Origin of the sequence: Vibrio sp. Vb1018 (assembly GCF_033338775.1) — a bacterium.
In the GTDB taxonomy this organism is placed as follows: Bacteria; Pseudomonadota; Gammaproteobacteria; order Enterobacterales; family Vibrionaceae; genus Vibrio; species Vibrio alginolyticus.
In genome coordinates this window covers 262985-320655 of sequence record NZ_JAWOTI010000001.1, presented here as the reverse complement: position 1 = coordinate 320655, position 57671 = coordinate 262985, and the positions used below count along the sequence as shown (strand labels likewise).

General features: G+C 44.9%; 44 protein-coding genes and 1 pseudogene (1 of these 45 cut by a window edge). 26 read left to right on the top strand and 19 right to left on the bottom strand.

Annotated features, from left to right (window positions below):
• Both lldD and R7Z10_RS01290 read right to left on the bottom strand, forming a co-directional pair.
• Positions 1 to 950: the 5' portion of an FMN-dependent L-lactate dehydrogenase LldD gene (lldD, locus tag R7Z10_RS01295; protein ID WP_005383962.1), read on the bottom strand. Its footprint begins 190 nt before the window's first position; only the first 950 of its 1140 coding nucleotides appear in the window; its start codon is at positions 948 to 950; its stop codon lies beyond the left edge, outside the window.
• A 315-nt stretch (positions 951 to 1265) separates the two neighbouring features.
• A complete protein-coding gene (locus tag R7Z10_RS01290) occupies positions 1266 to 2957 on the bottom strand; it encodes an L-lactate permease (protein ID WP_005375111.1) in 1692 nt (563 codons plus the stop codon).
• Between the two features lie 162 nt (positions 2958 to 3119).
• Between R7Z10_RS01290 and R7Z10_RS01285 the strand changes: the two genes are divergently transcribed.
• Together R7Z10_RS01285 and R7Z10_RS01280 are read left to right on the top strand one after the other, a co-directional pair.
• Positions 3120 to 4019 carry a LysR family transcriptional regulator gene (locus R7Z10_RS01285; RefSeq protein WP_005375112.1) on the top strand — a complete coding sequence of 300 codons (900 nt, stop codon included), beginning with the start codon at positions 3120 to 3122 and terminating at the stop codon, positions 4017 to 4019.
• Positions 4020 to 4139: 120 nt separating this feature from the next.
• Entirely contained in the window at positions 4140 to 6173 is a 2034-nt protein-coding gene (locus R7Z10_RS01280) for a prolyl oligopeptidase family serine peptidase (RefSeq protein WP_318103709.1), read from the top strand.
• A gap of 242 nt (positions 6174 to 6415) precedes the next feature.
• Here the strand turns inward: R7Z10_RS01280 and R7Z10_RS01275 are convergent, their stop codons facing one another.
• On the bottom strand, positions 6416 to 8047 hold the full coding sequence (locus R7Z10_RS01275; RefSeq protein ID WP_154204005.1) for an ABC transporter ATP-binding protein: 1632 nt from the start codon (positions 8045 to 8047) through the stop codon (positions 6416 to 6418).
• Positions 8048 to 8132: 85 nt separating this feature from the next.
• On the bottom strand, positions 8133 to 8630 hold the full coding sequence (locus R7Z10_RS01270) for a hypothetical protein (RefSeq protein ID WP_005375116.1): 498 nt from the start codon (positions 8628 to 8630) through the stop codon (positions 8133 to 8135).
• Between the two features lie 187 nt (positions 8631 to 8817).
• On the opposite strand from R7Z10_RS01270, the gene R7Z10_RS01265 reads away from it, so the two are divergent.
• From R7Z10_RS01265 to R7Z10_RS01255, 3 genes are all read left to right on the top strand, one after another.
• Complete coding sequence (locus R7Z10_RS01265) at positions 8818 to 11178, top strand: Lon protease family protein (RefSeq protein ID WP_005375118.1); 2361 nt, start codon at positions 8818 to 8820, stop codon at positions 11176 to 11178.
• A gap of 293 nt (positions 11179 to 11471) precedes the next feature.
• A complete protein-coding gene (locus tag R7Z10_RS01260) occupies positions 11472 to 13100 on the top strand; it encodes a methyl-accepting chemotaxis protein (RefSeq protein WP_005375120.1) in 1629 nt (542 codons plus the stop codon).
• Between the two features lie 397 nt (positions 13101 to 13497).
• Entirely contained in the window at positions 13498 to 14457 is a 960-nt protein-coding gene (locus R7Z10_RS01255) for a porin (RefSeq protein ID WP_017635483.1), read from the top strand.
• A gap of 124 nt (positions 14458 to 14581) precedes the next feature.
• On the opposite strand, the gene R7Z10_RS01250 is transcribed toward R7Z10_RS01255, so the two are convergent.
• A complete protein-coding gene (locus R7Z10_RS01250; RefSeq protein WP_005375123.1) occupies positions 14582 to 15319 on the bottom strand; it encodes a flagellar brake protein in 738 nt (245 codons plus the stop codon).
• A 136-nt stretch (positions 15320 to 15455) separates the two neighbouring features.
• Between R7Z10_RS01250 and R7Z10_RS01245 the strand changes: the two genes are divergently transcribed.
• Positions 15456 to 15731 (top strand): GNAT family N-acetyltransferase, encoded by a 276-nt coding sequence (locus R7Z10_RS01245; protein WP_017635482.1) that lies wholly within the window; start codon positions 15456 to 15458, stop codon positions 15729 to 15731.
• The gene (locus R7Z10_RS01240; RefSeq protein ID WP_318103833.1) at positions 15728 to 16705 is read left to right on the top strand and encodes a phosphotransferase; all 978 of its coding nucleotides are present in this window, start codon (positions 15728 to 15730) and stop codon (positions 16703 to 16705) included. Before R7Z10_RS01245 ends, R7Z10_RS01240 begins: the two co-directional genes overlap by 4 nt.
• 45 nt (positions 16706 to 16750) lie before the next feature.
• Here the strand turns inward: R7Z10_RS01240 and R7Z10_RS01235 are convergent, their stop codons facing one another.
• Positions 16751 to 17251 (bottom strand): GNAT family N-acetyltransferase, encoded by a 501-nt coding sequence (locus R7Z10_RS01235; RefSeq protein WP_017820512.1) that lies wholly within the window; start codon positions 17249 to 17251, stop codon positions 16751 to 16753.
• A gap of 395 nt (positions 17252 to 17646) precedes the next feature.
• Here R7Z10_RS01235 and napG point away from each other — a divergent pair, with 395 nt between their 5' ends.
• The 4 genes from napG to R7Z10_RS01215 all read left to right on the top strand — a co-directional run bounded on the left by napG (position 17647) and on the right by R7Z10_RS01215 (position 21140).
• Positions 17647 to 18417 (top strand): ferredoxin-type protein NapG, encoded by a 771-nt coding sequence (napG, locus tag R7Z10_RS01230; RefSeq protein WP_005383947.1) that lies wholly within the window; start codon positions 17647 to 17649, stop codon positions 18415 to 18417.
• The gene (napH, locus tag R7Z10_RS01225) at positions 18417 to 19271 is read left to right on the top strand and encodes a quinol dehydrogenase ferredoxin subunit NapH (RefSeq protein ID WP_191116099.1); all 855 of its coding nucleotides are present in this window, start codon (positions 18417 to 18419) and stop codon (positions 19269 to 19271) included. Before napG ends, napH begins: the two co-directional genes overlap by 1 nt.
• 199 nt (positions 19272 to 19470) lie before the next feature.
• Entirely contained in the window at positions 19471 to 20652 is a 1182-nt protein-coding gene (locus R7Z10_RS01220) for an MFS transporter (RefSeq protein WP_005375129.1), read from the top strand.
• 206 nt (positions 20653 to 20858) lie between these two features.
• Positions 20859 to 21140, top strand: coding sequence for a YrhK family protein (locus R7Z10_RS01215; RefSeq protein WP_025768568.1), 282 nt, complete (start codon positions 20859 to 20861; stop codon positions 21138 to 21140).
• Positions 21141 to 21262: 122 nt separating this feature from the next.
• On the opposite strand, the gene R7Z10_RS01210 is transcribed toward R7Z10_RS01215, so the two are convergent.
• The 9 genes from R7Z10_RS01210 to deoD all read right to left on the bottom strand — a co-directional run bounded on the left by R7Z10_RS01210 (position 21263) and on the right by deoD (position 31952).
• Positions 21263 to 22102 (bottom strand): energy-coupling factor transporter transmembrane protein EcfT, encoded by an 840-nt coding sequence (locus R7Z10_RS01210; RefSeq protein ID WP_258666603.1) that lies wholly within the window; start codon positions 22100 to 22102, stop codon positions 21263 to 21265.
• Positions 22099 to 23838 carry an ABC transporter ATP-binding protein gene (locus R7Z10_RS01205; RefSeq protein ID WP_025768566.1) on the bottom strand — a complete coding sequence of 580 codons (1740 nt, stop codon included), beginning with the start codon at positions 23836 to 23838 and terminating at the stop codon, positions 22099 to 22101. The genes R7Z10_RS01210 and R7Z10_RS01205 overlap by 4 nt, the downstream gene beginning before the upstream one ends.
• A gap of 6 nt (positions 23839 to 23844) precedes the next feature.
• On the bottom strand, positions 23845 to 24393 hold the full coding sequence (locus R7Z10_RS01200; protein ID WP_005375133.1) for an ECF-type riboflavin transporter substrate-binding protein: 549 nt from the start codon (positions 24391 to 24393) through the stop codon (positions 23845 to 23847).
• Between the two features lie 335 nt (positions 24394 to 24728).
• Positions 24729 to 25859, bottom strand: coding sequence for an HlyD family secretion protein (locus R7Z10_RS01195; protein ID WP_005375134.1), 1131 nt, complete (start codon positions 25857 to 25859; stop codon positions 24729 to 24731).
• A complete protein-coding gene (locus tag R7Z10_RS01190) occupies positions 25859 to 26239 on the bottom strand; it encodes a DUF3302 domain-containing protein (protein ID WP_005375135.1) in 381 nt (126 codons plus the stop codon). The genes R7Z10_RS01195 and R7Z10_RS01190 overlap by 1 nt, the downstream gene beginning before the upstream one ends.
• A 244-nt stretch (positions 26240 to 26483) precedes the next feature.
• Positions 26484 to 28067, bottom strand: a complete 1584-nt coding sequence (locus R7Z10_RS01185) for a GGDEF domain-containing protein (RefSeq protein WP_318103704.1) — start codon at positions 28065 to 28067, stop codon at positions 26484 to 26486.
• Positions 28051 to 29535, bottom strand: a complete 1485-nt coding sequence (locus tag R7Z10_RS01180) for a hypothetical protein (RefSeq protein ID WP_054729922.1) — start codon at positions 29533 to 29535, stop codon at positions 28051 to 28053. The genes R7Z10_RS01185 and R7Z10_RS01180 overlap by 17 nt, the downstream gene beginning before the upstream one ends.
• 166 nt (positions 29536 to 29701) lie before the next feature.
• Positions 29702 to 31171, bottom strand: a complete 1470-nt coding sequence (locus R7Z10_RS01175) for a hypothetical protein (protein ID WP_005383936.1) — start codon at positions 31169 to 31171, stop codon at positions 29702 to 29704.
• A gap of 70 nt (positions 31172 to 31241) precedes the next feature.
• Positions 31242 to 31952: a purine-nucleoside phosphorylase gene (gene deoD, locus R7Z10_RS01170; RefSeq protein ID WP_005375140.1), complete on the bottom strand. Its 711-nt coding sequence runs from the start codon at positions 31950 to 31952 to the stop codon at positions 31242 to 31244.
• A gap of 398 nt (positions 31953 to 32350) precedes the next feature.
• Here deoD and R7Z10_RS01165 point away from each other — a divergent pair, with 398 nt between their 5' ends.
• Genes R7Z10_RS01165 through R7Z10_RS01150 form a run of 4 tightly spaced genes read left to right on the top strand, consistent with a single transcriptional unit; the run spans position 32351 to position 36462 of the window.
• Positions 32351 to 33301, top strand: coding sequence for a DUF1722 domain-containing protein (locus tag R7Z10_RS01165; RefSeq protein WP_005375141.1), 951 nt, complete (start codon positions 32351 to 32353; stop codon positions 33299 to 33301).
• Positions 33291 to 34091 (top strand): MerR family transcriptional regulator, encoded by an 801-nt coding sequence (locus tag R7Z10_RS01160; RefSeq protein ID WP_213904618.1) that lies wholly within the window; start codon positions 33291 to 33293, stop codon positions 34089 to 34091. The genes R7Z10_RS01165 and R7Z10_RS01160 overlap by 11 nt, the downstream gene beginning before the upstream one ends.
• Positions 34092 to 34113: 22 nt before the next feature.
• A complete protein-coding gene (gene phrB / locus R7Z10_RS01155; RefSeq protein ID WP_213872623.1) occupies positions 34114 to 35529 on the top strand; it encodes a deoxyribodipyrimidine photo-lyase in 1416 nt (471 codons plus the stop codon).
• 6 nt (positions 35530 to 35535) lie between these two features.
• The gene (locus tag R7Z10_RS01150) at positions 35536 to 36462 is read left to right on the top strand and encodes a L,D-transpeptidase family protein (protein WP_025768560.1); all 927 of its coding nucleotides are present in this window, start codon (positions 35536 to 35538) and stop codon (positions 36460 to 36462) included.
• 26 nt (positions 36463 to 36488) lie between these two features.
• On the opposite strand, the gene R7Z10_RS01145 is transcribed toward R7Z10_RS01150, so the two are convergent.
• Positions 36489 to 36743, bottom strand: a complete 255-nt coding sequence (locus tag R7Z10_RS01145; protein ID WP_005375145.1) for an Lpp/OprI family alanine-zipper lipoprotein — start codon at positions 36741 to 36743, stop codon at positions 36489 to 36491.
• A gap of 550 nt (positions 36744 to 37293) precedes the next feature.
• Here R7Z10_RS01145 and R7Z10_RS01140 point away from each other — a divergent pair.
• From R7Z10_RS01140 to R7Z10_RS01115, 6 genes are all read left to right on the top strand, one after another.
• Positions 37294 to 38637 (top strand): DEAD/DEAH box helicase, encoded by a 1344-nt coding sequence (locus tag R7Z10_RS01140; protein WP_031778885.1) that lies wholly within the window; start codon positions 37294 to 37296, stop codon positions 38635 to 38637.
• Positions 38638 to 38961: 324 nt separating this feature from the next.
• Positions 38962 to 40959 carry a prolyl oligopeptidase family serine peptidase gene (locus tag R7Z10_RS01135; RefSeq protein WP_318103702.1) on the top strand — a complete coding sequence of 666 codons (1998 nt, stop codon included), beginning with the start codon at positions 38962 to 38964 and terminating at the stop codon, positions 40957 to 40959.
• Positions 40960 to 43101 carry a TonB-dependent hemoglobin/transferrin/lactoferrin family receptor gene (locus R7Z10_RS01130; protein ID WP_054576612.1) on the top strand — a complete coding sequence of 714 codons (2142 nt, stop codon included), beginning with the start codon at positions 40960 to 40962 and terminating at the stop codon, positions 43099 to 43101.
• A gap of 9 nt (positions 43102 to 43110) precedes the next feature.
• Positions 43111 to 45363, top strand: a complete 2253-nt coding sequence (locus R7Z10_RS01125; protein WP_262630063.1) for a proprotein convertase P-domain-containing protein — start codon at positions 43111 to 43113, stop codon at positions 45361 to 45363.
• A gap of 25 nt (positions 45364 to 45388) precedes the next feature.
• Positions 45389 to 46840, top strand: coding sequence for a DUF1566 domain-containing protein (locus R7Z10_RS01120; protein ID WP_318103699.1), 1452 nt, complete (start codon positions 45389 to 45391; stop codon positions 46838 to 46840).
• A 1-nt stretch (position 46841) separates the two neighbouring features.
• On the top strand, positions 46842 to 47417 hold the full coding sequence (locus R7Z10_RS01115; protein WP_213968266.1) for a DUF1566 domain-containing protein: 576 nt from the start codon (positions 46842 to 46844) through the stop codon (positions 47415 to 47417).
• Between the two features lie 108 nt (positions 47418 to 47525).
• Here the strand turns inward: R7Z10_RS01115 and R7Z10_RS01110 are convergent, their stop codons facing one another.
• Positions 47526 to 49169, bottom strand: a complete 1644-nt coding sequence (locus R7Z10_RS01110; protein WP_005375152.1) for a methyl-accepting chemotaxis protein — start codon at positions 49167 to 49169, stop codon at positions 47526 to 47528.
• Between the two features lie 330 nt (positions 49170 to 49499).
• On the opposite strand from R7Z10_RS01110, the gene R7Z10_RS01105 reads away from it, so the two are divergent.
• From R7Z10_RS01105 to R7Z10_RS01085, 5 genes are all read left to right on the top strand, one after another.
• On the top strand, positions 49500 to 50321 hold the full coding sequence (locus tag R7Z10_RS01105; RefSeq protein WP_005375153.1) for a phosphate ABC transporter substrate-binding protein: 822 nt from the start codon (positions 49500 to 49502) through the stop codon (positions 50319 to 50321).
• Between the two features lie 100 nt (positions 50322 to 50421).
• Positions 50422 to 51354, top strand: coding sequence for a phosphate ABC transporter permease subunit PstC (pstC, locus tag R7Z10_RS01100; protein WP_005375154.1), 933 nt, complete (start codon positions 50422 to 50424; stop codon positions 51352 to 51354).
• Positions 51355 to 51376: 22 nt separating this feature from the next.
• Positions 51377 to 52240 (top strand): phosphate ABC transporter permease PstA, encoded by an 864-nt coding sequence (gene pstA, locus R7Z10_RS01095; RefSeq protein ID WP_005383923.1) that lies wholly within the window; start codon positions 51377 to 51379, stop codon positions 52238 to 52240.
• A gap of 60 nt (positions 52241 to 52300) precedes the next feature.
• On the top strand, positions 52301 to 53050 hold the full coding sequence (gene pstB / locus R7Z10_RS01090) for a phosphate ABC transporter ATP-binding protein PstB (RefSeq protein ID WP_005375156.1): 750 nt from the start codon (positions 52301 to 52303) through the stop codon (positions 53048 to 53050).
• A gap of 327 nt (positions 53051 to 53377) precedes the next feature.
• A complete protein-coding gene (locus tag R7Z10_RS01085) occupies positions 53378 to 55501 on the top strand; it encodes a GGDEF domain-containing protein (protein ID WP_025768552.1) in 2124 nt (707 codons plus the stop codon).
• A gap of 129 nt (positions 55502 to 55630) precedes the next feature.
• Here the strand turns inward: R7Z10_RS01085 and R7Z10_RS01080 are convergent, their stop codons facing one another.
• Together R7Z10_RS01080 and R7Z10_RS01075 are read right to left on the bottom strand one after the other, a co-directional pair.
• A complete protein-coding gene (locus tag R7Z10_RS01080; RefSeq protein WP_318103696.1) occupies positions 55631 to 57277 on the bottom strand; it encodes a BatD family protein in 1647 nt (548 codons plus the stop codon).
• A 4-nt stretch (positions 57278 to 57281) separates the two neighbouring features.
• Positions 57282 to 57671 (bottom strand): annotated as a pseudogene (locus R7Z10_RS01075) (hypothetical protein); the annotation flags it as partial.

Here is a 57671-nt window from a genome sequence, read left to right as displayed (position 1 = left end):
CGAACGACATCAAGACCAGTACGAATACCAGAGTCTACGAAGATCTTAAGATCACCTTTTACCGCATCCGCAATGCTTGGTAGTGCTTTAGCACTTGAAAGTACGCCATCTAACTGACGGCCCCCATGGTTAGATACCACAATGCCATCTGCGCCGAAACGTACCGCATCTTTCGCGTCTTCTTCATCTAGAATGCCTTTGATAACCATTGGGCCATCCCAAAAATCACGAATCCACTCAAGATCTTTCCAGGAGATAGAAGGGTCGAAGTTTGCGCCTAACCAGCCGATGTAATCTTCTAGCTTTGTTGGTTCGCCACGATAAGTTGAGATGTTACCTAAGTCGTGCGGTTTACCAAGTAGACCCACATCCAGCGCCCAGCTTGGGTGGCGCATCGCCTGGAATACACGACGCATGGCCGCGTTAGGGCCACTCATACCTGAGTGCATGTCACGGTAACGTGCGCCAGGAACTGGCATATCAACGGTAAACACCAGCGTTGTTACGCCTGCTGCTTTTGCACGCTCAAGTACGTTTTTCATAAAGCCACGATCTTTAAGCACGTAAAGCTGGAACCACATTGGACGTTCAATTGCAGGTGCGACTTCTTCAATCGGACAAACCGAAACAGTTGACATAGTAAATGGGATGCCTTTTTTCTCGGCTGCTTTTGCTGCTTGCACCTCGCCTCGGCGCGCGTACATACCAGTTAGACCAACAGGAGCTAGCGCGATTGGCATTGCCAGTTTCTCACCGAAGATCTCGGTTTCGAGGCTCAAATCTGTCATATCGCGTAGGACGCGTTGGCGAAGAGCGACATCACCTAAATCGTCAGTATTACGCTTCAGCGTGCGTTCGTCGTAAGAGCCGCCATCAATATAATGGAATAGAAACGGGGGAAGCTTGGCTTTCGCGGCAGCGCGGTAGTCAGTAGAAGCTGAGATAATCATAATGGTGTCCTAGCGGTTATTCTAAGCAAAGTTGTGGAGCAATTTGCTCTTTCGTTGAGTCTTCATCGCAAAGCAGTGAAGACATCAAAATGAGTATAGTTACCTATGGTTCACTTACGTTTGAATCGGTGATGTTGGTAACCCATTTACATAATTGGTTGAAAAATTTTATCAAATCACTCAATCAGTTATGCAAACTGGAAAGGGTGACACAGCTGTCGGGGGAATTGATGTAGCAAGCTAAATCAACATGTCGGGGTAGTAGTGCAGACAGCTGTGTCAAATTAGGCAGGGCTGTAAACCCTGCGTTTCGCGTTACTTCATCAAGACATCTGTCATTTGGAAGCCATAAATCAGAACCAATCCAATAATGCCTGTCATTACAATGTAGTAGAACGTAGGGATAATCGTTTTACGCAATGTTGCGCCTTCACGACCAAGCAAACCTACCGTGGCTGATGCGGCAACAACGTTGTGAATCGCAATCATGTTACCTGCAGCAGCACCGACGGCCTGGAGTGATACAACAATCACACTCGAAATAGACAACGTTTGTGCCACTTCGAATTGGAACTGGCTGAACATCATATTTGATACCGTGTTTGAGCCAGCGATGAACGCACCCAGTGCACCAACGGTGGCACTCAGCGCTGGGAACGCAGAACCAACAAGGTCAGAGGCGAAGTTTGCGGTTGTGACGGGCATACTTGCTAGGTCAGCACCGTTGATGCCTGAGTTGATAAAGATACGAACCATCGGAATGGTAAATACCAAGACAAAACCCGCCCCAATCAGTGTTTTGCTTGACTCGCCAAATGCTTCACGCAATGGCTTTACGCTGCCGCTTTGTAACATTGCAGCAAGTAGTGCGACAAACACCAGAATGCCACCAGGAAGGTATAACGGCTGAATCGCAGCGCTAACGCCAGTCTCACCAAGAATGTTGCTGAACGACAAACTTACGCTTTGTACAAAGCCTTTCAGTTCTGGGCTTACGCGGCTTGCGACGAGAATAACTGCCAGCATTACATATGGAACCCAAGCTTTTACGATGCTCATTGGCTTGCCCGGATTGTCGTTTAGATCGACTTTTAGCGAACCTAACCACTCTGCAGGCCATTTGTCTTCGCTTTCGAAATCCCACTTAGTCTTTGGTACTAAGAAGCCTTTTTTCGCTGCGGTAACAACGATAGACAGACCAACCAAACCACCGATAAGTGAAGGGAACTCTGCGCCCAAGAATACGCCGGTTAACGCGTATGGAACGGTGAAAGAGACACCAGCGAATAACGCAAATGGTAGAATATCCAGGCCTTCACTCCAGCTTCTGTTCTTGCCGAAGAAACGTGTTAACATCATCGCCATTAATACCGGGATCATCGTACCTACGACTGCGTGAATGACAGCAACGTGTGCTGTGATATCTTGCAGGTACATTTCCCACGTTGCACCTTGTGCGGCCAACGACTCACTGATGTTATGGGTGTCTAAACCTTTGTTTACACCTACGATGATAGGCGTGCCTACCGCGCCGAATGAAACAGGCGTAGACTGAATCATCATGCCCATTAGGACAGCGGCTAGCGCAGGGAAGCCGATTGCAACCAGTAGTGGTGCAGCGATTGCTGCCGGGGTACCGAACCCAGATGCGCCTTCAATGAACGAGCCAAAGCACCAAGCAATGATGATGGCTTGTACACGGCGGTCAGCCGAAATATCGGTAAATCCATTACGGATTGTGGTGATCGCTCCAGTGTGTTTTAAAGTGTTGAGCAAGAAGATGGCACCAAACACGATCCATAGAACAGAGACAGTAATGCCGAGTCCTTGGAATACGGAGGCCAGTACGCGATTGGCTGACATATCCCAAAACATAAGTGCGATAGCGACGGTTAGACCGAACGCAACAGGCATGGCTTTTTTAGCAGGCCAGTTGAGACCAACCAATAAGATGGCGGCAACAACAATTGGCGAAAATGCCACTAGGGCAAGTAGGGTTTCACTCATTTGTACATCCTTCGTACGCTGACTTCTCGAACGGTGTCAATCCGCTGTAGAGGTGACTTTTTGTTGTAATGGTTTTGTTAATTTGGCGTGAATTTACTCCTTTATTTTTTGTTGATATAGGGAAATAATGAAAATAATTAATTCCAAAAGTGACATAATGGTATGAGAGCAGACGACTTAATTCTATTTTCTCAAGTAATCGAACTTGGCAGCTTTAGCAAGGTTGCAGAGGCAAATAACCTTACAAATTCGGTAGTTAGCAAAAGAATGGCGAGGTTGGAGGAAGAAATAGGGGCTCAGCTATTATATCGAACAACGCGCAAATTAACCTTGACTGAGGCAGGTAAGGTGTTACTCCACAGTGCTAAAAATGTGAAGCAGGCCACTCAGGAGGCTATGGATGCTGTTGCAGGCTTTGGAGAGAATGTGAGCGGTCATATAAAAATGTCCGTGCCGTGTATCTCTGGAGATTTGATACTTGCTGATGCTGTTGCCGAGTTTTGTAACCTTCATCCGGGCCTGACCGTGGACATGTCATTGGATAACCGCTTTGTCGATTTAGTGGCTGATGGTTACGACTTAGTCATTCGAACTGGCTACCTAGCCGACTCCAGTTTGATCGCACGACATATTCTCGATTCCCAATGGGTGGTATGCGCGTCCCCTTCATATATCGCTAAAAATGGGAAACCGATCGAGCCGATTGATCTCACCACGCACAATTGTCTGCAATACGCTTACCAAACTACAGGTGCAACGGATTGGGAGTTTAAAGGAGAAGATGGCAATTACATCGTCAAAGTATCGGGCTGCTTTTCTACTGATAACGCGACCGCATTACGTAAAGCCGCTCTGGGCGGCCATGGTATAGCTTACGTCCCGCGATGCTTGGTGTATCATGATATTCGCAATGGCCAACTGGTGGATATTTTTCCTGAACTAGTGGGTAAAAAGTTGGGTATCTATGCGGTGTACCCGTTTACTCGTCAACCACCGAATAAAGTGAAACTGCTTATTGAGCACATTCGTGATCGTTACTTAACGATATCTCATTATTTCTAGTTCCTTCATAGATTTAAAACAATGTCATTGAAATCAAAATTGGGTGCTCTAAGGTAATCACCGCTATAAAACGATTGAAGATAAACAACTTAATAAAAACAACGGAGTAACACGGACGTTATGCATTACCCAAAAACACGTAAAGATTCTGTCGTGGACACTTATTTTGGTCACGACATTACCGACCCTTATCGCTGGTTAGAAGATGATCGCAGTGAAGAAACCGCTCAATGGGTTTCGGGTCAAAATTCGGTCACCTTCGATTTCCTTGGTCAGATACCGTACCGCCAACAAATCCGTGACTTAGTGGCGAAGAGTCAAAACTACGAAAAATATTCCCAGCCATTTGTACGTGGTGACTACACCTACTTCTACAAAAACGACGGTTTGCAAAACCAAAGCGTATTGTATCGACGTAAAGGCGAGGGAGAAGCCGAGGTGTTCCTTGATCCAAATACTTTCTCCGAAGAGGGCACGACCTCTCTTGGCGAAGTCAGCTTCTCTAAAGACTACCGTTTGGTCGCGTATTCCATCTCGGAAGGGGGCAGTGATTGGCGTAAGATCTTTGTCATTGATACGGAAACCAAAGAACAGTTAGAGCCTGAGATTGTTGATGCGAAGTTTACGTCGATTTCTTGGCTGGGCAGCAAAGGCTTCTATTACTCAAGCTACGATAAGCCGCAAGGCAGCGAGTTGTCTGCTCGAACTGAGCATCACAAGCTTTATTATCATGAACTTGGTACACCTCAATCTGAAGATAAAGTGATTTTCGGTGAGTTGGATACGCAAGTTCATCGTTATGTGTCTGGTACGACGACGACAGATGATCGCTTCCTCATTATCTCTGGCGCAGAATCTACATCGGGTAATCGTCTGTTTTATATTGATTTACAGTCTGAGTTACAGGCAATTGTGACGCTGCGCGAGACAACGCAAGGAGACACCTACTTAATTGATAGCCAAGACGCAACCTTGCTGCTTTACACCAACCTAGACGCGCCGAATGGCAAAGTTGTCAGCTACAACACTCAGACAGAACAATGGGCTGACGTGATTGCTGAACAAGAACAGCCGTTAGAAATCAGCAAAGGTGGCGGTTATCTGTTTGCGACTTATATGGTAGATGTGCTTTCTAAAGTGCAGCAGTTTAACTACCAAGGTGAGTGGATTCGAGATGTACAATTGCCGGGAGAAGGCACGGCTTATGGTCTGGCGGGTAAAAAAGAAGAAACCACACTTTATTACACATTCACTAACTACGTGACGCCTCCGACGATTTTCTCATTTGATGTCGAATCTGGTGAATCCACACTGTTTCAGGAATCAAAGGCACCGTTCGATCGTAATGAGTATGAATCAAAACAGGTGTTTTACACCTCAAAAGACGGCACGCAAGTTCCGATGATCATTTCATACAAGAAGGGCGTTGCACTTGATGGTAGATCACCAACCATGTTGTATGGTTACGGCGGTTTTAACATCAGCCTTACTCCAATGTTTTCTGGCAATGTAGCCAACTGGCTAGAGTTGGGTGGTATATACGCTGTCGCCAACATGCGAGGCGGCGGTGAATACGGTAAAGCCTGGCACAACGCAGGCACTCAGCAGCAAAAGCAAAACGTGTTTGATGACTTTATTGCGGCGGCGGAATACCTGATTGAAAACGACTACACTAGCTCGGATCGCCTAGCGATTCGCGGTGGTTCTAATGGTGGTTTGTTAGTTGGAGCGTGTATGACGCAACGCCCTGAACTATTCAAAGTCGCGCTGCCTGCGGTTGGCGTGCTTGATATGCTGCGTTATCACACGTTTACTTCTGGAGAAGGCTGGAAGTATGACTATGGCACGTCGGAGCAAAGTGAAGCGATGTTCCAATACTTGCTTGGTTACTCTCCTGTTCACAATGTAAAAGAAGGCGTGCAATATCCTGCTACCTTGGTGACAACTGCTGATCACGACGACCGAGTTGTGCCAGCACATTCGTACAAATTTATTGCGAAGCTGCAAGACAAACAGCAAGGCGCTAATCCAGTATTGATACGCATTGATGTTAATGCCGGTCATGGTGCAGGAATGCCGCTGAGTAAGCAAATTGACCTCACCACAGACGTGTATGCATTTACGTTACATAATATGGGTATTGAGTCGATTTAATGCCCTAGTTGTTAGAAACTTCTGAGAATAAAAAAATGCCGCGACAGTGTCGCGGCATTTTTCATGGTTGGGGGAACTCAATTCATACTGTTTGCCAGTATTTGAGCCAGGTTGACTAAGTCTGACCCTTGAACCAACCAGTCTCGGCGGCCAAACCGAAAGGCAGCTACGCCATTCTTAAGACAAGATGAATTTATCACCTTTTCTTAATCCTAGTTTATGAATATGAAACTGTGATGAACCTAAGCCGCATTGTGCTGATTTTCACTGTTTTCAAGATCAAATGAGGCATCTATCAGTTTTTTCGTGTAGTCATTTTTAGGGTTTTGGAAAATCTTTTCTGCCGTACCTTGTTCCATGACCTCGCCCTTTTGCATGACTAGAACACGATCAGAGAGTGCTTTAACTACTGATAGATCGTGGCTAATAAACAAGTAGCCAATATTGTGTTTTTTCTGCAAATCTTTCAGAAGGTCAATCACTGTCAGTTGCACCGAGCGGTCTAATGCAGAGGTTGGCTCATCAAGCAGAATAAACGAAGGTTCAAGGATCAGTGCTCGCGCGATAGCAATACGCTGACGCTGGCCTCCTGAAAACTCGTGCGGATAACGGTTGATGGACGCGGGATCTAAGCGGACCTCACGGAGCACGTTGCGCGCTTTCTGCATACGTTCTTTTTTACTCAACATTGGTTGGTGGACAGTTAATCCTTCTGTGATGATCTCGCCGATAGTCATACGAGGAGAAAGCGAACCATAAGGGTCTTGGAATACCATCTGAACGTCTTTTTTCAGCTCAAAACGTTCTTTGTTTGTCAGCAAGGCCATATCTTGGCCTTTGTATTCTATTTTGCCAGTTGAGGGCAGTAGACCTATCAAAGCTCGGCCGAGTGTAGACTTACCTGAACCGGACTCCCCAACGATCCCGAGGGTCTCTCCTTGTTTAAGCTCAAGAGAAATGCCTTTTACCGCTTCGAAGTACTCATTCTTGCTCGCAATAAAATGCGACTTTACCAAGAATTTGACTCGTATATCGTCGGCCTTTAAAAGCTGTGTAGCACTTTCGCTAATAGGCTCCTTACTGCCTTTAGGAATCGAGTTGATTAGCATACGTGTGTATTCGTGCTTTGGGTCCTCGAAGAGTGTTTGCGTTTCGCCTTCTTCGACGACTTCTCCTTTACACATCACAATGACACGATCTGCAAAGTGTTTTACGACGCCTAAGTCATGAGTAATAAATAGGATTGCCATGCCCATCTGAGCCTGAATTTCTTTAATCAGGTGCAACACTTCTGCTTGAACCGTGACATCCAACGCTGTTGTAGGTTCGTCGGCGATCAAAATATCGGGCTCGTTAATCAGTGCCATCGCAATCATGATGCGTTGCAATTGACCACCAGAAAATTCGTGTGGGTACTTGTTGTACGCTTTTTCAGGGTTTGGCATATGAACCAATTCAAACAGCTCTAACACCTTTGCTTTTGCTGTTCGTCTGTCGACCGGGCGGTGACACATGATGGCCTCAGCGACTTGGATACCCACCCGCATGTACGGGTTTAGTGAGGTCATCGGCTCTTGAAAAATCATGCCAATGCGATCACCGCGAATACTTTGCATTTCACGCTCTGTTTTATCCAAGATGGAGCTACCCTCAAACATGATGGATGAGCTTTCATGCAAAATAGCGTTGTCTGGCAATAGTTTCATCAGTGCATTGGTTGATACTGACTTGCCAGAGCCAGATTCGCCAACGATGGACAGCGTCTCGCCTGCTTTTAAATCGAAGCTAACATTCTTTACTGCATCGACGATCCCATCGTTTGTCGTAAAGCTGACTGATAGGTTGTTCACCGAAAGAATGGTTTTAGAAGACATCACAGATCCTTGTGGTTGATAAAGCAAATGATACTCAAGCAATGGACAGCACAAACCTAGTTGGCCTCAATACTTGAGCTTTAGATTAATTATACAGGTGAGAAGGCGAAGATTTTGCCGAACTCATTGCTTGCAAATGTAAGAACTGCTCATGCGCGCGCGTTACGTGCTCGAGTTCTATCATCCATTGAGCATTACGTTGGGCAGAGCAAAATGCCGCCATGTGAGCTAACAAGTCTTCGCTCTGTTGACCAAGTAGGTGACCTACGCGCTCAATCAGTTCATGGCTCTCTAGCTGCAAAAATTGAAATAGCGCGTAAGTTTGATTGAGTATTGAGAACGCATCATGCTGTAAGCCGAGTTTGTTGAGAATCTCTGATTGCGTCACGCTAGCATCTCTAAGTCCCGTAATGAGACATACAAATTGGCAAGGTTTAGTTTGTGCATTTTCTAGCGCTAAATGAATGTGGTTGGGTAGATTGTTGAGCACGTCGTCATATAAACGATGAGCTTCTGGCCAATGGCCTTGTTCCATCAGTTGCTCCGCTTTTAAGTAGCGCATCCAGCATTGCTCAATATTCATATCCATCTCCACAACATTTGATTTGTTTAGATATTAAATGAAATTGATTATCAATTGCAAGTGCGTGTTAATATCACTTATGTGTTCATAAAATGTCCAATCAATCTAGGGTGGAAGGTAAATCACTTAAAATTAAGCAAATAATCTCTACACTCAAATAACGAAAATAAGAAAAAAGGAAGTGGATATGGCAATACTAAGATTGGAAGCTAAGCAGCTATATTCTGTAGCAGATCTAGAGAATATGCCATGTAAGTCGACCAAGGAGTTACCTCCAATTGATGAAATCGTGGGCCAAGAGCGCGCGCAAAAAGCGGTCGAGTTTGCGATGTCCATCAAAGAGAAAGGGTATAACATCTACGCCATTGGTCAGAATGGACTAGGTAAACGCACCATGATCTTGCGCTATCTGAATCGTCACCAGCACGATGCAGCAGCCCTGTTTGATTGGTGTTACGTTGCGAACTTTGAGGATACCCGTACACCAAAGGTATTAAAGCTGCCTTGTGGTATCGGAAATAAACTACGTGTTGATATTGAAGCTTTAATGGGCAAATTATTGAATGCTTTACCCCTAGCATTCGACAATGAAATGTACTTTAGCCGCGCTGAGCGATTAAAAAATCAATTGGCAGCTAAGCAACAAAACGAGCTGGATCGTATTAGTCGAGAGGCAAAAGAAAAGGGCATCAGCCTAACACTGACTACGCAGGGGGATTATCAGTTTGTCGCCATGAACGGTGATGAGCTTCATACGGAAGAGTCTTTTGATGTACTAAGCAAAAAAGAACAAGAGCAATTCAGCGATGCTATTGATGAACTCGAAGTGCGATTGCGCTCGATGGTTCGTGAGCTTACGGAGTGGGAAGAGACATACAGCGATAAAATCAAAAAGCTCAATGATGAAGTGACGCTTGATGTGATTACTCACTTCATCAAAAAACTCAAAGTGGATTACGCGCAATATTCCGAAATCAAAACCTACTTAACTGAGCTGCAAAAAGATATTGTTGAAAACGCAGATATCTTCCTTGACCAAAGTGGCGAGCAAGGCGAAATTGCGACGGCATCCTTGGATAAAAAATTGCCACGTCGTTATAAAGTGAACGTCTTGGTAAGCCGTAAAAGCAGCGAATTTCCTATCGTTGTTGAAGAAAATCCCAACTATCATTCACTCTTCGGGTCGATTGAGACTGCCACTTTCAAGGGAACGGTGTTTACCGACTTCTCGCTGATTCGCGCAGGGAGCTTGCATAAGGCGAATGGCGGCGTTCTATTAATGGATGCTCAGAAAGTACTTGAACAGCCTTACGTTTGGGATGGTTTGAAGCGCGCATTGCGTGCTCGTCAATTGAGTTTTACGTCTCTAGAAAAAGAAGTCACATTGACGGGGGCGGTATCACTCGATCCTGAACCGATTCCGCTTGATATCAAAATCATCTTGTTTGGTGATTACCGAACTTACCAATTACTCCAACATTACGATCCAGAGTTCAGCGAGTTGTTCCGTGTGACGGCAGATTTCGAAGACGAAATGAAACGTACGCCGGAGTCTGAGCTGCATTACGCGCGCTTTATATCTAGCGTGGTGCATGACAACAATATGCTGCATTGCGATCGCAAAGCCATTGCTCGAATCATCGAATACAGCTCACGTTTGTCTGGCGACCAATCCAAGCTATCTCTACATTCGGCTAATATCGCCAACTTGCTTCGAGAGTCGAACTACGTGGCTCGTCAAGCCAACTCTAACATGATCCGTATTGGTCATGTTGAAGAGGCGCTCAATAACCAAGAAATGCGAGTAAGCCGATTACGCGATAATGTAATGGAAACCTTTATTAACGGCACAACGCTGATTCGCACCGAAGGAGAAGCCGTAGGCCAAGTGAACGCACTTTCGGTATTGAGCACTAGTGACTACATGTTTGGTGCACCGAATCGCATCACAGCGACGACGTGTTACGGTGATGGGGATGTTATCGATATCGAGCGCAGCGTGGATTTGGGGGGCAGTATTCACTCTAAGGGCGTGATGATTTTGTCTGCCTACTTATCTTCCGTATTTGGTAAAACGGCACGAGTGCCATTAACGACCACCATTACCTTTGAGCAATCCTATGGTGGTGTTGATGGTGATAGTGCCAGCATGGCTGAGTTATGTGCGGTTGTGTCTGCTTTTTCAAAGCAACCAAATCGACAAGACATTGCGATAACAGGATCGATGAATCAATTTGGCCAAGCTCAGCCTATTGGTGGCGTAAACGAAAAGATCGAAGGCTTTTATGATGTGTGTGTAATTAAAGGTCGTCATGACGGGCAGGGGGTCATTATTCCGCGCTCTAATGTTCACAATCTAATGCTTCGTTCCGACATCGTGAAAGCAGTCGAAAAAGGCGAGTTTAATATTTGGGCGATTGACCATGTTACTGAAGCTATCGAATTGTTTACGGGGAAAGTTGCTGGTGAGCCAACCGATGAAGGCTCTTATCCAATCGATACCATTTTTGGCCTTGCTCAAGCTAAGCTCAATTCGTTGAGAAAATAGGCTGAAACCGTCCTAAATGTGAATGTATCTCATCATAAGTGATCATAATTTATCATAACGACAATATCCCGACGCCACTGTCGGGATATTGTCAATAACAGATTGAAAATGGAGGGTTTTTACACTAGACAAAAGTGTGATCGACCTCTAATATTCGCCACTTGTTTATTCGTCTGGGATTTATCCCGTCGCAAGGAAGCATAGATATTCAAACTGCCGAAAAGTAACGTTGTTATAAGCACTGCTCGAGTTTGTTTGGATATAGACATCACGCATACAACTGAGGCCCTGTCATGCAGTTATCACTGAAAAATTTGTCAGTACGAACGCAAATTTTGGTTCCGGTATTATTTACCGCGATTGTTTTGTTTATTGCTCTTTGGATTACTAAAAACAATCTTCAAGCAGAGCAAGATGTTATTGCTTCCAACCAAGAATCTTTGGTTTTTCACAAAGACACATTGGCGAGTATTGACGACCAAATTTACCCTCTGCGCATAAGCGCGGTTTACGCTATTTACGATGCTTCTCGTCGTGAGAATTTTCTAACCGAATTGAAAGAAGGCTTAAAGCAAGTTGATGCTGATTTAAGCGCAATTGAAGCCCGAAATCTATTCCGTGACGATGCCGTTAAAGTTCGCCAAGCAATTGAATCCTATGTGCGATATTCAGAGCGCTCAGTTGCTTTCTTCAACCAATACGATCAAGGTTTGAAATCGGATAGCGAGTACCGTGCATTTGTCAAAGAGTATCGCAATGTTGGCCGAGAAATGGTCCAACAAATTAACACACTATCAAAGCATGTAAACGAGCAAGCTGAACAATCTACTATCAGAAGTCATCAGCAAAATGAACGTGTGCAAAATAACGCTATGTTGACGGTTTTAGCGGTATTTGCTTTCTCATTGATAGGCGCTTGGTTCCTATCTGGCATGATTGTTACACCAATCCAAAAGCTGCAAGAAGTGATGCGTCAGTTAGCAATGGGTAATCTATCAGTACGTGCAGATGTCGATGGGGACAATGAGATCTCTAAGCTGAGCAAAGATGTAAACCAAACCGCAGAGCAGTTATACAACACTGTGGACCAGTTAACCCGTATTAGTGAGGAAGTTGCATCTGCATCGACCGAATTAGCTGCGGTAATGACGCAAGCGGAAGCGAACGCTCAACAAGAGTTGGCGGAGATCGAGCAAGTTGCATCTGCGGTTAACGAGCTTGCAAGCACTGCGAATAATGTGAGTGATAACGCGACCTCTGCTGACGCAACCGCGCGTGAAGCTGATGGACTTGCTCAATCAGGTTTGGCTATCTTCCAAGAAAGTGCGGAAGCAAGTGCGCAAATGTCTCAAGCATTGAACGATGCAGCGCAAGTTGTTTTGCGTCTAAAAGAGCAATCTGTACAGATCAACGATGTTATTGAAGTGATTCGCGGCGTATCTGAGCAGACCAACTTGCTAGCATTGAATGCTGCGATTGAAGCGGCGCGAGCTGGTGAGTCTGGTCGTGGTTTTGCGGTAGTAGCTGATGAAGTACGCATGCTAGCAGCGCGTACTCAAGACTCGACACAAGAGATCCAAACGATCATTGAAGAGCTTCAAGCGCAGTCTGGGCTTGCGAATGACAGTATGCAAGTCAGCCTTGATATGCTTAGCCGCAACAACGAGCTGACGCAACAAGCGAATGAGGCGTTGGTTGGAATTACCGAGTCGGTCGCCAACATCAACGATTCAAACACGCAAGTAGCAACCGCAGCCGAAGAGCAGTCTCAAGTTACGCAAGATATCAATCGCAACGTGGTTAACATGTCGGAGCTTGTAAACCAAAACGTAGCGGGCATCAGCCAGAGTGCAAGTGCGAGTACTGAGCTTTCATTACTTGCAGAGAAGCAGAAAGAGCAATTAAGTTTCTTTAAGCTTTAATTCATCATCTACTTATCAAATCTCTAAATCCCTGAGTGAATGCTTAGGGATTTTTTTGTTTGTAATAATCGGATTTATTATCAATAAGTCTATCTAAAACAGTCAGTTAACAAGATTTTTTTGCGGGCAATATCACGTTTTGTGATATTGTTTTTACATTTTTTTCGTCAATTTTTTTTTGACGCGAACATTTTTTTTAACTCAACCGATAACTTGATGGTTGAGAGGTATTCATATCGTCATTTTAAGTGGTGTTTTCTTCTATAAGCGCTGTTTATTCAACACGTTGCGTGAAAAATAACAGCTGCTACTATGCCGCCAGTTTTCTCGTTGGTACAGAAAAGTCCTGTTTTTCTGGTGAGAAAACACATATAAAACAATGATATGGAAAATAACAATGAAATTAAAAACTTTAGCTGTAGCAGTGGCGCTAATGGCATCAGGATCTCAAGTTGTCGCTTCAGAACTATACAACCAAGATGGCACTTCTCTTGAGATGGGCGGCCGCGCTGAAGCGCGTCTTTCTATGATGGATGGTAAGGCAGAAGACCGTACTCGCATCCGTCTTAACTTCCTAGGCAAACAGGAAATCAATGAAAACCTATACGGCGTTGGTTTTTGGGAAGGTGAGTTCAAAACAAAAGAAGAAGGTGCCGTAGATAACAATAGTGATCTTGAAACTCGTTACGCTTATGCGGGTCTGGGTGGCAAATACGGTGAAGTAACTTACGGTAAAAACGACGGCGCACTAGTGGTTCTCACTGACTTTACTGACATTATGGCTTACCACGGTAACACAGCAGCACTTAAACTGCCTGTTTCTGACCGTACAGATAACATGCTGTCTTACAAAGGCCAATTCGAGCAACTAGCTGTACGCGCAAGCTACCGTTTTGCTGATCGCACAACAGATGCACAAGGCTTTACAGACAACGAGGAAGATGGCTTCTCTCTATCTGGTGTTTACGCGTTTGCTAACACTGGTTTTGAACTAGGTGCTGGTTACGCAGATCAAAACGACAACGATGAGTTCATGCTGGTAGCTGCATACTCTGTAGGTGACTTCTACTTCGCTGGTAACTACACTGGCGCGGATATGGATGTTGCAGGTAAGACTTTTGATTACAAAGGCTACGAACTAGCCGCTGCTTACACTATGGGTCAAACTGTATTCACTTCTACGTTCAACAAAGGTGAACTAGAAGACGCAGATACTGTAGAAAACCTAGCTGTTGATGTAACTTACTACTTCAAGCCTAACTTCCGTGGCTACGCATCATACAACTTCGATCTAATGGATAACGAAGGCGCGGCTGAAAAAGATGAGCTAGCGCTAGGTCTACGTTACGACTTCTAAGTCATGACTCTTATCTAAGATACTGCCTTATTCTTAGTAAATAAAAACCCCTTACTGAAAAGTAAGGGGTTTCTTGTTTTCTAGCACTTCAAAGCTTCTTGATAAGCGATAGGGGTTATCAAATCTATCTTTTTAGTGTGAGCTTAGTCCCATCAAATTTGAGGTGACTGAGGAGGTTTTTAGCGTTGTTTTTACCAACCTCATCAAACTCCATTCCGTAGCGAGCATAATGCGTTGATTTTTGTAAATTACAAATACGACCTCGCAACGGCGCTAGCATACGACTTTCTCCGGGCATCGTTAGATCCAATGAAACGTGGTCACCAACCTGAAGTGGTCGGCTCATTGGTGATGTTACAAAACGACAGCCACTACGAGATAAATCTCTTATTTCGCATTCAGTTCGATAGGCTTCTAAACAAACACGCGCTCTCAAATTTACTTCGTAACGCACTTCTTTGCGAAGCTGAAAGACCTGCATAGTGTTGGGTAGGTCTAGCACCAAAATTGGGTACGGATCGCCTAGTCGATGCTGTAATTGGGCCCGAAATGGGATAACGGCCCCTTCACCTCGATGAGAGTAGGCTTTTACATTGATCCAAAAGCCTTCTTGAAAATAGAACTTCAAGTCTTCATCGGAGATGTTCGGAACCTCTATCAATGCAGTATTATTTGAGTGACAGCCAACAAATGTGCTGGTTGTAATAAACTTTGTACCAACGGGGGTGGTGACGTTTAAGCTCACTTCACTGCCATGTTCGACCATTGCCATTGCATCGGTGCTATTTAATGTACTTGCCTGACGTTCTGGTGCCTTCTTGCTTTGCAGAGGTAGCTTGCCGTCTCTGGCAATTGGGCTCATATTTCTCATTATAATTGTCGTACCTGATGTAAGAAGGTAATCGCGTGAGGCGAAGCAGCACTCTCGCATGGTATCGATTTTATTCAGTGATATAGTTTGATTCAATCAATCTGTAACAAAAATTAGAGAGCAAGATATGCATAAAGTAACTCATGAGACCACGAATAGTACATTCTGGGTTGATTTAGAGCAGGGTTATAAAGCCAAGGTGATTTATCAGCTTAAGGGTAATGTCATGCACATTACATCAACGGTTGTTCCTGAAGCACTGCGAGGTAAGGGGTACGGAAAAGTGATGATGGAAGCGGTGTTGCCAGAAATTGAGTCACTCGGTTATCAAATCAAACCAGTTTGCCCATATGTTATTCACTACATGGAGAAGAACCAAACGTGGTCACATCTGCTCGCATGATGAGTAACAACCACCAACGCTACCAAAATATTGGCCAGGAACTCAATCTAGGTAATTACCGCTCTGTAGAAGTCATACAATCGCTATGGGGAGGCTATGGAGAGTTAGTCCAAGTTACTTATTCTACTCGTTCGGTGATCATTAAGCATGTAAAACTCCCTAAGCCTTCAGAGCATCCTAGAGGCTGGAATACGGACCGTTCTCATCAAAGAAAGTTGCACTCTTATCAGGTGGAAGTGAATTGGTATGAGTATTTTTCCGGAGGGGTGGATACTCGCTGCCGAGTACCACAAGGTCTAAAAACGTTCCAATCGGAGAATGAATGGCTCATTGTGATGGAAGATCTCGCCGAGGTGGGCTTTCCAAAAGTCATCACAGATGCACAGCTAAAGCATCTACAAGCCTGCCTCACTTGGTTGGCGAACTTTCATGCGCGATACATCGATGTTCGTTCGGATAAGTTGTGGCATACCGGTACATACTGGCACTTAGCAACCAGACCCGACGAGCTTGAAGCATTGCAAGACACTGAGCTACAAAATGCGGCTCAATTGATTGATCAAACGCTTTCGCAAGCTAAGTTTAAAACACTAGTACATGGTGATGCCAAATTGGTGAACTTCTGTTTTGATGAAGAAGAATCAAGCGTTGCTGCGGTTGACTTTCAATACGTTGGATGTGGGTGTGCAATGAAAGATGTGGCACTGTTTATGAGTAGCGCCGTTAAGCCAGAACGTTGTGCAGAGATGGAAGTTTGGGTTTTGGATACGTATTTTGCTCAGTTGCAACACGCGCTAATGGTCTATCAACCGAATCTTGACCCTAATGAAGTCGAGCGTGAATGGCGTCCTTTGTTTGCTGTGGCTTGGGCAGACTTTCAGCGCTTTGTGAAAGGTTGGAGTTCCGACCACTGGAAGATCAATCCCTACACAGAAGCATTGACTCGCAGAGCGTTGGCTTACTTACGAAAGTGAGTCGAAGTTTAAAAAGAAAAGCCTCCAATAGTAGGAGGCTTTGTTTTATCTTTGGCCTGGTCTGATGCGCGCCATGTAATAGGTATTGATGAATTCACCATCACGGAAGGAACCGTCAATCGCTTCACCTTCAATTTGAAATCCATGCTTTTTATAAAGCCCAATGGCGGCGTCGTTATCGGCATTGACCTCTATCTGAATTCTTCTCACATTTAACCAGTTATCTGCTAGTTCAGTGACTGTTTCTATCAATTTGCTACCAATACCGAGTCCATGGAAACTATCATGTACTCCGATGCCAAACGATGCCGTGTGCATCGTTCTTGGACGTAGAGAGTGGTGAAAGCCAATATTTCCGACGACTTTACCATCAATTTCAGCGACATAGCTATAAACACCATCAGGTATGTTTGACAATCTTTCCACCCACATCGCGAGCGAAGGCTTTGGGAGTTGCAGGGTTTCACGTTGTGCTTTTGGTTGTGAATAGATTTCTACGAGTGCCGCTGCGTCTTCGACGGTCGTTGGACGTACGATAATTTCCATGCCTCTCTCCTTCGCTTTTTAGTTTTAATTTTTAATCTAACCACAGTTTTCTTATTTGGATAGTGTTTTTTTATGTTTAATGGATAAATGCCTTTTAAATTAGCTTGTTATGATGTCATTTTTTGAATTTTTAGTAGTGATTTATCATCGAATTGAGCGAGTAGATTGCAAAGGTGTTGAATTATTGTACTGAGAATGGCGCGTACTGCAGAGTATCGTGGTGAATTTCATGTCGCAGTAAATAAACGCATTTAGTCAAACTGTGACGACGGCACTGTGCGTCAGTTGACTTGAATCAATAGAGGATGGGGTTACCTCCTATGAGGTATAGGGAAACGACACGTTTAGGGCTATTTATGCTTAACTTGATAAAGGAGTTTTGTTGAGGAAATAGCATGAAATCCTCTCAGTCTAAAATATCGCAAAGTCGGCGCCGATTTTTGCGTGATACAGCTCGAACTGCGGCTGGTGTTGGCGCAGCTGCGTGTGTATTGGGCTTACAATCGCTACAAAGCCAAGCTCGAGAAACCAAAGGTGTGCCTATTCGTCCGCCTGGTGCACTGCCGGAAGGCGATTTCGAATCAGCTTGTATTCGATGTGGCTTGTGTGTTCAGGCATGTCCTTACGATACCTTGAAACTTGCGACATTACTTTCACCCGTCGCGACTGGCTCACCTTACTTTACTGCACGCGATATTCCCTGCGAAATGTGCGAAGACATTCCTTGTGTTGTCGCTTGTCCGAGTGGGGCGCTGGATCCGAAACTAACCGATATTGATGATGCTCGAATGGGTACAGCGGTTCTTATTGACCATGAAACTTGCCTTAACTGGCAAGGGTTACGATGCGACGTTTGTTATCGCGTTTGTCCGCTGATTGATGAAGCCATCACGTTAGAGATGGTTCACAACGACCGAACCGGCTATCACGCCAAACTTATCCCTACAGTGAATTCCGAAGTGTGTACCGGATGTGGTAAGTGTGAACAAGCGTGCGTGTTGGATGTCGCTGCTATTAAAGTTGTCCCGACGGATTTGGCGAAAGGCAAAGTGGGCAGCCACTACAATTTTGGTTGGAAAGAGATCGACAAACCACTCGAAAATATCCTCCCTAGTGAGACGCCTGTGCCGGAAGGTGCGCTTGAATCGCTAAAAGGAGGTAAGTAATGGCAAAGAATTTAGCTCAAAATGCTGGCAAAGAAGCGCTTGAAAAGCTTGGTTGGTGGCGCGCGCATCGGTTTTTGATTTTACGTCGGCTATGTCAGTTCACCATCATTGCGCTATTTATGGCTGGGCCGACGCTGGGAATTCTAACTGGTAATCTGTCATCAAGTATGTTGCTCGATACCGTGCCGTTAAGTGACCCGTTAATTGTGCTTCAAGCTTTGGCGACAGGGCATGTTCCGGAGTTTAATGCGTTGTTAGGCGTAGTGATTGTCGTGGTGTTTTACGCGATTTTGGCGCCGCGCGCATTTTGTGCTTGGGTGTGCCCGCTGAACATCGTGACAGACTTGGCGGCGTGGTTGCGTCGAAAGCTCAACATTAAAGCGAGCTATCGTTGGTCTCCCGTGATTCGTTATTGGCTGATCCCTGTTTTGATGTTGGGCAGTGCGCTGTCTGGCGCAATTCTTTGGACATGGTTAGATCCAGTGGCGGCACTGCATCGCGGGTTGGTGTTTGGTATGGGCGCAGGTTGGGTGTTGATCGCCCTGGTGTTCGTGTTGGATTTACTCTTGGTTGAGCATGGGTGGTGTGGGCACTTATGTCCACTGGGGGCTACCTATGGCGTGATAGGCCGAAAAAGCCTGTTGCGCGTTACTGCTGTTCGCCGCGAAGATTGCACCAAATGCATGGATTGCTTTTACGTTTGCCCAGAACCAGAAGTGCTTCGGCAGCCTTTGAAAGGGGGAGATCGTCGAGTTATGGATCAAAACTGCATTAGCTGTGGCCGTTGTTTGGATGTGTGTCCAGAACATGTGTTTGAATTTAAAAATCGCCTATCAGTAAAAGTCATTGATTAAGCCACTGAGCACATTTACTCATGCTTTATTTCTCTTGATACTTGAACATCGCGCTTAGCCGAGGAGTTAAGTGCGATGTTTATCTTCATAACAATATCCCTCAGCCATATCTGCTTGCTCTGGGCTGAAAATAATAATGATATTGCGAATTTGTTACATTTAAAGCTATGATGATGCCTTCATATTTAAAGGAAACATCATGACTACCTCATCGCACGGCTGGAGAACGCCGCAAAATTTCCTCCTGTTAATTTCCATTATCGTGCCCATTGCTTTTTCTACCTGGATGGCGTTGTTGAACAACTTTGTTATCGAGAAAGCAAACTTTGATGGTGCCGACATAGGCTTATTGCAAAGTGTGCGTGAAATTCCGGGTTTTTTGGCCTTTACCGCCGTGTTTGTATTGCTGTTTATCCGAGAGCAACGCTTTATGCTCGTCTCTTTGGCGATGCTTACGCTTGGTACGGCATTAACAGGTTATTTTCCCACTTTGTACGGTCTACTTTTTACAACCTTGTTAATGTCCACCGGCTTCCATTACTTTGAAACACTCAAGCAGTCTTTGTCTTTACAATGGCTATCTAAAGAAGAAGCGCCAGAAATGCTGGGTAAGTTTATTTCTGTTGGAGCTTTGGCTTCTCTGTTTACCTACGGCGCCATTTGGGTTTCGCTCGAACAGCTCAAACTTGATTTTAAAACGGTCTATTTAATGGCTGGTGGTTTAGGTTTTGTGCTCATTTTGGTGATGGCATTTGCCTTCCCACAATTTAAGACAAAAGTGCCTCAGAACAAGAAGCTCATCCTGCGTAAACGTTACTGGTTATACTATGCGCTTACGTTTATGAGTGGAGCACGCCGTCAAATTTTTACGGTGTTCGCTGGTTTCTTGATGGTAGAAAAGTTTGGTTACTCCGCCGCAGATATTACGTTGCTGTTCCTGATTAACTATGTCTTTAACTTCTTGTTTGCGAAGCGAATAGGCCGTTTTATCGGCGTTGTAGGTGAGCGCAAAGCGTTGATGTTTGAATACGTCGGTTTGATCTTCGTGTTCGTCGGGTACGGTTTGGTGCAAACGGCTGAGTGGGCGGCAGCATTGTATGTTGTCGATCATCTATTTTTCGCGTTAGCGCTTGCGATTAAAACCTACTTCCAGAAAATTGCCGACCCAGCCGATATGGCGTCGACCGCGGGCGTTGCGTTTACGATTAACCATATTGCGGCGGTTGTAATACCTGTTACGTTTGGTGTGATTTGGCTGGTTTCACCTGCTAGCGTATTTTACATCGGCGCTGGCATGGCAGCAGTGAGCTTGCTGTTGTCACTCAATATTCCAGCGAAGCCGGAAGAAGGCAACGAAACTCGCTTGTTGAAGTGGAGTTAAGTTGGCACTCACTATCTAATCATTAAAGCGAATACCTGTAATTAGACTCGCTGAAAAGGGTGCTTATGCGCCCTTTTCTTTTGATCGCAAATAGATAATCCCCCCAATGGTTGTCAATGCATGCTACGTCCGTTAGGGTTTAGAACTAAGTATTTCGAAATAACTTGGGCATAACTGACGCGAAATAACAAGAGGGGAGCTATACAGTGCAGATACATGGCAGAGAGTTGGATTTAGATCTAGGAAGCCGTCACATCGTTATTCAGCGCCGCTATGAGGCGTTAGGTGCTGCAAACGACCTACTCATTGCTATTTGGTTTTTAATTGGTAGTTTTTTCTTTTTGAATGATTCGTTGATTGAAAGTGGTACTTGGCTTTTCATCGTGGGCAGTGCGCAGTTGATCATTAAGCCCCTGATAAAACTGATGAGTTTAGTTCATGTTGGTCGTTTAAATAAGCAACTTTCTGGCACATCAGCGAGCCGCTGAAATTACCGCTTCTTTTGAACACTCGCAAGCAAGAAGCCAACAGGCGAGTTATCGAGGGGAAAGCGGGAAGATAACGTGTTCGCAATACTAAGCACGTTATCTTCTGTTTGAAACTTAAGAATTTAGAACGGATACCAGAACAGTTGTGTGTCGATAACACGCTTGCTGATCGCCGCAATCACTATCACCGCAATCCCAGCCATGCAGATCATATCGGCTTTGGTCAGTGGTTTTAAGCTGTACCAAGTGCGAGAGGAGTGACGACCAAACCCACGTAGCGTCATCGCGTTTGAGATTTGATCGGCTCTGTCCAAACTAGAGAAAATCAGAGGACCAAGAATCTTCGCGACGTTCTTCATACGAGTGAACAACGGAGCCTTCTTGCTCAGTTCTACTCCGCGTGCTTGTTGCGCGTGCATGATGTTAACAAAGTCCTTTTTCACTTCCGGCAAGTAGCGCAGCGTTAAGCTTACGGCATAGGCGATTTTGTAAGGTACACCCAAGCGGTTCAAGCTGGCTGAAAACTCCGTCGGGTGAGTGGTAAATACAAACACCAACGCGATTGGAAACATGCTGAAGTATTTCAACGTCACTGTTACTAGGTAAAACAACGTCTCTTGAGTGAGCGAGTAATTACCGGGTAACGAGAGTAAAACCGTTGCTGAACCCATGAACTCAGTACCTTGTTGCGGTGCTAACGCGAACATAAACAGGGCATTGATCAGTAATACCGTGCCTGTACCGAATAACAGCGGTTTGTAGACATGAAAGGGCACTTTGGTCATTTTCAATAAGCCTAAACCAAGCACGATCAACAGCGCGATGGTTCGCAAGTCAAATGTGGTCAATACCACCGTTACCCAAGCAATGAAAAGCAAGAACTTAGTAATGCCATTCAACTTATGAAGTGGCGATTGGGTATCGATGTAGTTGATACCAAACTTCATTTTGTTGTCTTTCATGCCACTGCTTTCTCTGGTTGGTTTACTTCGTCGCTTTTTTGTTGGCGGTGCGCTTTTTCTACATTGATAAAATGCTGCATAAAGCCATTGGTGTCCTCGATACCAACTTTCGTAGCCAACTCAAACAAACTTGTGGTAGTGAGGTTTGCTTGGTCTAGTAGCTCTGGACTGCTGAATACCTGCGTCATTGGTGCATCCGCGACTAATTTACTGTCTGCAATCACGATAGAGCGCGAGGTGTATTCCAACACTAAATGCATGTCATGAGAGATGATCATTACGGTTACGCCCAACTCGCGATTGAGCTTTTCGATGAAACTCAGCATAGACGTGTAGTTTCGATAGTCCTGACCTGCCGTCGGTTCATCAAGGATCAGAAGCTCTGGTTCCAAGACCAAAATTGACGCAATGGTTACGCGCTTTTTCTGGCCATAACTCAATGCTTCGATTGGCCAGTGACGGTATTTGCTCAAACCGCACAGCTCAAGGACTTCAAGTACTTTAGCGTCTATTTGTTTCTCTTCAACGCCACGATTACGGAGGCCGAAGGCCACTTCGTCGAAAATCATGTGATGGGAAATCATGTGATTCGGGTTTTGCATCACCACACCCACTTTCTGGCTACGCTCGAAGATGGTCAGTTCGTTAAGATCTCGACCATTCATGCTCATTGAGCCGCTATCCGCTTCAATAACGCCCATAATCAGTTTGGTGATGGTCGATTTACCCGAGCCATTTTTGCCAAGTACAGAGACAAACTCGCCACACTTGATGTCAAAACTCACGTCTTCTAACGCGTTTTTCTCACCGTCGTAAGAATAGGTGAGGCCACGGACTTCAAGCAAAGTCTCGGCTGGTGTTTTAGGTGGTTGTGCTGTTGAACCATCAAACCATGCTTGTACCGCTGGTTTATATTGCTCCAACGGTAAGGTAGTTAAGCTAGAAGGTTTTGCATCGCCCTCAATCGCGCAGCCTGCTTCTTTCAGTGCTGAAATATAAAGCGGTTCGCGGATGCCGTAATCTTCTAGTAGAGGCGACGCTAAAATTTCATCTGGCGTTGTATCGGTAATGATTTCGCCGCTTTCCATCAAGATAATACGGTCAACTGAGCAATGCAGAACGTCTTCAAGACGATGCTCAATGATTACGATGGTTTTGTCCGTTTCGCGGTGTAGATCATCGATGATCTCGATGGTTTTTTTACCCGTTTTAGGGTCAAGCGCAGCTAGTGGTTCATCAAACAAAAGGATATCGACGTCATCGACGAGAATGCCCGCCAAAGAAACACGCTGTTTCTGCCCGCCAGATAAATCGTGGGGTGAGCGTTCTAGCATCTGTTCCAAGTCGACCATTTTGGCCGTGGCTTTGACCAATGGGTACATGTCGATATTTGAAGTTAGCTGGTTCTCCAGCGCAAATGCAATGTCTTCGCCAATGCTCAAACCGACAAATTGGCTGTCCGTATCTTGCAGTACGGTGCCAACTTGCTCAGTGTATTGGTGCATGTCGAAAGGGGCGGTGTCTTGACCATTGATGGTCAATGTTCCACTGGTTTCCCCTTTGATTGCGTGTGGGATCAGTCCGTTAAGACATTGCCCAAGGGTAGATTTACCACTACCACTTGGACCGATAATGACGATTTTCTCTCCTTTCTCTATCCTTAGATTGATATTTTTTAGCGTCGGTTTGTCCAGCGACTCATATCTAAAAGAGAAGTTAGAAAATTCGATTGTCATTCGACATTAAGCCTCTGTTAAGTTACGGCTTTGCTTGTTACGTTTAGCGACAGACTTAAGAATGAAGAAGCCAACAATAGCAATAAGAATGGTGTTACCGATCGCGATAATAGAAAGCTGGGTAAACACTTTAGTGAACGGTTCTGCGTATAAAATCGTGTCGAGGAATGCAGAGCAACCGTAACCAAATACGTTGCCTAATAGCGCAAGTACTACGAATAACGCGAAGTCTTTCATATTGAAATCACCTTTCTCCAAACGGTAGCGCGTTAGAGAAGGGAATAGACCGATAATCAAACCAACAATACCTGAACCAAGTACCCAAGTGAGCCATACGCCCCAACCTGCAAATAGGTCAGTAACCCAGTGACCAATAAAACCAACCAAGAAGCCAACAAGTGGTCCAAATAGTACTGAGAACAATGCTAATACTGCCATTGCTGGTTTTAGCGTTGTGTTTGCAAACACAGGGATGCCAAACATAGGTAAGCCGCCGATACCGTAAAGAGCAGCACCGATTGCAATAACCACAACAGTTTTAGCGGAAAGATTCATAGATAACCTCAGTTCAATAGTCGATTTTAAAGAACGTTCATTTATATTGTTGGAAAGCGTTAGTTATTTGATTGTGTAACATATATTCAAAACAACCAAGCTGCTTATTGTTTGCTCTATTTTTCTTCAGGAAATGTGTGATTTGATTCACGCATCCCTTTGACTGGCTTTGGTTTTAGCAAGCATTAAAAATAAGGCGCGCATTATACAGAATATTAATAAAAGTGGGAATGCTATCTATCTGGATGGCTAGAATGAATCAGGGGCTGATCGTCAGCCCCTGATTACACGGTTTGATGTTATTTTTACCAATAAATGAATGCGCTATATGTTCATTAATGGTCGAGGTATAAATAGTTCTGCCAGCTCTTCATACGAATAAGCACTTTGCGCATCACTGATACGTGAGTAAAGCTGTCTGAATAAACTGCAACTTCAACCGCAGTACCCATTGGTAGGTGGTATCCACTCAAGTCGTCGGTAATTTTCAGCTTCGCAAAAACACGTCCGCTCGTGCGCAAGGCATCAGTCCCAAGCAGAGCGCCTCGCGCTTGAATTTGGCTTTCACCAATGGCTGGAATCACGTCAATGACTTCGCCACGGAACACTTTGCCCGGGATAGCGCGGAACATAAATTCTGCTTCAAAGCCTGGCTTCAAGCGTTGTAATGAGTTCTGTCTGAATGCCGCGGTGTACGTAATGTCTTCTGTATGGACGAAGGTCATTGCTGGGGCAAGCGGTAACGGCACAGCCATCACTCCAGGACGTAAAGCCAATTGCGTAACGTAACCATCGGTTGGCGCACGAACGACGGTTTGCTCTAAGTTAAACTCTGCTTTACGCAGCTCGGCAAGAAGTTGCGCGACTTGGGTATTTTCGCCTCCGATTTCAGAGTCCAGAGCGATTTGCGCTTGTTCTTGTTGCAAAATCGCAACGTCTAACATGGCTTCTGCCGCTTTATACGCTTGGCGTCGAGTATCCAAATCTTGTTCAGTAAACGCGCCACGATCAAAGCCCCTTTGATATCGGCTAAATTCCCTTTGTGCTTTATCTCTGTCCGCTTGCGCTTTCAATACAGCAGCTTCTGCTTCTCTTAGATCAGACTCTAAACCCAAGGCACCTTGGCTTGCTTCTTTGACTTTCGCTTCAAGGCGAGCAACTTCTGCTTCAAAAGGCACAGGATCGATTTTGAAAAGAATATCGCCCGTTTTGAGCGGTTGGTTGGCCTGGACTGGCACTTCCACCACGCGGCCACGCACGCCAGAGACGATAGGCGTAGTCGGGAACACTTGGTTACCCAATTGAGTAAATGGGTGGTTGTAGTTCATAAGCAGCACGAGTGTGCCCACTAACACTACGCCGCCAAGTACGGCGGTTGGAACGGTCCATTTGTTTAGAGGAATATTGAAAATTTTAAAAATGGCAATACAAAGAGCTGCGTAAGTCAGAATCAGCAATAAGTCCATTATTCGTCCTCTTTACTTTGTTCAGGCAAAGGCTTTTGCTGAATCTTTTGTTGTTTCAACATCGATACTTCGTTTTTGAGTTCGTTGACTTCATCGATGAGTTCTTCAAGGCGGTGATGAATGTCGTGTGTTTCTTGTTCTAGTTGTTTAAAACCCCAGCCGCGTTCCTTGCGCCATAATGTTGCCCAGATCCATAAAAATGGCCACAGCGCATGCAAAGTGAAAAGGCTGACCCAGCCAGCGTAGTGAATTGCGTCTTGGTGCGGGTGCTCTCTCTCTTTGGCGATTTCATATGGAATATCATGAATGACAATGATTCCGTAAAAGATCACTAAAGCAACGAAGATGAGTAACCCAAGTGCAAAATAGTCTAGAAACATCTTACCTACCTGTGCGTATTGCGAAATGGAAAATCTACGTAAATTAACAATTTAAGTATTTGTCTTAACTACAGATGAATCAAGCGGTTTTTATGTAGGAATTATGTTTATGCGATGTAAGTATCCACTGATGTTTATTGGCAGTTAAGGTGTTGCTGAGTACTTATTTAAACAAGCAGTGAAGTGATATAGGAAGGATAAATAAAAAGTATACTAAAGCCCCAGGTGTCAACCGGGGCATGGTTTAAAGTTCGGTACAGACTTGGTTTCTGCCATTGGCTTTGGCGCGATAAAGAGCTTTGTCTGCACGATAAAAAGTTCGCTGAGTATTCTCGCCTTCTCGATGCAAGGTAATCCCTATGGATACGGTCAGCCCCCGTTCACCAAGAATATCGTCCCAACCATATTGATAAATCCGTTCACGATAATTCTCGGCATGCATTTCTGCTCGTTCCAGTTGGGTATTCTCAAGGATCACGAGGAACTCTTCACCACCAAATCGAACGCATGATGCGCTTTTAAATTTGAAGTAGGACGCCAGTTCCTGTGACACACTTTTGATCGCTTTGTCGCCAACCAAGTGGCTTAGTTCGTCATTGATGGATTTGAAGTGGTCAATGTCGATCACCATAAGTGCAAATGGCGTGTCGTGCAGCAGCAGATCTTTTAGTTTAACTTCTAACCAGCGTCGGTTGTGTAAAGACGTAAGTGGATCGGTAAAGACGTCCTGCTGTAGCTGAGCAACAGTATTTTTATGCTGCTTGGTGGTTTCTTTTAGTTCTTTGTTTTCTAGCTCTGACAAAATGAGTTTGAGTTGTAACTCAAAGCGTGAAAGTCGGCGTAGTTGAGCAGATCCTAACTCACCGATCGGAATATGTTTTACAAGATCAGATTCGATTCTATGCGCTTTTTTTTCACAATTTAATGCTTCTTGATACAATCCTTGAGAGGCGTAAACTTGACTCATCGCGTTATAAAAATGCTGAGTAACGATAGGAGATAGCTGCTTTTGAATCCTTTTACTGATGGAGTCCAACGTTAAATTAGCTAAAGAAGTGTGCCCTACACCGTTTAGACAATACGCAGTCTCAATTTTGACCATCGTGGATAACCAGTATGTCGTGGCACTACCCGTTGTATACTGAACATTCGAAATAGCCAGCAACGCATTGGGGTAGTCTTCTTGCAGACGATGTAATTTGGCTCGGTAGAGGTGAATTTGTGCGGCGAGGTTTTTATCACTGACGAGAATGCTCAGTTCTTCACATTCACTCAGCAGCTCTTTGGCGTCTGCGGTACGGTTTAAGCTGATATAACAGGCAAGCATGTACAGCTTGTAACGAAGGCGTAGGGATCGACTGCCAATAGCGTGATCGATAGCATCTATTTTTTGATAATAACGTAATGCACGTTGGTGATCCTCATAGGCATCGCATAAATTACCCATTCCAATAATGGCCAATACGTACTCATCAATATAGCCGAACTCGACGGCGATATTGGTTGAAGCAACATACTCGGTTAATGCCGCATTGTAGTCACCTACTTCAACTAAACGCTCACTCAAGCTTGCTTTCACAGAAAGAATATCTTCTACATCTTCTGGTAAAACAAGCAACTCAAGCGCTTGTTTCAATTCACTAATGCTGTCGTTGAGCTGTTTGATCTCTCTTCGATACTCGGCGCTAATGATATAGCAATGCGCTTTCTCTCGGTTTGTTGACGCAATATGTAACCCTATGTGTTCCCATAGCGTAATCGCTTCTTCACCTGAAACGGAAGAAGGATCGATACCTGCGTCAGTCACCTTGCTAAGCAGTTGTTCCATTCTTCATTACCTCAATATAACTTTCTTCGAGCTGTTCTAACGTGAATGGGAAGGTCAGGATATCTTGCAAATACAGTATCGGTTTCGGGCCTTTGATTCCGCGTCGCTTCCATGGATAGATGTCTAACATCGCTTGGACAGTGCGGTAGACCTCTTCTGCTGCTTGACCTTTTTCTGCAATTAACATTGCTAGCCTGTTACTGGAAATTCGCGAGATGAGGTCGCTGGAGGTTGTCAATGCATGAACGAGCTCGGTACAAACATCGAGAACTTCGGGGTTTGAATGCTGAATCATAATGATGGCGTGGTTAGAGCGTTTGAGCTCCGTTTTAAACAAAACTAATTGTTCCCACCAGTAGGTCTCAGAAACGACATTAGAAAACTGTTTTTCAGGGTCGTATTCGTGTTGAGAGCGAATATGATTGATCAGCTTACGTGCTCGCTGCTCTAGTTGGCGTTTAGAGCCTCTTGCTTTATCCATGCTGATTCGATGAGTTTGTTCTTTGAGCATTTTGAGTGCGTGCTTACGGTATTTCTTGAACGCGTTAAACGCAGACTCAAAGTCACCTTGTTCTTCAGCGACTCGTGATTGTTGGAAGCAAATTTGGCTGAGTAGCTCACCGTGGTCGAAACTGAGTGCAGACTCTTCTGCCGCAAGTAGCAACTTGGCAGCGCTGTCTGTATTTTGGCGCAAAAGCTCAAGTCTTGCTCGGCTAATAAAAGAGTGTGCTTTCATCCAAACGAGGTCATGCTCAATGGCGAGCTGGTGGGCTTTTTGGGTGGCTTCTTCGGCCGCATCAAGGCGTTCTAGTCCAAGCAGTGCTAACCCTTTAAAGTCCCAGATCTCGGCTTGCCATGTACTGTCATCATGATCTTTTAATACTTCGGTTGCTCCATCCAGTACCGTAAGCATCTCGACAAACTTATTTAGTAAGTAATAGTCCCAAGCTAATAGGATGCGCGCTTTGCCTTCTAACCAAGCAATACGAACATTGTTTGCCACTTTAACGGCTAACTCATGAGTTGAAGCGGCAAGTTGGTGTTCATTAGTGATGCGCCATACATTACCAAGCCCAATTAGAGATTCGATTTGAATTTCAACATCATCAACAAGAGCAGATTGTTCGAGCGCATTAATCCAATATTGTTGCGCGGAATAATACTTTGCTTGGCCCCAATATTGGAGTGCAAAAAGATGGAGAATTTCCGGGAGATGATCGTCGGTTTCAAGCTGTGTTTGTTTGCTGTAAGCGTCTTTGACGAGTTTTAAGCCTTGTCGGTAATCCATTAGGCACCAACAGCATTGCGCCATGATGAGTAAGGCTTTGATCTCTCCGTCCACAAATAAAATTTGTTCCGCGCGGATACGATATTGCTGCGCAACATTAAAGGTATGTTTAGGGGCCGATTTTATTTGGCCTTTAAGCTTAGTGAGATCATCTTCTAGCTGAATTTGGTTTTTATCCAACGTTCACATCCATGACTATCGAACTGGAAATCACACCTAATATTAAGTGGTTAGATGCATGTTTCTTTACCAAAGCGATGCGGATAACGTTTTGGTAAACGACCAGGGGCCGTAATGTATACCGTTACAACCCCTAATTACTACATCTAAATTACCAATAGAATAGCTACGATAGGAGCTGTTTGATTGTCAAAGGTGCATCAGAGACTTCCAACCTTTGTGCAGCGGTAAGACCTTGTTTATCCTGATAGCACAAATTATGCCAAGCTCTGAATATATCTAAAAGAGGTAAAATACCAGCAGGTCGTAATTTGCGACGTGGCTCGTTAATGAAGCTTTCGAAAAGGATCTGAAAGCGGTTTTGATAAAACTTCACATGACGAGTTGTCGCAACGTTAAACCATTTTTCAGGCTCATTTTGATCGCCAGCGAGGTAGCAAATGCCTTTGTGGTTTTCGTTTTGACTAGAGATTGCCCAACGATCGCGCCACCAACTCATATAGGCGATATCGACTTTGCCAAAGGGAGTGCTCATGTCCCAACTAGCGTCCTCTTCTACGTACATCAAGTCGACACTTTTCTCTTTAATACGAGGTAAACAAACGCTCAGTGCAGCTGAACGTAGTAGGGGATCTTGAGGCATGTATAGAGATACACGTTTATTTGGGCAGCACATATCAAGTACGTGCAAATAGTGTGCATACGAGGTGTATGGCGGACGGACTAATGCCCCTTTTGAAGGGTAATGAAATACAGATAGATTACCAAGAGGATCTTCTACGTTACCGCGAGCCAAAATTGTTTGGTATTTTTGGTCAATTCGCTCTCTGAGGTGATGAGAAGGTTCCGCAAGCGGCTCACTTGCTTCCGCTACGTACTCCTGGGAAACAAAACGAGACACCTCATCGTAAGGATTATGATCGAGCGTTGCGATTGGCTCTTCGTCAGCGGAATAATTGACGTGCTGGCAAAGAATATAGCCAGAGTGCGCTTCGCCAGAAACAATCCAATATACACCGTTATTGCTGTTCGGTTGCAATGCAATATAGTTTGAGGCCAATTCATAATGCGTTGCGTGGTTTACCCAGCGCGCATCAATGGTTGCAAGCTTGCGGCGGCAGCGGCTAGCTATATGGTCAACATGGTCGTAAAAGGTTTTTGGGTTAATACTAAGCTTACGGCAGATTTCTCGTACGGAATATCCCGTAAACAATAAACCCATCAAGTTCTCTTGAAATTGAAGCTTCTTGTTGGCACCAGACCACTTGTCGACAAAGGTACTTTGACACACTTTACAGCGGTAACGTTGGCGATCGCCACTGTAACCGAAAGCGTGATAGAGGTGTTTGTGAGTGTGGACAGAGAGTCCAAAGTTGTCGCAATCATCATTACGGCAAGCAGGCAACCCGTCACTGTGGACGTGCCGCAGGCGATGAAGTTCGTTCACGACATCGCGATTATTAAGTAAGGGGGGGAAAGCTCCACATTCACGGCATACCATCGCCGGACGCTTAGGGTTCGCATGTTGCAGAACGTAACGCTTTGCATCACTCAATCCAAAGTTGTCACACGCCAATGTTTTACAAAAGTTGAGTTGTAACCCATCTGCGTCTTTTGGCAGTTCGCCGTTAGACACAATCGCCCCCTCGGGATAATTCGGGCAGCCAGCATAACTCTGGCTGCAAATTATTACTTACTATTTGTTCTTAGATGTTGATTGCAGTTTCTAGTGCAACTTTCATCATGTCGTTGAACGACTTCTGACGCTCTTCTGAGCTTAGTTTTTCACCACGGATGATGTGGTCAGAAACTGTCAGGATAGTCAGTGCTTTCGCGCCTAGGTCAGCTGCTACGCCGTAGATACCAGCCGCTTCCATGTCTACACCTAGGATGCCTAGTTTTTCCATCTTCTCGAAGATGTCTGCTTCTGGTGTGTAGAACAGATCTGCAGAGAATACGTTACCTACTTTTACAGGCACTTCCTGAGCGCGTGCTTGGTTAACCGCTTCTTCTAGAAGACCGTAATCAGCGATTGCTGCGAAATCGTGGTTGTTGAAACGGATACGGTTAACTTTAGAGTCTGTAGAAGCACCCATACCGATAACAACGTCCATTAGTTTCACGTCGTCACGTACTGCACCACAGCTACCTACACGGATAACGTTTTTCACGCCGTATTCAGCGATTAGCTCGTGTACGTAGATACAGCAAGACGGGATACCCATGCCGTGGCCCATTACAGAAACTTTTTTGCCTTTATAAGTGCCAGTAAAGCCGAACATGTTGCGAACGTCACAAACTTGTTTCACATCTTCTAGGAACGTTTCTGCGATGTATTTAGCGCGCAACGGGTCGCCTGGCATTAGAACTGTTTCAGCGAAATCACCTGGTTGTGCGTTAATGTGTGGGGTTGCCATAAGTGCTCTCCAAAGTTTTGTTTTGATAAAACGCCTCTATTATAGAACGCTATTACCAATTCTGTTGAACTTGTTCGTTTTCGTTGAGGCAATAATATCGGGACGTACAGTAGCCCCTTGAGAGCTTAGTCACAAAAACCACGCATTTAGAAACTGCAACCCCTATTGATAACTAAATCTGTTGAAATCAAAAGAGCAATCGATTTGCTTTTGAGCAGTTTGTCGATTGCGCGCACAAATTCTTTGTTTTTGGGCCAAACTTTTTTCTGAAAGCTGGTTGATCGAAATACTTTCGAGTGAAGTAAAACGATTAAATTGTACAACTTATTTTCTTGTACAATCTGGAAAGGCTTGCTATAAGTTATACAACAAAACTTTTTGTATAGGGATGCGTCATCATGGAATCTTCAATCAAAGTAGGTATCAGTTCGTGTGTTTTGGGTGAACGAGTGCGTTTTGACTCTGGTCATAAGGTGAGCAACTTTGTGACTAAAGAGCTCAGCCCGTATTTTGACTTTGTTTCGGTATGCCCTGAAGTCGGCGTAGGTATGCCAGTACCCCGTCCAACCATTCGTCTTGTTTCTAATGAAGAGCGTGTTGCATTGGTTGAAACCAAAAATCCAGAAAATGATCATACCGACAATATGCTCACTTACTCGGCCAATAAAGTAGATGAACTTCAAAGCGAGCAGCTTTGTGGTTACATCGTTTGTGCCAAGTCACCAACTTGTGGCATGGAGCGAGTCAAGGTTTACAGCAAGAACAGTGCTGCGAAAGAAGGTGTTGGCTTGTATACACAAACATTGATGCAAAAAATGCCTTGGTTGCCTGTTGAAGAGGATGGCAGACTTAACGACCCTGTATTGAAAGAAAACTTTATTACTCGAGTATTTTGTCTAAATGACTTTTACGACTCGATGGATGGTGAGCCTACTCGTGGCAAAATCATCGACTTTCATTCGCGCTACAAACTGACGTTAATGGCACACCACCCAGAGTCATACCGCTCCCTTGGCCGCTTAGTTGCCGATGTCGCTAATTATGAAATTGAAGACTTTTACCAAGAGTATCGTTTAGGACTGATGAAGGCGTTAACGAATCGGGCTAGCCGCAAAAACAACACAAATGTGTTGATGCATTTACAAGGGTACTTCAAACGCTCACTAACTAAAGAAGAAAAAGAAGAGTTAGCGACAGTGATTCACGACTACCGTATCGGAATGCTGCCTCTGCTAGCACCACTTACATTGATTAAGCATTACTTAAATACTTACCCAGACGAATATTTAGCAAAACAGAAGTTTTTAGAACCGTATCCGCAGGAGATGAGATTACGCTATGGTTTGTAGTTCAGAAGAAAAACTATACGCGATCCGAGATGTCGCAGAAATCACGGGTGTAAAACCAGTTACGCTGAGAGCTTGGCAACGAAGATACAACTTGATCCAACCTCAGCGAACTGAAAAAGGACACAGACTTTATCGCCAGCAAGATCTCGATACGATTCGCGAAGTCCAGAGTTGGCTCGCGAAGGGGATTTCGATTGGTAAAGTGAAGGGGCTGCTAGGAAAAAGCGCCGATGTCGAAGTCAAAAACGAGGTTCGCACACTCGAAGAAGTTGAAAACATGCTGCTTGCGCTGTCTACCCTGAATCGAGGAAAAGCAGAGAGTTTACTTGCCTCTGTTCTTAAAGAGTATCCACTAAAACTCGTTATTAATCAGTTTATTAGCCCAGTATTTGATGCGCTAGATATGGTAAAAGGATCGTTGCGATCCTTGCAGGTGGGGTTATTTCAGACTTGTTTAATCACTCGACTTGCCCTTGTAATCGATTCTGAAAACAAAGCCGCTTCCAAAGGAAAGTGTCTGCTCATTAGCTTTGAACAAAACAGAGAATCTGAGAGTTGGATTCAAGCAGCGAAGCTTTGTGAACAAGGGTATCACACGACTTTGATCGATAAGGTTGATGATGTTTCTGGTCTACTAGATCACGAGGTCATTGAAAATGGTTCGTTTATCTACCTTTTCTCCAATAAAGCACTAGCTGCTAAACAAGTAGCGTCCATCAAAATGCTTCACGCACAGCTAGGTGATCGGATGGGGTGCTCTGAAGTGATAGAGAAATTACACCTAACTTAGTAGACAAAAGATAGGAGCTACCATGATTTTAGTATGGTTTCGACGTGACTTGCGTACGTTAGACCACACGGCACTCAAAGCGGCATTGGATTCAGGTCAGCCTGTCGTCGCTTGCTTTATCGCGACGCCAGAGCAGTGGCGGGAGCATCACATGGCGCCGATGCAGGCAGACCTCATTGCTCGTCGCTTAGCTTGTTTGAACGAGGAGCTTGAAAGCCTTAATATTCCTTTTTTGTACAAAGAGGTGCCGTCGTTTTCCGATTGTACAGATGTGATTAGTGGGTGGGCGGAAACACTTGAAGCCACGTCTGTCATGGCAAACATTCACTATGAGGTGAACGAACGAGAGCTCGATACACAAGTAAGTGAAGCGTTAGCTTCTCACGATATCGAATTTGAACTGTTTCATGACAAATGTGTGCACGCGCCAACGACGGTTCTTAATAAGCAAGGCGAATATTTTAAGGTATTTACGCCATTCAAGCGTGCTTGGTTAACGCAGTTCCATATGCCGACGGTAGTAAAACCTCACGAGCAAACGCCACTCAATAAAAAGGTACTCGAACAATTAGAGTCGGCTCGATTTAATTCAAGCTTCACATTTAGCTATCCTCGAGAATCCAGTGAAGACTGGCTGGCTTCGACTAATGATATTTTGAAGCAGCTTAGGGAATTTGCACGGGAGCGCAGTGACGCGTATCAAAGCGAGCGAGACTTTCCAGCTATTGATGGCACTAGCCAACTGTCTCCATACCTTGCGATTGGCGCGCTATCACCAAGGCAGTGTATTGCTCGTTTGTATGCTGAAAATCAACAAAATGACCTTACAGAAGGGAAAGCAACTTGGTTAAGTGAGATCATTTGGCGTGAGTTTTATCAGCACCTATTGGTTTTCGAACCAAAACTCGTCAAAGGCAAAGGATTTATCGATTGGGAGGATAAAATCCAGTGGTCCTATGATGAGAAAGCCTTTGAGCGATGGAAGACAGGAACAACAGGATACCCAATCGTTGATGCAGCAATGCGTCAGCTCAATCAAACAGGCTGGATGCACAACCGATTACGTATGATTGTCGCGAGCTTTCTTACCAAGGACTTACATATTGATTGGCGATGGGGAGAAGCGTACTTCATGAGTAAGCTGGTGGACGGCGATTTTGCAGCGAACAATGGTGGCTGGCAATGGTCTGCTTCTACGGGCTGTGACGGGCAGCCATACTTTCGTATTTTCAACCCGATAAGCCAAGGCGAAAAGTTCGATGCTAATGGTGAATTTGTGCGCCACTGGGTACCAGAAATCAAAAGTGTACCGAACAAATACATCCATAAACCTTGGACTTGGGAGGGCTTTTCTTTACTGGAATATCACAAGCCGATGGTTGATCACAAGACAGAAAGAGAGATAACCTTACAGCTCTTTAAAAGTGCCAAGGAATAGAGTGAAATGCTTAGCAAAAAGCGATCAATGAGTTTCGCAAAACGTACCCTGCTATCTGTGTCGTTATCTTTAGTGAGTGGTCTATCATTCGCTAAGATGTACGAATTACCAGAGGATGGAAGCCGTTTAATTGGTCGCCTTGAAAACCACGTCGTTCAAGAAGGCGAAACCATGGCAAATATCGCTAAGCTCTACGATGTGGGTATGCTAGGTTTAATGGCCGCAAACAAAGGCGTGGATCCCTTCTTACCAGAAGAGGGGCATGTTCTTACTATTCCGACACAGCTAATCCTCCCAGACGTACCTTATAAAGGTATCGTTATTAATCTAGCCGAGCTGCGCTTATATTACTTTCCGAAAGGAGAGGATATTGTCCATGTATTTCCTGTCGGAATTGGCCGAATAGGGCGCGATACCCCAGTAATGACAACGCGTATCAGCCAAAAACGACCGAACCCTACATGGACTCCTCCAGCCTCTATTCGTGCCGAGTACAAAGCAAAGGGCATTGACCTACCAGCCGTTGTTCCTGCGGGGCCTGATAATCCACTTGGTATGTTTGCATTGCGTTTAGCTTACGGGAATGGCGAATACCTAATTCATGGTACCAACAAGGACTTTGGGATTGGTATGCGAGTCAGCGCGGGTTGTATTCGTATGGACCCAAGTGACATTGAGTGGTTATTTGACAAGGTTCGTAACGGCGAAGACGTTAACATCATTAACCAGCCTATCAAAATGACACTTGAGCCTGACAGAAGTGTGTTCTTAGAAGCACATGAGCCTTTGACTCGTAGTAATGGCGAGAAAGATGAACTCAAAGTGCCGAAAGAGTTAAAGTGGTGGCTGGATGAATTCGGTATGAAAAACGTGAAGGCTAAAGCAGCAATCGCTGCACAGAATGGGGTTCCTATCGAAATAACCGCGCCTTAACGGGCGTTAAGACGCGGTATTAAATCTTACTTAGTGTAAGACTGAGCGATGTTATCGATACGCTCGTTAGCACGCTCAGCTTCTTCTTGAGCAGCCATTGCTGCTGCGCCTGATTTTTGAACGTCAGATTGAAGAGCTTGTACGTCTTGGCTTAGTTGGCTAACTTGGTTGCTTAGTTCGTCTAATTTTGCTGCATTTGCTGTAGCTGCGTCATCAGAAGAAGCACAACCGGCTAGTAGAAGTACTGAAGTTGCTGCAGCTGCGATCAACGTTTTGTTCATATAAGAACTCCTTGCTTATAGTGAAAGTCTCGCCACTAACTATTATTTTATACAGTAGCGAGGTTAAATGTGGTTACATTTTATCAGTACATGATGTAGCAAAAGTCAAAAAAACCCAAGAATTTCATGGAGTACCTGACGTCAACTTTTACCTGAACTTAACAAAGTTTAACTACCTATCCTTTATTTCGTTCTCACAACAGTTTTCATAGCAGGTGTATTTGCCACGTTCCTGATATCAATAATTTAGACGATATTGACACAAATGAAAGTTTATTGGCCCAAATAACTGCTATTTAAGTCGTTTTGTTGATGGATAGAAGGCATATTTGAACGGCTTTTCTCTAAACTTCCTGTCCAGCTGCTCATCAAAAAGGCTAGTCTTTACTCTGAACTGAGCCACAAATGATGTTTTACCGTTACCACAGGGAATTAGTTTGTGTGATCTCTATCTATACTCCTATGATTTGCGGTATTATACCGAGCTTTATTTTTTTGCTGCGTTAGAGCGGAAACGACACTACAGAGCGCTCAGACGCTGACTGATTTATTGGAGAATACTTTGCAATTTAAAGATCTAGGCCTAGACAACCGATTGTTGAAGAACCTAAAACACTACGATTTTAAAAAAGCGACTGACATTCAGCAGCAGGCGATTCCTGTTGCGATTGCAGGCAAGGATCTATTGGCATCTTCGAAAACAGGTTCGGGCAAGACTTTGGCGTTTGTATTGCCAATGCTTCATAAGTCTTTAAAGACAAAATCGTTTTCTGCGAAAGACCCTCGCGCGGTAATCCTTGCTCCTACTCGTGAGCTAGCGAAACAAGTATATGGTGAGCTTCGTTCTATGCTAGCTGGCCTATCTTATGAAGCAGCACTGATTTTGGGTGGTGAGAACTTTAACGATCAAGTAAAAGCTCTGCGTCGTTATCCGAAATTTATCGTGGCGACACCAGGACGTTTGGCTGATCACTTAGAGCACCGTTCGCTTTATCTGGATGGTTTGGAAACGCTAATTCTGGACGAAGCAGACCGTATGTTGGATTTGGGCTTTGCACCAGAGCTTCGTCGCATTCATAAAGCAGCCAAGCATCGTCGTCGTCAAACGTTGATGTTCTCTGCGACATTAGATCATGCAGACGTCAATGAAATCGCGGCTGAAATGCTCAATGCGCCAAAGCGAATTGCTATCGGCGTTTCTAACGAAGAACATAAAGATATCACGCAAAAATTTTACTTGTGTGATCACCTAGATCATAAAGAGGCAATTTTAGATCGTGTTCTTTCTGAGGCTGAATACCGTCAAGTTATTATCTTTACGGCAACGCGTGATGATACTGAGCGACTAACAGAAAAGCTGAACGAAAAGAAACTGAAGGCTGTAGCACTAAGTGGTAACTTGAACCAGACTCAACGTAACACCATTATGAGTCAGTTTGAGCGCGCAGTATTTAAGATCCTTGTAACGACTGATGTTGCTTCCCGCGGTTTGGATATTGCAACTGTGACGCACGTCATCAACTTCGATATGCCAAAGCATACCGAAGAATACGTACACCGAGTTGGTCGTACTGGTCGTGCTGGAAACAAAGGGGATGCAATCTCTCTTGTTGGTCCAAAAGACTGGGATAGCTTTAAACGTGTAGAAGCATACCTACAACAAGATCTTGAGTTTTCAGTGTTCGAAGATTTGAAAGGTAAGTTTAAAGGCCTTAAGCCACCTAAACCAGATTTCCGCAATAAGAAAGCGACAGCAAAGAAAGCTCGCCCTCAAGCGAAAAAATCGGCGAAAAAACCAGCTAAGCGTGACAAGAGCTTCTACAAAAACGTATCTGTGGGTGATGATGTCTTCATCCCTAAGAAAAAACCAGCGGCACCGAGCTCTGAAGAGTAAAAGCTGCTGTAGTTTCCCATTGATTTTAGTTCTTAAAAATCCGAGTGTTCGCACTCGGATTTTTTATGTCTGTCGCTAGGTGAAATAGCGTCTTTCCATACTCACTCGTTTGTCCGCTTTTATATTTGTCTGGTTGTATATAAACAGCATAGAACGCTAATTTAGGAAGTTATTAAGTTTTATTACCTCGGTCAAAGCAAACGTTTTTCCTCACACACTAGATAAAAATCTCACATGATTGTGAAAATGATAATTGATCTCATTTTTATTTAAGGGCAGAATACGCGCCATTGTATTAATCCTATAAATGAATTCGCTCTCTATATGAAATTTACTCATGTTTTTTTAGGGCTCATAATTACCTCTAGTTCTGGCTTTGCTGCTGATGATTTCAACTGGCTTCGAGATGATGCTCGTAAAGATGAGCGAGTTCTTACCTACCTAACAGAACAAAACCACAAAACTGAACAGCACCAAAAAAGTTATCAGACGTTGACAAAAAACCTACTAACGCAGTGGGATACCATGGTGGCAGACAAAGGTGATAAGCCATGGTCGATCGTGAGTGGAAGAGAGTGGACGCTAATGCGTCGCGATGGTCGTTACTTACTATTATCCCGTGCGAGTCAACATGCACCAGAAAACGTGGTGTTCGATTTCGATGAACGACAATCTGCGCATCAGTACTACCAACTTGGTCAATGGCAAGTGAATGGTGACACGCTATTTTTCACGGAAGATATCGACGGCAGCGAACAATATCGCGCCGTGGTTGTTGATTTACTCTCCGGCCAATCTACGGAACTGGCGACGCACGTCGATAGTGGCGTATTGTTGTCACCTAACGGGAAAGTGGCATTCCTTGTTGCAAAAGAAAAGCGTACCCAGCGACCTCATCAGATCTTAAGTATCTCCACTGAATCTTTGGCAAAAACAGTCCTATGGAATGAACCCAAGTCAGATTGGTTACTTTCTTTCTATCGTGCGGCAGATAGCCGTTATGCTGTGCTGCAAAGCAACAACGAGTCAACAACAGAGCAGAAGCTTGTCGATCTAGAAACGGGCACTGTCTCAGATTCATTGCGAAAGCCTGAAGTGGGTGTGGAATATTACGCGGATGTGGCGAAAGGTTACATTTATCTTAAAAGCAACCTGGAAGGAAAGTTCGCCCTTTACCAAGCCGAACTCGCTCCGCTTGGCGCAACATGGCAACGCTTTACCAATCCTCGTGAGCCGCTTGAACAGTTCTACCTTTATGATGCAGGAGTTGTGGCACTTAGTAAGCCAAACAACTTGTCGACATTGACGGTGTATTCTTACCAAGGGCAGGAAAAAGTGATACTGCCATTGGAACACGATGGTAATGTCGCTTGGCTAAGCACATTGGGCGATTTTGAATCAAACAAAATTCGTATCCGAAGCATGTCGATGACTACGCCTCCTCAGTGGGAAGAGTTCGATGTAAAAACGCTGAATAAATCCTTGTACTCTCAAGATGCTTATCAAGACTTTGATAGTCAGCGTTATGTATCCCAACGTATTTTTATTAAGCACGACGGCGTTTCTGTCCCGGTCTCTTTGGCGTATCGCAAAGACAAATTGCACCCACAATCTCCTGTGATGATTTACGGTTACGGCGCGTATGGTTTTACGATGAAACCGTACTTTATGCCTCAGGTTATCAGTTTACTCGACCAAGGTGTGATTTACGCTATCGCCCATGTCCGTGGCGGTGGGTACTTTGGCGATGAATGGCACGAGCAAGGCCGTGGTGTGCGAAAAGCCAATTCTATTGGTGATTTTGTCGCGGCCGCGAAGGCGCTGCAAACATTCGAACGTGGCAATAGAGAGGTTTTCGCCATCGGTTCTAGTGCTGGTGGCACGTTGGTGGCCGGAGCGGTTAATCAAGATCCTAAATTGTTTTCAGGTGTCGTACTTAAAGTGCCTTTTGTTGATGTGGTTGCAAGTATGTCGGATACCTCACTTCCGCTTACCACACAGCAGTATGGCGAATGGGGTAACCCAACCAAACCTGAACAATTGGCGTTAATGAAGGCGTACGATCCGATTCTCAATATCCATAAAGACACTTACCCACCCATGTTGGTTCAAGTCGGTTTAATCGATCTGCGCGTGCCATATTGGGAAGGCGCAAAGTATCTCGCTAAAGTTTCAGCGTTAAGTGAGCGCAACGGGCCGTACTTGTTGCAAACTAATTTTAATTCGGGCCACCAAATGGACCCGCGACAAGCGCAAGAACAACAAGCAAAAGAATACGCATTTCTACTATCACTCATTAAAACATCTAAAGCGGAGCAGTAAATGAAGCTTACCCCAGTGTCAGCGGCAGTACTTTCGGTACTTGCTGCCAGTCAAGTGCACGCCGAATCTAAGGTTTTCTCAATGGAAGAGGTGGTGGTAACCGCCAATAAAATCGATCAGCCATTGTCAAAAGTGGCAGGTAGTGTCGCGGTTATCACAAACGAGCAAATCGAAGAAAGAGGCGAGACCGAGCTATATGACGTGCTGCGTAACGAACCTGGTGTAAGCGTGACGGGCGGTGCAGGACGTCCGCAAAACATTACCATCCGTGGTATGACGGGTAACCGCATTATGATCGTTCGTGATGGCATTCGTTCTGCGGATGGCTTCGGTGCGAATGACATTAATGATGCCGTTGGGCGAGATACTTTTGATTTATCCAATTTTGAATCGCTGCAAATCATTAAAGGGGCAAGTTCTTCGGTGCATGGCTCTGGCGCGATTGGCGGTGTGGTGATTTTAGAATCCAGTCAGCCGGGTGATTTCTTAAAAGACAAAGACTTCTACACCGATGTTTCCGGTACTTACACCGATATCAGCAACAAGTACAAAGGCACGAGTAATCTAGCTTTTCGTTCCGGTGATACAGAGAGTTTGTTTAACGTTTCATACTGGCAAGGACAAGAGACACGTAACTTTGATGAAGATTTGTATAACCGCGACCTCGATGGTTACAGCGGTGCTTATACGATCAACCACTTTTTCAATGAAGAGGTGATGTTGAAAGCCAAAGCGGAACTCTACACCCAGAACCAAGAGCGTTTGGAGGGTTCACCGTCCATTCAACCTGATGGAATTTGGCATATTGAAGACTTTGCTGAGGATGAAACCACGGAAGAGTACAGCGCTTATATTGGTGCAGAGGTGACTCCGATTAATCCAACTTGGTTCGAAGAGTTGGATACCAAAGTTTACTGGCGTCACACCGAAGTGGTGGAAGACACCAACCGTTTAATGCGCCAAGTGGATCACAATGGTTTGATCACCAAGCGTCGCGAGCTGGAACACAAAACCTTCATTGACGAAACAATTGGCTTCCGTGGCGATTTCACCAATACGATTTATGCAGCAAATGCTGAGCACCAATTGGCTTACGGTGTTGAGCTTTCTACAGACTATTACGAGCGCACAGATAGCGATTCCAAGATTGATTGGAACGGGGTAACGCCTTCGACCAAACAACCTTTCGCTCCTGCTCGTGCTTATAACATTGGCTTGTATGTTCGAGACATGGTGGAACTGGATAAATGGACCATCACAGGTGGCCTACGCTTTGATGCGCACCGTCTCACGCCAGACGGTGCGGGTGAAGTGGGCGGCTTCCCATTAAAAGATATGGATAGCTCAGAGGTATCTCCAAGTCTGTCGGTTTCTCGTGAAGTATTTGCCAACAACATTGCTTATGTATCTTATAACCATGGTTACCGTGCTCCGGAATACGATAAAGCGTATGGCTTCGTAAGCCACGACTTTGTGCCGCTCACGCCGTTTGTCATTGCACCAAACATGGATCTAGAGGCTGAAACTTCCGACTCATTTGAAATCGGTAACAAGTTCGATAACGGTCGTGCGTATGTCTATGCGTCTTTGTTCTACAACAAGTTTGAAAACTTCATCGACGTTGTGACCACGGGCTTTGACTCAAGCAATGGTAATTACATTAAACAATACCAAAACCTCGATGGTGTCGAGACGTATGGTGCAGAGCTTTCTGCGGGTTACGCGATCACTAAGCGATGGAACATCAGCACCAAGTTTGGTTACGTAGATGGCAAAGACGCGGAAGGTGAATACGTTCGAAGCATTACGCCATTCGAAGGTAACGCTCAACTGAAATACGCCAACCAAGACTTCAATGCTTACGTGGCTTGGAACTGGGCCGCGGCCATGGATCGCGTTCCTAAATGCCAGACCACGCTTGGTCTAGCGACAGATTGCGCGCAGACAAGTGCGTGGAATACGTTTGATATTGGCGCAACTTACCACGTTTCCAAAGACCTTCGTGTTAGCGCAAACATCATCAACCTGTTCGACAAAGAATACATCCGATACCAAGACGTAGCGGGTATCGCTGAGGAAAGTAAGCGTTACTCAACTGAGCCAGGGCGCTACTTCACGCTGACTGCAAAATACGAATTCTAGGACGAAATCATGAAGCTAAAACCATTGGCGTTTTCGCTGCTTATTGCTTGTACCCCTGCGGCACAGGCTGCAGAGTGGGATTATCCCGCAACGGACTCTGTGGTAACGAATGAAGCGCAAGCGAAAACTTATCTAGATAGCCACTACTCAGAAGCGGGCGAGTTTAAGTTCCGTTACAAAACCCAGTCTCAGCTTGGTGAGCATTACAATTTTGATGTTTGGGTAAACGGTGAATATCAAGCACAGCGCACCCTAGTAGTAACAACCGATAAAAATCATCACGTTGTGCGAGTGTTTAAGAGCCTTGAAGATACGATCATTCGCAACGGTAAACCAACGGTTGCAATGGAATTGGAATCGCCTCGCCAACTGCAAGCACAAGAGCCACCTGCTTTGAGCTCTGGAAGTCTGGTTAATGTTGAGGTTTCTTTATTCAACCCAGATCTTCGCACCATGCAACAGCAAGCGGCACCAGAATCGACGTGGTCAGCACTGTCTGATTACCCTCAGCCGATCGAGTACGTCACCAAGTCGATTGAGGTTTTACAGTCCGGCGGTAAGTTCTATTTGTCTAACCCAAGATTGAAGCAAGTGGATGCGACGGGCTTATTTGCAGCCCCAACACCTGGTGAAGCGCCTGTACTCGATACGTTGGACTTTCTCAGCGCAGAAGGGGTTCAAGCATTTGACAGTGTTGATGAGATGCAAAGCACCGAGTTTGGTGACAATGCGTTCCCACAGTTGATGGCTTTTTATCATCTTGATAGCTCGATCCAATATCTGACAAGCCTGACTTACGACTTGTTTGACGAACCGCTTCGTTTTGACGCTCGCGGTTTATCAAAAGATAACTCTACTTACTATTACGGTCCGAAAGCACTCATGCTGGGTGTCGGTGGTGTTTCTCCGGATGCAGTCGATGCTGATGTCGTGATACACGAGCTTGGGCATGGCATTCACTACCAAATCGTACCGGATTGGGCGTACGGTCACACTGGTGCTATCGCAGAGGGTTTTGCTGATTACTGGGCGGGCAGCGCGAGCTACCGCATTCAATATTTGGATGCTTCGCGTCGTGGTCAAGAATTCGAGTTAGATACGGTGTTCAACTGGGACGGTGTGTTCGGAACACGCAAAACAACTCGTAGCTTATGGAACCAAAGAGCACGTTACTTCGAGAGCTCAGAGTACCCAGCGCACGTCAGTGTGGGCGGTGAACTAGGTGACGAGCTATGGTCAACGCCGCTGTTTCAAGCGCTTAAAGCATCGGTTGAACGATACGGTGATGATACCGATAGGGTGTTCCGCGAGTTTGACGCCATTGTTCTTGAAGGCATGTACGGCATTGGTCGTGGCGTGAAAATGCATGATCTGGCGGAGTCGACCGTGTTTGCCGCAAACACCTTGTTCCCAAATAAAGACTACGCCCAATTCCTGACGGACAGCTTCAACAGACACAACTTACTTAAAGCGCCTCTTCGTGTTCGCTATGACGCTCGATACATCGCACAAGGTCAAGACGTTGGTTTGAGCCTGAGCCAAACTGGCCGTGAAGCGAGCATCAAAGGGCAATGGCAGCTAAACAACGCATCTGTTTTCGACTTTGATGAAACGCTTTCTGACTCGACCTCAATGAAGGTGGCGTTACCAAGCGGTCTAACATGTGGCACGCAATTCGATTCCTCTATTTCATTGGATTATCAATTTTCTGAAGGCCTAAAGACTCACCAGTGGAGTGAAAAGGTGATGCTGGTTAATGGTACGCCAGAGCTCGATATCCAGCCTCAACCAGTGAACTCCGCTTTGCCGGAACAGGGCGACAGACTGTTCTCTCAGACGCTATCGGACAAGTCACGCACGATTGATGATTCGTTTGCGGTTTACCTGAACATCGAACATGACTCACTGCAAGATCTGCAAGTGACGCTTGTGTCTCCACAAGGCAAATCGGTCGTGCTACTTAGCCATCAATCAAGCAATACCAAAGGATTTAAAGGTTACTTCACCGCTCAGTATGACGAGGAGTTACAAGCACTTGTCGGGCAACCGAGTTGGGGTACTTGGCGTCTCGAAGTGTCTGACCGCGTGTCAGGGAACTCTGGGGTGTTGAAAGAGTGGGGTGTGAGTCACTTTGCTCATTATCAGTGTAGTGCTGATACCACTAAAGAAAGCAGTGGCGGTGGTTCAGGTGGCAGTGGTTCGCCTTGGACCTTGTTAGGACTTTTCCTGCTTTCAATGGTGAGAGTGATTCGCTCTCGTTAATTAAAATCAAAAGAAGATAAAATCTATGAAGTTTCAATATTCTTTCGTTGCTATGTCACTAGCCCTTGCTGGCTGTGGCGGAGGTTCTGGTGGTGACACGTCGGCACCGACCTATGATGTAGCTGGCACCATCGTTTCTGCAGGTACACTTCTTGATACGCCAGTATGTATCGATTTAAACCAAAACTACGTTTGTGATTCCACTGAACCGAGTGCTAAAACGGATAATGCCGGTAAATTTAGCCTGACTTCAAGCGACAAAAACGTACTAACCAGTACCATTCTTGCTCAAGTTGATCAAGGTTCAAACCAAACGTTGCGTCTTGCGGCTCCGGGTCAAAATTTAGCAACGGGTAACACGGTCAATGGTGTAACAACGTTGCTCGCGGGTCTTGTAATTGACGGTAAAACCGTTGCTCAAGCTGAAGAGATTGTGAAAGCGCAACTCGCCGATGCCGGCGTTTCTCTTTCTGGTACGGTGATGTCTAACGCAGAAGCTAGCGAGCTAGACAAGCTAGAGCAAAACACGGTTGTGCTATTAGCTGCGATGCAACCAAAGCAAATGATCAAAGGCGTAGCGCTGCTTGCTCAAAATCTTAGCTTCCAAGGTAAATCGTTGGCCTCTGATCTTCTGTCTGAAGCGGAAGTAAGTGCATTTGCTGAAGAAATTGTAGCGGTTGCTGAACAAACGGTTGGTAGTAACGATACGGGCGCCGTTCTTTATTTTGCTGAAGGAGCAGCAGACGTAGTAGAGGTTCAAGCGTCTTACCCTGGTCAAGATGCGGAATACGGCTTCGACAAAGAGGACAAGCAAACGTCGACAGGCGCTGGCTTTAAGTTCGTTAAGCTAGATTCACAAGGTGCAGCTTTAGCTGCAGATGCGACTGAGTGGGCTTGTACTATGGACGAGCGTACTGGTCTTGTTTGGGAAAATAAGAGTGCGGATGCGAGCTCGGTTCAATTTAAAGATCGCCTATTTGCGTTTGAGTCTGAAACATTTAAGCCATTTAGCAAAGATGTAGAGCTTGCAGGTTGTAAAGACGCTGGTGATGAAGTTTGTACCACTAGCCAATATGTTGAGTACATAAACAAACAATCGCTATGTGGAATCACTGGTTGGCGCTTGCCTACTTACCGTGAAACATATGACTTATTAGACTTTGGTGAACAAACACTGTTCGCTCCGAACGAGGAATATGCGCCACACAACGTGTATGGTTTCAATGTTAAATACTTCCCACAGCAAACGATAGGCAGTCCTTATTTAGAGTATGGTGCGTTTTGGCATAGCGACTTTACGTTTGTGAATACATCATCACAGCTCGTTGATGCTGAGGTTTATTTTCCTGCAATTATCTCTCGGGGCGTAGATAGAGGCACTATTTCACTCGTCGATATTCGCTCAAGCAACACAAGTGCAGATGCCGATGACTCATACCAATTCCCAATCCGTCTAGTAGCAGTAAAGGGCCAATAAGATGAAGAAATTAATAACTGTACTATCTCTTGCTTTGGCTTCTCAAACTGCAATGGCTGCACAAGAGTGTTCTACTGACTTTGCTAAAACGGCACCTAACACGCGTTATACATATTCTGAAAACGGTACCGTAACTGACTTAAAAACAGGTCTTACATGGATGCGCTGTCCAGTTGGTATGACATGGAATGTAGGAAATCAAGAATGCCAGGGGACGCGATCTACAATGTCATGGCAACTCGCTCTCTCCACAGCCAAACAAATTCGTAATAAGGACGGCAACCATCCTCTTCACAATTTTGCTGACAAAAAAAATTGGCGACTAGCAAATATCAAAGAGCTGGTATCTCTAACTGAGCGAGCTTGCCACAGCCCAGCCATAAATAGTACAGGGTTTGCTAGCGGCTATAGTCTGACAGATGGAGATGATGTTCTAGGGCGTTATGTCTGGAGCAACACACCTAATGGCGACGGTAAGCATGTTGCAACTTTTGATACGACTAATGGTGAGGTTTTCAATAGAGATCCGTTAAACTCAAGTTTCAAAAGTTCTCTCTTGTTAGTGACAGATGAATAATAATTATTACGTTAATAAGGGTTGATAGCTTTGCCTTTATAAGAAGCTCCGCCAGTGCGGAGCTTTTTCTTTTCTGACCTTTGGAGCTTATCGTGTTGAGCAGAGTATTTAAACTTGGAACTGCTTAAGCTGATGTTTTTGGTTTTCTGCTAAACCAGACAACTCTTGCGCTGCCGCGGCTGATTGAGTGATCCCAGTGACGTTCTGGCTCACTAGTTCATAGATGTTCGTTAAGTTGTTGTTGATATCAGCCGTGACCTGTTTCTGCTCTTCTGATGCGGTCGCAACTTGAGTGTTGATTGAGTTCAGATCGGCGATAGCATTACTGATATTAGCAAGTGATTGGCTAACTTCTTGTGTCAGAGCTTGGTTGTCTGACAACATGGCTAAGCTGGAATGCATACTTTCATTTGCGTGACCAGATTGTTGCTGTAGCTCTTCTATAATGGTTTGGATCTCTTTGGTGGACTCCTGAGTTCGCGCTGCCAGCATACGTACTTCATCGGCCACTACCGCAAAGCCTCTGCCACTTTCGCCCGCTCGTGCAGCTTCAATCGCTGCATTCAGTGCAAGTAGATTCGTTTGCTCAGAAATACCTTCAATCACTTCGATCACGCGACCAATGTGTTCTGATTGATCTTTTAGCGAAGTTACGACGGCAGCGGCTTCGTTAAGTTGTTCCGCCATCTTTTCACTTGCGCGAGTGCTTTCCCCAAACATGCTTATACTTTGTGAGGTTAACGTACGTGCTTGATTTGATGCACTATCGGCTTCTTGTGCATTGGTCGATACTTCAGCTGCGGTCGACTCTAGCTGATTGATCGCCGAGGCGACTTGCTCAACTTCTTGCTTTTCTTGATCCGAGTTGACGCTGCTTTGAGTCATAACAGTTGCTAACTCGGTTGATGCTGATGCCACATCTTCACTAATGCGAACCAATGCGCTTACAGTTTCACGCAGTTTTTCTATGGTCTGGTTTACATCTCGAGCCAGCTGAGACACTTCGTTTTTCCCGATGGCTTCGGCCTTAACTAGTAGGTTTCCCTTCGCGACTTCCTGCATCGTTACTTGAAGGTTACGAATCGGCGCAACGATGTAGCTGGCGAGTACCCAACTAATAAGTGAAGCGGCACTCAAGATCACCGCAAGCGAGACGGCGCTGTAAGTTAGCGTGGTTGAATGTTGTTCGCCATTCGTTTCGACTTCATCGGTGACGATTTGATTCAATTGTTTAGACAGTTTGTCGATGGCGTTGATCATCGCTTCGCCAGCTAATCGATACTCAGCCATTGCAGATTCGTACTTTTGATTGAAATCAGAGGTGGTGTAATCAGAAGAGTGTTTAGTGGTGAGCAGAGGTGTCATGGTAACGCGAGTGAAATCAACATAGTGATTCATGGCCTTACGCATAGCATTGACTTCATTTTGAACGCCAGGGAGATTGTCGATGGAGTTAAGAAAATCGCGGTTTTTGTTTTGTCGCTCAGAAAGCTCTTGGTTGAGAGACTGAACATCTTCGGCTCTAAATAGACTATAAATGGCTTTGATGCGCATGGCGTAAGTGTTGTCTACGATGCCGCTAAGTTCCTCTTTGTGAATGATTAGCTTATGGGTGGAAGCCGAAACCTTATTGAATGCTTGATCGAGTTTACCGATTCCGACACTCAGTCCAATGATGAGTAATATAACTGTGAATAGAACAGGCAGAAAAACCTGAAGTTTAATAGAAAGCGTACTAAGAAATTGACGCATGAGATTGACCCTCTATCGGTTTGATTATTATCTTTTTTATAAATAAGCATTTCGATTTTAATTGTTACATTCGCTAAATCAATGAGTTACTCATATCTAATTGTTATGAAATGTACCAAAATCGATGGGGTTATCATCTTGAACATGAGGCAACTTATAAAAACGTTACGTTCAAATTGAGAGAGGGATAAGTCGCGGAATTAATAGTTAGAAATGACAACGTGTCATAGAGGGTTCAACTAAGTGAAACACAACTGTCATATTCAAATTCTAAAGTGAGCACCGTTCAAGTGAAACACAACGGCAATAAAGCCACTTAAGGAAATTGTGATGAAAAAGACAGTAATCGGTGCAATCGCACTTCTAGGCGCAATGGCAGTGACTCCTGTTTCTGCTAAAGAAACTATCTCTGCAGTGGGTTCTAGCAGCGTAACTCCACTGATGGAAGTTTTCTCTGAAACGTACATGAAGAAGAACCCTAACGTATTTATCGAAGTTCAAGGTCCTGGTTCTTCAGCTGGTGTAAAAGCAGCGAAAAATGGTTCAGCAGACCTTGGTATGTCTTCTCGTAATCTAAAAGACTCTGAAAAAGAATCAACACTAATCGAAGAAGTGGTTGCTCGTGATGGTATCGCAGTGGTTGTTAACCCACAAAACAAACTGCCAGGTCTAACAGCCGAGCAAGTGACTGCAATCTACAAAGGCGAAGTATCAAACTGGAAAGAAGTCGGTGGTGCAGACAAGCCAATCGTAGCCATTACTCGTGACACGGCTTCTGGTACTCGTGGCGCATTTGAAGACATCATGTCTCTAAAAATGAAGATTTCTGGTAAGAAAGTATCAGCTATCTCTCAACGTGCTCAAGTTGCAAACGGTAACGGCGCACTGAAAACAATGGTTGCATCTAACCCATACGCAATCGGCTACATTTCTCTTGGTACTGTAGACAACACTGTTAATGCGCTAGCAATCGACGGCGTTGATGCAACGGTAGCTAACGTTAAAAACGGTTCTTACAAAGTAGCGCGTCCATTCCTTGTTCTTTACAAAGAAGGCAAGCCATCAACAGAAACGCAAAAATTCCTAGACTGGATGCTAACTGACGAAGCGCAAGCGCTAGTTGACCAAAAAGGTTACATCTCAGTTAACTAATCCCATCGGGACTCTAAAGTTTGCTCAGCCCAACGTTTCGGGCTGAGCCTTTTCTATCCATTGTGTTCAACGGCATTGCCCAGAACCGTGAGATTTTTAAATGACCATCGCAACAAATAGTGAAAAGCTTATGAATACTGACGCTAGAGCTATCAGCAAGTCAGGCCTACGCGAGAAGCGTCGTGTAGACTGGAAAGAGCGCATCTTCCACGGCTTGTTCCTAACGAGTGCCGTAATCGGCATTGTTTCATTAGCCGTTATTGCATACTTCATCGTTCGAGAGAGTATTCCGGCATTCCAAGAAGCAGGCGTATCGGGCATTGTCTTAGGACAAAACTGGTTACCACCTGCGCTTTACGGTGTCGCCACCATGATTGTGGCATCTATCGTATCGACGGCTGGTGCTGTCATTGTTGGGGTTCCAATTGGTGTTCTGACCGCCATTTTTATCGCTGAAATCGCACCAAAGCGATTAGCAGACATTATCCGTCCAGCGGTTGAGCTGCTAGCCGGTATTCCTTCAGTGGTCTACGGTTTCTTCGGTCTGGTTATTATCGTTCCATTGATTCAGAAGGTATTTGATGTACCTGCAGGTAACACTATCTTGGCCGGTATTATTGTTCTTGGTGTGATGATTCTACCAACAGTAATTACGGTATCTGAAACGTCTATCCGCGCTGTCCCTCGTACTTATAAAGAAGGTTCTTTGGCACTGGGCGCATCGAAAATCTACACCATCTTTAAGTTGCTCGTTCCAGCGGCTCGCTCAGGCATCATGACAGGTGTGATACTGGGTATCGGTCGTGCGTTGGGTGAGACCATGGCGATTATCATGGTTATGGGTAATGCGCCGGCAATGCCAGAAGGCATCCTTGATTCGGCTCGTACACTAACTGCAAACATCGCTATTGAAATGTCTTACGCAAGTGGTGTTCACGCGAACGCACTTTACGCTACAGGTGTAGTACTTCTGGTCTTCATCATGTCGTTGAACGCTGTACTACTGTACCTAAACCGAGAAAAAGCGAAGTAATCGCTCGTTAAAGGTGACTATTATGGATCGCGCAAAACTAAAAAAAGCACGCCAGTTCAAAGATAATGTCTTTAACGCATTTGTCTGGATCTCGGCAGCACTAACGGTAGGTTTCTTGTTCTGGATTATCTGGTACATCCTATCAAACGGTCTACAACACGTAGATTGGAACTTCATTACTGATAATTATACGCGCACAGGTGAAGAGCACGGTATCTTCCCAATGATTGTGGCGACCATTTACATGGTTATCGCTTCTATCGCAGTGGCAGCGCCACTCGGTATCATGACGGCAATCTACTTGACCGAATACGCGAAAGTGGGCAGTCGTTTGGTGAAAATCATCCGATTCTGTACCGAGTCATTGGCGGGTATCCCGTCGATCATTTTCGGCCTGTTTGGTATGACTTTCTTCGTGGCGATTCTTGGCCTTGGCTTCTCGATTCTATCGGGTGCATTGACGCTAAGTATCCTAATCCTGCCAGTTATCATCCGTACGACGGAAGAAGCGCTGATGGCAGTACCACAAACGTACCGTGAAGGCTCTTATGGCCTCGGTGCTTCTAAGATTTACACTATCTGGCGTTTGATTCTTCCGAGCGCAATGCCAGGTATCTTAACCTCGGTCATTCTAAGTATTGGTCGTGTCATTGGTGAGTCTGCTCCAGTATTCCTGACAGCAGGTATGGTTGCACGTATTCCGGATTCTTTATTGGATTCAGGTCGTACGCTAACCGTTCACCTATACAAACTGACTACCGAACTGTTTACCGTTGAAGAATGGAATCAGGCTTACGGTACGGCAACAGTGCTTATCGTAGTTGTTCTCTTGATCAACATGGTAACGAAACTGATTGCTAGACGTTTTAACACCGCAACTTACTAACAACACTAATTAAGAACGCACGTTAAAAGACACGAATTCAAGAATTAAGAGATTAAGACAATGAACAAATTTGATATTGAAAACCTAGACCTATTCTACGGTGACAACCAAGCACTGAAATCGATCAACTTACCAATTCCAGTTCGCCAAGTAACTGCACTTATCGGCCCGTCAGGTTGCGGAAAATCAACGCTTCTACGCTGTTTGAACCGAATGAATGATCTAATCGAAGGCGTGAAAATTACAGGTAAATTGGCGATGGACGGCGAAGATATTTACGGCAACATTGATGTTGCTGACCTTCGCATCAAAGTCGGCATGGTATTCCAAAAGCCAAACCCATTCCCGATGAGCATTTACGAGAACGTGGCTTACGGCTTACGTGCTCAAGGTATCAAAGACAAAAAGACAATTGATGAAGTGGTAGAGCGTTCGCTGCGCGGTGCTGCACTTTGGGATGAGGTGAAAGATCGCCTTAAATCACACGCATTCGGTCTTTCTGGTGGTCAGCAGCAACGTTTATGTATTGCACGTACAATCGCGATGGAGCCGGATGTGATTCTGATGGATGAGCCAACGTCGGCACTTGACCCAATTGCGACACACAAAATCGAAGAACTGATGGAAGAGCTAAAGAAGAACTACACCATCGTTATCGTGACTCACTCAATGCAACAGGCGCGTCGTATCTCTGACCGCACTGCGTTTTTCCTAATGGGTGAACTGGTTGAGCACAACGATACGCAAGTGATCTTTAGCAACCCTCAAGACGACCGTACTCAAGGCTACGTAAATGGTGATTTCGGTTAATCCACCGTATTTACAAGCATAACTAAATAACTATAAGCGATGGTAACTTTGCCCCTCTTGATGAGGGGCCTTTTTCTTTTTAAGTCGTAGGCTTAAAACATCTACCAACACAAAAATCTTGTAAATGAGTACAACTTTCCTCCCCAGTTTATAAAGCATGTAACTTATGTGAAACATGGCTTTAAAAGTGCTGAAGAGCTCTCGAATGTAACACTAAGTCTGATAATTTTGCGAATGACTTAACAGCTCAAATTTGAACGTATTGATTGCATATCATGGCCTAAGTAGTTTTTTATCGAGGATAAAAAAGTAGATTAGGTTGGTAGGGTGAGTTTAAGAAGTTTTACAAGAAAAGTGTCTTCAACGAGGGATCATCGGTTGCTAGCGGAGGCAATCTTTGATCATTTAGAGAGTCTGTTCTCCCCTCAAGCCCTCGCTATTTTTGAAGATCCTTCAATTAACCCTCGTCATTCGATGAGCTTCTCTCGCGGAGAGCTTTACCCAACCCAAAACTATCCTGAGACATTCTGGGAGTGGGCAAGTCAGTTTGACACCTCTGAAAGCATCATACCTCTGGCGATCAACACTTGTAACTGGAATCACACCCGAGATTTAGGCGGTGATAGTTACATCATGATGCTCGACAACACGCCTATCAAACGTACCTACCTACTGATTCAATCTGTACATGCTCGCACGGCACATAATATCTATGAAGAAAGTTACGACGCAATGCAACTCGCAGCGGCGCGTTGGCAATGTATTCGTGCTGAAAAAAATGCCTCGAAAGAGATCAGGCACAGAGATATTCGTGAAGCGCAATATGTTGATGAGATTAGCCAACGCGAGCGCTTTATCGAAAATATGAAGTTAGTTCAGCAAGTTGCACTCGAAATCTCTAATCCTGATTCTTTAAAGGACTTGTACTACAAAGCCGTCGAAGCGTTACGTGAACGACTTGGGTTTGATCGCTCTACACTGATGCTTCTCGATATGAAAAAGCGCAGCTTCAGTGGTACATACGGCACGGATGAGTCAGGAATTACGATTGATGAATTTCACACACAATACGATTTACACCAACTTAGCGAGGAGTATATCACCGCGTTATCTAGCCTTGAGAGCAACTTAGTGATTGTAGAAGACGCGCCAATATACACAGCAGGCAAGGTCATCGGGCAGGGCTGGAATGCGATGTTGATTTTACGCGATGGCAATGAACCGTTTGGGTGGTTCGCGCTAGATAACTTTATTCATCGTAAGCCGATAACGGCATATCAAAAACAGATGTTGGACTCGTTTGGTTCACTCTTCTCTCAAATTTACATTCGTAAGCGCCAAGAACAAAACGTACGCATGTTGCATTCAAGCATGGTTGAGTTATCACGTTGCACTACTGTCAGTGGAGTATGCAAATCGGCCGTCACTTTCGCCATTAAAAATCTTGGTATTGATCGAATGGCGGTGTTTTTAACTGATGAAAATTGCTCTTACATGCAAGGAACGTGGGGTACCGATATTCAAGGTAATGTGGTGGATGAATCTTACTTCTTTGGCGAAACCCAAGATTTCTCTCTTATAAATCTGGCTCGCTCAATGCCAAACGAAGTCGCATTTGAAGAATCAGTGCCTATTTATCATGACTGTAATATTGTTGGCTTTGGTTGGGCTGCGATGACGGTATTGACTTCAAATAGCAGTGGTCCTATCGCCTTTATCGCTGTTGATAATTTGCTGACACGTGCGCCGTTAACTTCTCAGTTACGTGAAGTGATTCGTATGTTCGCGTCCAGCTTAGCTGAAGTATTGCAACGTACTCAAGCTCAAGAGGCGATTCGCGAATTAAACGAAAACTTAGAGCTGGAGGTTCAGAACCGAACAAAAGAGTTGGAGGAAGCCAATCGACAGCTTGAGGTACTTTCTAAGCTCGATCCTTTGACGCGTCTTGGTAATCGCCGCATGTTAGAACATGTGATGCAAAAATATTGTGCCCTAGAGTGTGAAGACGACATGTCGTTTGGCCTGATCCTGATTGATATTGACCATTTTGGCTTATTCAATAATCACTATGGTCATCTCGAAGGCGATATCGCATTGATGCGAATTGGCTATATCTTGGATCATCATACCAAAGGTGAAGATGAAGTTTTTTGCCGTATCGGAGGTGAGGAGTTTGCATTGCTCATGATTGGTTCTGAGCAAGAGGAGGTTCGACTGAGAGCAGAGTGCATTCGTCAGTGCATCGAGGGCGAAGGGATAAAGCATCGACATAACCCAGAAGGGGAGTTACTCACCGTTTCAGTCGGTTACTCCTGTTATAAAGCGAAAGGCAAAGACTTTAATTTCGACCATTTATATCAGTTGTCGGATAAGGCACTCTATCAAGCGAAGAATCATGGGCGAAATTGTGTAAGGCGATACGAATACGAGCCCCAAGTGTTTGTTGAGTGAGTGATGTTCATAAGAGCAACTTGATAGGGAAGGGGGCGGCGGTTGGTGCTCTAGATAAAACCGCTAAAGCAAATTTGGCCGGATAAGAGAATGGGCAGCTCATGAGAGCTGCCATTGTTATCTAGTTATTTATAGCTTTTCGAGCTGGTGGTCGGTTTTTGTTACGTTTGCTTTGCCAAGGTTTTGAATTTTCGCTAGCAGCGAATCAGGGTTCCAAGGTTGTTGGTTAGCACTAAAATACGCTTGATTCATGGCATTAAGCTCTTGCTTAATTGCTTGTATGTCGCCAGGGTTTAGCCTGTCTTGATGAGTGGTTAAATACTCATTTACAGAGCGTTCAATTTTCGCAGCATCGCCCTCTTCGATGACTTTTTTTAGCGCGTCGATGCAAAGTGGTTGTTCAGTATTTGAAACCGTTCCACTCGCTGTTATTGACCGCTTTTTCCATGCCCAAATAGCGATTCCCAATGTCATTATCCAAAGCCCTAAGAAAACAAAGGTTAATATTCGCCAGAGACTGTTTACATCGCCGCTTGATTCAGGACTAGGGGCTGACACTAAAGGCGCTGAAAGAGGCGATTCCGGCAACGTGATTAGCCCAGTGTCATTTTTCTCTACGTCTAATGTTAGCTCTGGTAACGTTGTTTTCTTCGCTTCATCATTTTGACTGTCCCACCAGTTCAAGTCGTATCCTGGTAAGGTATATTTCCCGGCCTCTGTAGGAATAATGACTTGCTTCACCGTCATGGTAACGGTGCCATCTCTCGCGCTATCGAACTTAGGTTGTTCGGGATACACGCGCAGTGAACTCGGGTAACTAATATTGACTCGTGGCAGATATTCGGCTTGTGTACCGCGAGCCTTAACTTGAATGGTTCGAGTGAGTGAAGAGCCTTGTTTTACTGTGTTGATCGCGTTAGTCGACAGTAGATTACCTTGATCGTCTTGCCAGCTCTGTGTCATTTCTAACGCTGAAGCAGGAAGCCATTCACCTTTAAATTCGCTCGGAATCGGTTTGACCGTGATTGGCATGCGTTCCGCTTTGGTGTTGATAGGCATTATTTTGGTTGAGCCCGTCAAGCTGTCGCCATAAATATAAGAACCGGTCAGTTTAGGACCTATCAAGGTATAAGTGCCTGGTTGATTGGCCGTTAAGCGAAACGACTGCTCTATGATCGCTACTTCTAACCCATTTAAGATCTTCTGTCTTTGTTGTAAGCCACCCAGTGCCTCAAGCTTCATGCCTTTAATCTGCGGAGGTACTATTTGCGGGTTATCTAGGCGTCGAGTGTCCGCTTTAATTAGAAGTTGTATACGTAATGTTGCAGATTGCTGAGGGTAGAGCGTACTGTTGTCGACCGTAATATTGAAGCTAAATAGATCATCAAGATTGGGGTCTGTTTGGCTCGCGTTGACACGCAGTTTGATCGGCTCCGTTCTCATACCATCAGCGGAAAAACTTGGAATAGTCAGAACACCTTCTTTCATTGGTGCAATTGAGATACTCCACTCGGTACGCACTGATTTTCTTCCGTTAATGTTATTGCTAGAGCGGCCATAACGAGGTTGACCCAAGAAGAAGTCTTTCTCTAGAACACTGAAGTCGATTGAGTCTGAGCTGAGCTCAGTATCTGAAATGATTCTGAGGTTAATCACTTCATTCTTGGCTACTTGTGTTTTATTCACACTAGCTTGAAGTGTCTGTGCCATCACCGAGAAACTGGATATTAGGCTGGCCACAAAAATAAAGACCAGTTTTACGCCTTTGTTCATCACAGGCTTACCACTCCTTTTGAGATTGTTGTGGAGGTTGTTTTTGTTGCGCTTGAAGTTGCATTTGCGCACGGATCAAAAAGCTTGGGTCGCGAGCACTTTCTACTGCTTCTAGTCGACGGAACTCAGGATCATCCTGATGCATTTTTTCGGGATGCGCTTTAGCCTGTATTGGTTCACCTTGATCCTTCACTTGCTTGTCATCTCGTTGCGGTTGATGTTGTTCCGTTTTTTGTTTTTCTTTTTTATTTTCAGAATCTTGCTGATTTTGTGACTGTTGTCCTTGCGCTTCTTTCCCTTCGTTTTGAGACTTTTGTTGCTGTTGCTGTTGCTGTTGCTGTTGCTGTTGCTGTTGCTGTTGCTGTTGCTGTTGCTGTTGCTGTTGCTGTTGCTGTTG

Excerpts from the sequence above, each read along its gene's own strand:
- R7Z10_RS01250 (WP_005375123.1), bottom strand. The coding sequence starts at position 15,319 with ATGAGCCCAATTGCCAGAGACGGCAAGCTACCTCTGCAAAGCAAGAAG.
- R7Z10_RS01105 (WP_005375153.1), top strand. The coding sequence starts at position 49,500 with ATGAAAAAGACAGTAATCGGTGCAATCGCACTTCTAGGCGCAATGGCA.
- R7Z10_RS01270 (WP_005375116.1), bottom strand. The coding sequence starts at position 8,630 with ATGAATATTGAGCAATGCTGGATGCGCTACTTAAAAGCGGAGCAACTG.
- R7Z10_RS01280 (WP_318103709.1), top strand. The coding sequence starts at position 4,140 with ATGCATTACCCAAAAACACGTAAAGATTCTGTCGTGGACACTTATTTT.
- R7Z10_RS01220 (WP_005375129.1), top strand. The coding sequence starts at position 19,471 with ATGACTACCTCATCGCACGGCTGGAGAACGCCGCAAAATTTCCTCCTG.
- R7Z10_RS01125 (WP_262630063.1), top strand. The coding sequence starts at position 43,111 with ATGAAGCTAAAACCATTGGCGTTTTCGCTGCTTATTGCTTGTACCCCT.
- R7Z10_RS01185 (WP_318103704.1), bottom strand. The coding sequence starts at position 28,067 with ATGGAACAACTGCTTAGCAAGGTGACTGACGCAGGTATCGATCCTTCT.
- R7Z10_RS01120 (WP_318103699.1), top strand. The coding sequence starts at position 45,389 with ATGAAGTTTCAATATTCTTTCGTTGCTATGTCACTAGCCCTTGCTGGC.
- R7Z10_RS01130 (WP_054576612.1), top strand. The coding sequence starts at position 40,960 with ATGAAGCTTACCCCAGTGTCAGCGGCAGTACTTTCGGTACTTGCTGCC.
- R7Z10_RS01240 (WP_318103833.1), top strand. The coding sequence starts at position 15,728 with ATGATGAGTAACAACCACCAACGCTACCAAAATATTGGCCAGGAACTC.
- R7Z10_RS01135 (WP_318103702.1), top strand. The coding sequence starts at position 38,962 with ATGAAATTTACTCATGTTTTTTTAGGGCTCATAATTACCTCTAGTTCT.
- R7Z10_RS01190 (WP_005375135.1), bottom strand. The coding sequence starts at position 26,239 with ATGTTTCTAGACTATTTTGCACTTGGGTTACTCATCTTCGTTGCTTTA.
- R7Z10_RS01150 (WP_025768560.1), top strand. The coding sequence starts at position 35,536 with ATGCTTAGCAAAAAGCGATCAATGAGTTTCGCAAAACGTACCCTGCTA.
- R7Z10_RS01200 (WP_005375133.1), bottom strand. The coding sequence starts at position 24,393 with ATGAATCTTTCCGCTAAAACTGTTGTGGTTATTGCAATCGGTGCTGCT.
- R7Z10_RS01110 (WP_005375152.1), bottom strand. The coding sequence starts at position 49,169 with ATGCGTCAATTTCTTAGTACGCTTTCTATTAAACTTCAGGTTTTTCTG.
- deoD (WP_005375140.1), bottom strand. The coding sequence starts at position 31,952 with ATGGCAACCCCACACATTAACGCACAACCAGGTGATTTCGCTGAAACA.
- R7Z10_RS01145 (WP_005375145.1), bottom strand. The coding sequence starts at position 36,743 with ATGAACAAAACGTTGATCGCAGCTGCAGCAACTTCAGTACTTCTACTA.
- R7Z10_RS01165 (WP_005375141.1), top strand. The coding sequence starts at position 32,351 with ATGGAATCTTCAATCAAAGTAGGTATCAGTTCGTGTGTTTTGGGTGAA.
- napG (WP_005383947.1), top strand. The coding sequence starts at position 17,647 with ATGAAATCCTCTCAGTCTAAAATATCGCAAAGTCGGCGCCGATTTTTG.
- R7Z10_RS01275 (WP_154204005.1), bottom strand. The coding sequence starts at position 8,047 with ATGTCTTCTAAAACCATTCTTTCGGTGAACAACCTATCAGTCAGCTTT.
- pstA (WP_005383923.1), top strand. The coding sequence starts at position 51,377 with ATGGATCGCGCAAAACTAAAAAAAGCACGCCAGTTCAAAGATAATGTC.
- pstC (WP_005375154.1), top strand. The coding sequence starts at position 50,422 with ATGACCATCGCAACAAATAGTGAAAAGCTTATGAATACTGACGCTAGA.
- R7Z10_RS01245 (WP_017635482.1), top strand. The coding sequence starts at position 15,456 with ATGCATAAAGTAACTCATGAGACCACGAATAGTACATTCTGGGTTGAT.
- R7Z10_RS01285 (WP_005375112.1), top strand. The coding sequence starts at position 3,120 with ATGAGAGCAGACGACTTAATTCTATTTTCTCAAGTAATCGAACTTGGC.
- R7Z10_RS01195 (WP_005375134.1), bottom strand. The coding sequence starts at position 25,859 with ATGGACTTATTGCTGATTCTGACTTACGCAGCTCTTTGTATTGCCATT.
- R7Z10_RS01205 (WP_025768566.1), bottom strand. The coding sequence starts at position 23,838 with ATGACAATCGAATTTTCTAACTTCTCTTTTAGATATGAGTCGCTGGAC.
- R7Z10_RS01260 (WP_005375120.1), top strand. The coding sequence starts at position 11,472 with ATGCAGTTATCACTGAAAAATTTGTCAGTACGAACGCAAATTTTGGTT.
- phrB (WP_213872623.1), top strand. The coding sequence starts at position 34,114 with ATGATTTTAGTATGGTTTCGACGTGACTTGCGTACGTTAGACCACACG.
- R7Z10_RS01235 (WP_017820512.1), bottom strand. The coding sequence starts at position 17,251 with ATGGAAATTATCGTACGTCCAACGACCGTCGAAGACGCAGCGGCACTC.
- R7Z10_RS01265 (WP_005375118.1), top strand. The coding sequence starts at position 8,818 with ATGGCAATACTAAGATTGGAAGCTAAGCAGCTATATTCTGTAGCAGAT.
- R7Z10_RS01255 (WP_017635483.1), top strand. The coding sequence starts at position 13,498 with ATGAAATTAAAAACTTTAGCTGTAGCAGTGGCGCTAATGGCATCAGGA.
- R7Z10_RS01290 (WP_005375111.1), bottom strand. The coding sequence starts at position 2,957 with ATGAGTGAAACCCTACTTGCCCTAGTGGCATTTTCGCCAATTGTTGTT.
- R7Z10_RS01210 (WP_258666603.1), bottom strand. The coding sequence starts at position 22,102 with ATGAAAGACAACAAAATGAAGTTTGGTATCAACTACATCGATACCCAA.
- R7Z10_RS01160 (WP_213904618.1), top strand. The coding sequence starts at position 33,291 with ATGGTTTGTAGTTCAGAAGAAAAACTATACGCGATCCGAGATGTCGCA.
- pstB (WP_005375156.1), top strand. The coding sequence starts at position 52,301 with ATGAACAAATTTGATATTGAAAACCTAGACCTATTCTACGGTGACAAC.
- napH (WP_191116099.1), top strand. The coding sequence starts at position 18,417 with ATGGCAAAGAATTTAGCTCAAAATGCTGGCAAAGAAGCGCTTGAAAAG.
- R7Z10_RS01115 (WP_213968266.1), top strand. The coding sequence starts at position 46,842 with ATGAAGAAATTAATAACTGTACTATCTCTTGCTTTGGCTTCTCAAACT.